Source organism: Azospirillum cavernae (genome assembly GCF_003590795.1).
Lineage (GTDB): Bacteria > Pseudomonadota > Alphaproteobacteria > Azospirillales > Azospirillaceae > Azospirillum > Azospirillum cavernae.
Genome location: NZ_QYUL01000002.1, coordinates 572,501 through 630,171 on the forward strand (window position 1 = coordinate 572,501; position 57,671 = coordinate 630,171).

At 68.9% G+C, this 57,671-nt stretch carries 30 protein-coding genes and 1 pseudogene (1 of these 31 cut by a window edge); 12 read left to right on the plus strand and 19 right to left on the minus strand.

The window, feature by feature from the left end; translation table 11 throughout:
- The first annotated feature begins 93 nt into the window (after positions 1–93).
- From D3877_RS14060 to D3877_RS14075, 3 genes and pseudogenes are all read left to right on the plus strand, one after another.
- Positions 94–1,051, plus strand: a protein-coding gene (locus D3877_RS14060; protein WP_119829451.1) for an IS630 family transposase whose coding sequence is annotated in 2 segments (ribosomal slippage) — positions 94–435 and positions 437–1,051 — 957 coding nt in all. Because the reading frame shifts where the segments join, the coding sequence is not laid out codon by codon here.
- 42 nt (positions 1,052–1,093) lie between these two features.
- Positions 1,094–2,583, plus strand: a protein-coding gene (locus D3877_RS14070; protein WP_238474884.1) for an IS3 family transposase whose coding sequence is annotated in 2 segments (ribosomal slippage) — positions 1,094–1,523 and positions 1,523–2,583 — 1,491 coding nt in all. Because the reading frame shifts where the segments join, the coding sequence is not laid out codon by codon here.
- Positions 2,584–2,616: 33 nt separating this feature from the next.
- Positions 2,617–2,868 (plus strand): annotated as a pseudogene (locus D3877_RS14075) (IS3 family transposase); the annotation flags it as partial.
- A 228-nt stretch (positions 2,869–3,096) separates the two neighbouring features.
- Here D3877_RS14075 and D3877_RS14080 read toward each other — a convergent pair.
- A complete protein-coding gene (locus D3877_RS14080; RefSeq protein WP_238474885.1) occupies positions 3,097–4,245 on the minus strand; it encodes a glycosyltransferase family 4 protein in 1,149 nt (382 codons plus the stop codon).
- Positions 4,246–4,391: 146 nt separating this feature from the next.
- Between D3877_RS14080 and D3877_RS14085 the strand changes: the two genes are divergently transcribed.
- On the plus strand, positions 4,392–8,225 hold the full coding sequence (locus tag D3877_RS14085; RefSeq protein ID WP_158599918.1) for a tetratricopeptide repeat protein: 3,834 nt from the start codon (positions 4,392–4,394) through the stop codon (positions 8,223–8,225).
- Here D3877_RS14085 and D3877_RS14090 read toward each other — a convergent pair.
- Complete coding sequence (locus D3877_RS14090; RefSeq protein WP_119831402.1) at positions 8,206–9,582, minus strand: tetratricopeptide repeat protein; 1,377 nt, start codon at positions 9,580–9,582, stop codon at positions 8,206–8,208. The genes D3877_RS14085 and D3877_RS14090 overlap by 20 nt on opposite strands.
- A gap of 255 nt (positions 9,583–9,837) precedes the next feature.
- Between D3877_RS14090 and D3877_RS14095 the strand changes: the two genes are divergently transcribed.
- Both D3877_RS14095 and D3877_RS14100 read left to right on the plus strand, forming a co-directional pair.
- Positions 9,838–12,582 carry a glycosyltransferase gene (locus tag D3877_RS14095; RefSeq protein WP_119831403.1) on the plus strand — a complete coding sequence of 915 codons (2,745 nt, stop codon included), beginning with the start codon at positions 9,838–9,840 and terminating at the stop codon, positions 12,580–12,582.
- Positions 12,583–12,584: 2 nt separating this feature from the next.
- Positions 12,585–14,354: a tetratricopeptide repeat protein gene (locus D3877_RS14100; RefSeq protein WP_119831404.1), complete on the plus strand. Its 1,770-nt coding sequence runs from the start codon at positions 12,585–12,587 to the stop codon at positions 14,352–14,354.
- Between the two features lie 42 nt (positions 14,355–14,396).
- Here D3877_RS14100 and D3877_RS14105 read toward each other — a convergent pair whose 3' ends face one another.
- On the minus strand, positions 14,397–17,165 hold the full coding sequence (locus D3877_RS14105) for an O-linked N-acetylglucosamine transferase family protein (RefSeq protein WP_238474886.1): 2,769 nt from the start codon (positions 17,163–17,165) through the stop codon (positions 14,397–14,399).
- Positions 17,166–17,398: 233 nt separating this feature from the next.
- Here D3877_RS14105 and D3877_RS14110 point away from each other — a divergent pair, with 233 nt between their 5' ends.
- Entirely contained in the window at positions 17,399–18,757 is a 1,359-nt protein-coding gene (locus tag D3877_RS14110; RefSeq protein ID WP_119831405.1) for a class I SAM-dependent methyltransferase, read from the plus strand.
- Here the strand turns inward: D3877_RS14110 and D3877_RS14115 are convergent.
- On the minus strand, positions 18,743–20,656 hold the full coding sequence (locus D3877_RS14115; RefSeq protein WP_119831406.1) for a glycosyltransferase family 61 protein: 1,914 nt from the start codon (positions 20,654–20,656) through the stop codon (positions 18,743–18,745). The two genes, D3877_RS14110 and D3877_RS14115, sit on opposite strands and share 15 nt — an antisense overlap.
- Before the next feature lie 74 nt (positions 20,657–20,730).
- On the opposite strand from D3877_RS14115, the gene D3877_RS14120 reads away from it, so the two are divergent.
- From D3877_RS14120 to D3877_RS14135, 4 genes are all read left to right on the plus strand, one after another.
- Positions 20,731–22,215, plus strand: a complete 1,485-nt coding sequence (locus D3877_RS14120) for a tetratricopeptide repeat protein (RefSeq protein ID WP_158599919.1) — start codon at positions 20,731–20,733, stop codon at positions 22,213–22,215.
- On the plus strand, positions 22,208–23,983 hold the full coding sequence (locus D3877_RS14125) for a tetratricopeptide repeat protein (RefSeq protein WP_147395191.1): 1,776 nt from the start codon (positions 22,208–22,210) through the stop codon (positions 23,981–23,983). The genes D3877_RS14120 and D3877_RS14125 overlap by 8 nt, the downstream gene beginning before the upstream one ends.
- Entirely contained in the window at positions 23,983–25,872 is a 1,890-nt protein-coding gene (locus D3877_RS14130) for an O-linked N-acetylglucosamine transferase, SPINDLY family protein (protein WP_119831409.1), read from the plus strand. The genes D3877_RS14125 and D3877_RS14130 overlap by 1 nt, the downstream gene beginning before the upstream one ends.
- Before the next feature lie 546 nt (positions 25,873–26,418).
- A complete protein-coding gene (locus D3877_RS14135) occupies positions 26,419–41,241 on the plus strand; it encodes an Ig-like domain-containing protein (RefSeq protein ID WP_119831410.1) in 14,823 nt (4,940 codons plus the stop codon).
- A gap of 257 nt (positions 41,242–41,498) precedes the next feature.
- Here the strand turns inward: D3877_RS14135 and D3877_RS14140 are convergent, their stop codons facing one another.
- The 15 genes from D3877_RS14140 to D3877_RS14210 form a co-directional block, all read right to left on the minus strand.
- Entirely contained in the window at positions 41,499–43,232 is a 1,734-nt protein-coding gene (locus tag D3877_RS14140; RefSeq protein WP_211100290.1) for a tetratricopeptide repeat protein, read from the minus strand.
- A 201-nt stretch (positions 43,233–43,433) separates the two neighbouring features.
- Positions 43,434–43,739: a hypothetical protein gene (locus D3877_RS31040; RefSeq protein WP_147395192.1), complete on the minus strand. Its 306-nt coding sequence runs from the start codon at positions 43,737–43,739 to the stop codon at positions 43,434–43,436.
- 363 nt (positions 43,740–44,102) lie between these two features.
- Positions 44,103–44,888 carry an SDR family NAD(P)-dependent oxidoreductase gene (locus D3877_RS14150; protein ID WP_119831413.1) on the minus strand — a complete coding sequence of 262 codons (786 nt, stop codon included), beginning with the start codon at positions 44,886–44,888 and terminating at the stop codon, positions 44,103–44,105.
- Positions 44,888–45,649 (minus strand): ABC transporter ATP-binding protein, encoded by a 762-nt coding sequence (locus tag D3877_RS14155; RefSeq protein ID WP_119831414.1) that lies wholly within the window; start codon positions 45,647–45,649, stop codon positions 44,888–44,890. The genes D3877_RS14150 and D3877_RS14155 overlap by 1 nt, the downstream gene beginning before the upstream one ends.
- Before the next feature lie 24 nt (positions 45,650–45,673).
- Positions 45,674–46,417, minus strand: coding sequence for an ABC transporter ATP-binding protein (locus D3877_RS14160; RefSeq protein WP_119831415.1), 744 nt, complete (start codon positions 46,415–46,417; stop codon positions 45,674–45,676).
- The gene (locus D3877_RS14165; protein ID WP_119831416.1) at positions 46,414–47,445 is read right to left on the minus strand and encodes a branched-chain amino acid ABC transporter permease; all 1,032 of its coding nucleotides are present in this window, start codon (positions 47,443–47,445) and stop codon (positions 46,414–46,416) included. The genes D3877_RS14160 and D3877_RS14165 overlap by 4 nt, the downstream gene beginning before the upstream one ends.
- Positions 47,442–48,317, minus strand: coding sequence for a branched-chain amino acid ABC transporter permease (locus D3877_RS14170; protein WP_119831417.1), 876 nt, complete (start codon positions 48,315–48,317; stop codon positions 47,442–47,444). The genes D3877_RS14165 and D3877_RS14170 overlap by 4 nt, the downstream gene beginning before the upstream one ends.
- 237 nt (positions 48,318–48,554) lie before the next feature.
- The gene (locus D3877_RS14175; protein ID WP_199720809.1) at positions 48,555–49,691 is read right to left on the minus strand and encodes an ABC transporter substrate-binding protein; all 1,137 of its coding nucleotides are present in this window, start codon (positions 49,689–49,691) and stop codon (positions 48,555–48,557) included.
- Between the two features lie 70 nt (positions 49,692–49,761).
- Complete coding sequence (locus D3877_RS14180) at positions 49,762–50,607, minus strand: shikimate dehydrogenase family protein (RefSeq protein ID WP_119831418.1); 846 nt, start codon at positions 50,605–50,607, stop codon at positions 49,762–49,764.
- A gap of 11 nt (positions 50,608–50,618) precedes the next feature.
- Positions 50,619–52,559 carry a bifunctional sugar phosphate isomerase/epimerase/4-hydroxyphenylpyruvate dioxygenase family protein gene (locus D3877_RS14185; RefSeq protein WP_119832449.1) on the minus strand — a complete coding sequence of 647 codons (1,941 nt, stop codon included), beginning with the start codon at positions 52,557–52,559 and terminating at the stop codon, positions 50,619–50,621.
- 179 nt (positions 52,560–52,738) lie between these two features.
- On the minus strand, positions 52,739–53,698 hold the full coding sequence (locus D3877_RS14190) for a threonine/serine dehydratase (RefSeq protein ID WP_199720810.1): 960 nt from the start codon (positions 53,696–53,698) through the stop codon (positions 52,739–52,741).
- A gap of 53 nt (positions 53,699–53,751) precedes the next feature.
- The gene (locus D3877_RS14195; RefSeq protein WP_238474981.1) at positions 53,752–54,564 is read right to left on the minus strand and encodes a helix-turn-helix transcriptional regulator; all 813 of its coding nucleotides are present in this window, start codon (positions 54,562–54,564) and stop codon (positions 53,752–53,754) included.
- 5 nt (positions 54,565–54,569) lie between these two features.
- The gene (locus D3877_RS14200; RefSeq protein WP_119831420.1) at positions 54,570–55,598 is read right to left on the minus strand and encodes a DUF4424 family protein; all 1,029 of its coding nucleotides are present in this window, start codon (positions 55,596–55,598) and stop codon (positions 54,570–54,572) included.
- A gap of 67 nt (positions 55,599–55,665) precedes the next feature.
- Positions 55,666–56,325 carry a response regulator gene (locus D3877_RS14205; protein ID WP_119831421.1) on the minus strand — a complete coding sequence of 220 codons (660 nt, stop codon included), beginning with the start codon at positions 56,323–56,325 and terminating at the stop codon, positions 55,666–55,668.
- A complete protein-coding gene (locus tag D3877_RS14210) occupies positions 56,325–56,528 on the minus strand; it encodes a hypothetical protein (protein WP_119831422.1) in 204 nt (67 codons plus the stop codon). The genes D3877_RS14205 and D3877_RS14210 overlap by 1 nt, the downstream gene beginning before the upstream one ends.
- 74 nt (positions 56,529–56,602) lie before the next feature.
- Between D3877_RS14210 and D3877_RS14215 the strand changes: the two genes are divergently transcribed.
- A protein-coding gene (locus D3877_RS14215; RefSeq protein WP_119831423.1) for a sensor histidine kinase crosses the window boundary here: on the plus strand, positions 56,603–57,671 show its 5' portion. 863 nt of this gene lie beyond the right edge of the window; 1,069 of the gene's 1,932 nt are visible here — the first part of the coding sequence; the start codon lies at positions 56,603–56,605; its stop codon lies beyond the right edge, outside the window.

The following is a 57,671-nucleotide window of genomic DNA, read 5'->3' on the forward strand; positions in this document are numbered from 1 at the left end:
GGCGGACAGTTGACTAGAGCATCGCGCGTGAAATCTGAATCGAAGGCTTGCGTTTGTTTTTTCGCCATGATTCACGGTAGTTGGAGGTGAAACATGGGTCAGAGCTATTCGTCGGATCTTCGTGTTCGGATTTACGGTGAGATCGAGCAAGGCGGGTCACGCCGGGCAGCGGCGCGTCGGTTTGACGTGAGCGCCAGCACGAGCATCCGCCTTGCCCAGCGGATGGCGACGACGGGATCGCTGGAACCAGCGCGGCAAGGACGTCCGCCGGGAGGCGGCAAACTGGCTCCCCACGCCGCGCTTCTGATCGGTTGGGTGGAGGCGCAGGGCGACATCACCATGCCGGAACTGGCGGCCAAGCTGAAAGCCGAGCGCGGGGTCACGGCTCACCCCGCCTCGCTGTCGCGCTTCCTGATCGCCAGCGGCTTCACCGTCAAAAAAAACAGTGCTGGCGACCGAAGCCGGTCGCGCTGATGTCGCTGATGACCGTCGGACGTGGCGAAGCCACCGCCAGCCCCGGATGCGCGAGGAGCCGGATCGGCTGGTGTTCCTCGACGAAACCGCCACCACCACCAAGATGACCCGGCTGCGCGGGCGAGCCAAGCGCGGCCAGCGGTTCAAGGCCAAAGCGCCATTCGGCCATTGGGGCGCCCAGACCTTCATCGCCGCCTTGCGTTGCGATGGCCTTACCGCCCCCTGGATCATCAAGGGCGCGATGAACAAGGTTCTCTTCGAAACCTATGTCGAGACCCAGCTTGCCCCCACCCTGCGACCGGGCGACGTCGTCATCCTCGACAACCTGTCCAGCCACAAAAGCGAAAAGGCCAAAGCCATCCTCAAAGAAAAAGGAGCCTGGTTCCTTTTTCTGCCCCCCTACAGCCCCGACCTCAACCCCATCGAGATGGCCTTCGCCAAGCTCAAGGCACATCTCCGACGCATCGGCGCACGCACCATTGAGGAACTCTGGAATGCCGTCGGCTCCATCTGTGACCTCTATACGCATGAGGAATGCTGGAACTACCTCAAGCACGCTGGATATGCGCCAGATTAAGCGCTCGATGCTCTAAGCTCGAGGGCGTAGGAAACTCATTTCGTGGTCATGCCCAACAAGACGCCCCTGCCAGCCGTTGAATCTGGCGCTGCCCCTGCCAGCGGTGAGCCGCTGCGGGTTGTTGCTGCGCCCGCTGCGGCCTCCCCGGAACTGTCGCCCCGTCCGAAACGACGAACCTTCACGGCGGCGGAGAAGCTGCGGATTCTGAGCGAGACGGATCGGGCGGCGGACACCGGCGGGATCGCGGCCATCCTGCGCCGGGAAGGTCTGTACTCGTCGGCGCTGACGGACTGGCGTCGCCAGCGGGACGCCGGGGCCTTCGAGGCGCTGAAGCCGCTCAAGCGCGGGCCGAAAGCCGCGCCGGCCAACCCTTTGTCCGCCGCGTTGGCCCAGGCCAATCGGGAGAAGGCTCAGCTTCAGCGTCGGCTCGAACAGGCCCAAACCATCATCGAGATCCAAAAAAAAGTGGCATCCCTGCTGGGGATAACCCTGGCGACGTCCGACGGCGACGAAACGCCATGAGGGAAACGGTCGTGGCGATGGCGCCGTCCGGCGGTCTCACCACCGCCGTCTGCGCCGCGCTTGGCGTGTCACGGTCCTGCGTCCATCGCCATCGGACCCGCCGCGACGCTCCGGCCACGGTCGCCCGGCGGCGTCCCCGTCCACCGCGCGCTCTTGATCCCCAAGAGCGTCAAGCGGTGCTCGACCTTCTGCGCGGACCGCGCTTCGTCGATCTGGCGCCGACGGAAGTCTACGCCACCCTGCTCGACGAAGGCGTCTATCATTGCTCCATCCGAACCATGTACCGCCTGCTGGCCGACCATGGCGAGGTCCGGGAACGGCGGGATCAACTCCGCCATCCGGTCTACCAAAAACCTGAGCTGCTGGCGCAGGCCCCCAACCAGGTCTGGTCCTGGGACATCACGAAATTGATGGGACCGATGAAATGGTCCTATTATTACCTCTACGTCATTCTCGATATCTTCAGCCGTCGCGTCGTTGGCTGGTGTGTCGCCGACGCCGAGAGCGCCACCCTGTTCAAGGTCTTGTTCGACGACGCCATCGCCAAGCAAGCCATCATGCCCGGCCAGTTGACCCTGCACGCCGATCGCGGCGGACCGATGAAGGCCAAGGCCACAGCCCTCTTGCTCGCCGACCTCGGCGTCACCAAATCGCACAGCCGACCCCACACCTCCAACGACAACCCGTTCTCCGAGGCTCACTTCAAGACGCTGAAATACCAGCCGGAATTCCCCAAGCGCTTCGGCTGCATCGAGGATGCCAGGGCCTTCTGCCGTGACTTCTTCATCTGGTACAACCAGGACCACCATCACGCCGGGATCGGCCTGATGACCCCGGATCAAGTCCATTACGGGCAAGCCGACGCCGTGCATGCCGCCCGGCAGGAAACCCTCGACCGCGTCTTTCGCAGCAATCCAGAACGGTTCGTCCGCAAAAGGCCCGAACCGCCCGCCAAGCCAATCGAAGCCTGGATCAATCCACCAAAAAAGCCGGAATTCATCCAAGTCTAAATCGCAAATCGGCCCGTCTCATAATCGTTGACACGTTCCGAGACGGCCGAAAACCTCGCTCTGATGCGGGTGATCGACGAGCAATTCCTGGACACTCCCTGGTACGGCAGCCGACAGATGATGCGCCATCTTCGTTGGCTGGGTTATGCGGTCAATCGCAAGCGGGTTCGCCGCCTGATGGGGCGGATGGGGCTGCAAGCCGTCTATCAGAAACCGAAGACGACGGTGCCGCATCCCGAGCACAAGATCTGGCCGTACCTGTTGCAGGACATGGTGATCAGGCGAGCATGCGGATTCCGATGAAAGCGGCAGGGGATTCCGACATGAAGCCGGTCCAGCGTTCCAATTTGAAAGCGGTCCACGGTTCCGACGCGATGCCAGCCATGCTCGACCTGGGACGCCCGAACTCCGTCCGTAGCGCCCGAGCGAGGGAAAGGACAGAGGGGGCATCATCGCCAAAATCACCTCCATGCAACAGGCCTGCGCGGTTCACCAAACGTCGCCCCAAACAATTCAGGCGGCTGCTCGTACGAAAGATTTGGCGAAGGCGCGCCAACTCCGCTCTCCGAACATGAAGGCACGCCCCTTCTTGGCGCAGGCCCGCGCGGCTGCCCTGTCGGTGTAGAGGTGCTCCAACTGTTCGACCACCTCGTCCACGGCGGATTCGCCCCATCCCCGACGGGCGCCGGTGGGATCGGCCACAGGGGTCTGGTCACGGAGCGGCAGGCAATTGTCCTCACGGATCAGGTCGAGATGGCCGGTGTTGGCCGACAGGATCACCGGCACGCCGCAAGCCATCGCCTCCATGGCGACAAGGTTGGTGGCGCCTTCGCAGCGGTTGGGGAAAACGGCTGCGTGGCAATCGGCCAAAATCGGCGCGATCTGGCGCCGCGCGATGAACCCCATGTCGACGAAGCCCTCCGGCGGCACGCCATGCGCCATCGCCCATTCCACAATCCGCAGCTTTCCGTTTTCGCCGATCATCGGGGGCACGGGCGTCAACGGGGATTCGGCAATCGTTGCGGAGGTCTGCGGCCAGTAATTGTGCCACGCAGTGACCAGCAGCGCGTCGGGATGGCGCTCGTGGAAACGGCGGAAGGCGGCCAGCACGATGTCCTGGCCCTTGCGGAACTCCAGCTTGCCGCCGGAGAAGATGACGAAGCGGTCGCCGAACCGGCTGGCGGGAGGCAGCGCGGGGAGTTCACCTGGATCGATGCCCTGGAAAGCGCAGTCGACGTCCAGGATTCCTTGCTCCAAAAGCAAATCCCGGTTGTAGGTCGAATGCACCACGATCCCGTCATAACGGCGCGCGCGCTCCAGTGTGGCGGCGTCGAACCGGCTGTCCTCGAAGGCGATCACGCCGACGTTGCGGCTGCCTCGGAAGCGCGCGGATGTCGGCCCCTCGTTGAAGCCGTTGGACAGCGCGTGCAGCAGTGTCCAGTCCTTGATGACCACCACGGTGTCCGGGACCTGACCGGCGATGGCGGTGATGCGCTCGTATCCGGCCATCAGGGGCGTCAGCCTCTCCCGGTTCTCCGGCCGCAGGGTGTTCAGCAGCGGCCGTTCCAGCAAAAGCGGCGGGTGGCCGTGGTCCAACAGGTAAAGCGCCGTGTGCACGCCGACCAGACCCCAGCCATGGATTTCCGAAAGTTGCCAAGTCAACGCAAGGTTCTGTTCCACGCAGGGCCTTTCAACGCGCACCGCAAATGCCGGTTGACCTTCCTCCCGGCGACTGGTGCTATGCGGCAGGAAGTGCCAGCATCCGGTCGACCCATTGTTTAGCGCTGGCCCACCTCGACCTTCAAGGCATGACCGTCAAGATCGCATTCATAGACCCGACGAAGGGCGATTACACCCCCGAGACGCCGCGCCATCAGCCGCTTGGCGGGTCGCAATCGGCGCTCTGCTATCTTGGAGAGGCGCTGGCCGCCGCCGGTCATTCGATCACCATGGTCAACGGCAAGCGCACGACCGTCACCGCGCGCGGGGTGCGCTGCCTGCCGATCGCTTCGGTGAGCCTTGAGGATCTGTGCGCTTTCGACGTCGTGATCGTCCTCAACGGGTGCGATGGGGAATTGCTGCGTCGCCTGCGCGCCACGCTGGGCGGCGAGCGCAAACTCATTCTCTGGACACAGCACGCCGCCGACGAGCCGGCGGTGGCGAACCTGGCCGAGGCCGAGCTGCGCGACGGCTTGGACGGCATCGCCTTCGTCAGTCGATGGCAGATGGACGGGTATCTGAAAAGCTTCCGTCTCGATCCGGCGCGTTGCCGGGTGATGCGGAACGGGATCGCGCCAGCCTTCGCCGGCCTGTTCGGGCCGGACGAGGACGTCCTGGCGGCGAAACCCTGGCCGCCGGTGCTGACCTACACCAGCGCGCCGTTCCGTGGCCTCGACGTGCTGCTGGACAGCTTCCCGTTGATTCGGACAGCGATTCCGGGAACCCGGCTGCGCGTCTGTTCGAGCCTCGAAGCCTATCAGGTCTCCGGCGGGCGGGATCCCTACACCGCGCTGTACCAGCGCTGTCGCGAGACCGAGGGGGTGGAGTATCTCGGCGGCCTGGGTCAGGAGGCGCTGGCCGAGGTGTTGCGGGAGGCGACCTGCCTTGCCTATCTCAACCGCTTCGCCGAGACCTCCTGCATCGCCGTGCTGGAGGCGCTGGCCGCCGGCTGCCTGGTGGTGTCGAGCCAGTTGGGCGCCCTGCCGGAAAGCGGGGCCGGGTTCGCGCGGCTCATGCCCGTGCCGGAAAATCCGCAGGCGCACGCGTTGCGCTACGCCGAGGCGGCGGTGTCCGCCCTGACCGAGCTGCGGGAGGATCCCGGCGCCGGTCGGCGGCTGCGCGCCCAGATCGACCACGCGAACGCCGAGACGGCTTGGGCGGTGCGGGCGCAAGGCTGGATCGGTTGGTTCAAGGAGTTGCGGGAGCCGGTTCCAGTGGGGGCCGCCACGGCGATCACCGCGAAGATCGTCTCCGCTCAGCAGCAGCTCATGGAGGCGCTGGGCGCCCATCTGAATTCCGGGGGCGACCGCCGGTTTGCCGACCCGGCTTGGCGGGCCGAGGCGCGCGGCATGATCGAGCTGGTGGAGCGCTCGCTCCGCCTCGATCACAACGACGAGGAGGCGCGCACCGGCGTCTGGTCGGCTCTGCGCGGCTATGAAGCCTGGCTTTCCTACCACACCGCGTTGCCCGAGCTGCCGCCGCCGTCCCCGTTGCCGCCCGGCGGGCGGCGGATCTTCGACTGCTTCCAGTTCTACAACGAACTGGATCTGCTGGAGGTCCGGCTGGCCGAACTCTACCCCGTGGTGGACCGCTTCGTCCTGGTCGAGGCGACCTACACCCATGCTGGCGCGGCCAAGCCGTTGTATTACGCCGACAACCGGGCGCGCTTCGCGGCCTATGCGGACAAGATCGTCCACATCGTGGTTGCCGAGGATCCGGGCGGCTTCGCCTGGAACCGCGAGGCGTACCAGAGGGACGCGATCCTGCGCGGCTTGGGTGAGTGCCGACCCAGCGACATGATCCTCATCTCCGACGCCGACGAGATCCTGCGCGCGCCGGTCGTCGAGCGGCTGCGCTGGGAGCCGGACGAGGGCGCAGGTACGGGCGCCACGCTCTTCGCTCCCCATCTCGACATCTTCCTCTATTTCCTCGACCTGAAGGCGCCCGACCCCTGGGTCTCGGTGGCGGCCGCTCCCTGGGAGCTGATCCGCCGCATCGGCGCCAACCGCGCCCGCTACCTGACCAAGCAGGGGATCGGACGGGTTGTTCCAGACGCTGGCTGGCACTTCACCTGGATGGGCGGCGCCGACCGTTTCCGCGCGAAGCTGGAAGCTTTTGCCCATCGTGAGATGATCGCTGGCTTCAACCGCGATCCGCAGATCAACCAGACCCGGCTCGACCGTTTTTACGCCACCGGCCGTTTTGACGACGGCGCTTTGCCCGGCATGTGGACGGACCTTCGGCGCGTGCCCATTGACGGGCGTTATCCGGCCCGCATCCAGGAAACGCTCGCCCACTTCCGCCATCTCGGCTGGATCACCCCGCAGGCCGCCCCGCAGGCGGAACCCGCGCCGGAGGCCCTGCTTGAGGAAGGTCGGGCGCGGGAGGAGCGCGGGGACGGCGCGGCGGCCGAGGCGATCTGGCGCCGGGCGGCGGCACTCGATCCCACCCACATCGAGGCCTACCACGCGCTTGCCGAGCGGCGGCTCGCGCGGAACGCGACGGCCGAGGCGCTCCAGCCCCTGCGCTGCTGCACCCGGCTGGACCCCGAGGGAAGCTTCCACCTTTTCAAGCTCGCCCACAGCCTGCTCCTGCTCCGCCGGTACGAGGAGGGCGCAGCGGTCCTGAGAGAGCTGATTCGCCGCGAGCCGGAGGAGCATCGCGCCTACGGCAACCTTGCGGTCGCGCTGAAGAATCTCGGTCTCCACGAGCGGGCGGTGGCGGTCGGCCGCCGGGCGCTGGCGCTGATGCCGGCCGATGCGGGCCTGCTGAACAATTTGGGCCTCGCTCTGTCGATGCGGATCGGAGGAGACGAGGCGGCGGCCAGCGCCCTGTCGCGCGCCCTGGCGCTGGAGCCGAACCACACCGAGACGCGGATGAACCGCGCCCTGGTCCTGCGCAGCCTGCACCGGCTGGACGAGGCGGAGGCCGCGTGCCGACAACTCATCGCGGAACGACCCGACGAGGCCGGGGCGCACACCCTCCTGGCAACCTGCCTGCTGATGCGGGGCGATCTCGCGCCGGGGTTCCGCGACTATGAATGGCGCACCCGGCTGGCCGATGGACAGGTGGAAGCGCGCGGCCTGCCGACGCCGCTGTGGGAGGGCGGGGATCTCAAGGGTCGGCGCATCCTCCTGCACGATGAGCAGGGGCTTGGCGACGGAATCCAGTTCGCGCGCTACGCGCCGCTGCTGGCGCGGCGCGGCGCCCGCGTGATCGTGGAGTGCAACGACGCGCTGGCGCGACTCCTCGCCACGCTGCCGGACGTGGAAGCGGTGGTCGGGCGCTCCGCGCCGACACCGGCGCATGATGTTCATGCGGCCCTGATGAGCCTGCCGCATCTCCTTGGCACGACCCTCGCGACGGTCCCGTCGGAGGCGCCTTACCTCGCGGCCGAACCCTCCCTTGTCGAGAGGTGGCGCGACCGGCTGAAGCCGATGCGGGCGGGGCTGCGCGTCGGGCTGGTCTGGGCCGGCAACGCGGAACTTCGCGACGATCCGAAGCGTTCGCCGGGGCTGGAGCCGCTGCTGCCGCTTCTCGACCTTCCTGGCGTCGCCTTCGTCTCCCTTCAGAAGGGCGGCGGCCGGGCGGATCTGGAGCGGTTGGGCGGTGGGCTTCCGGTGGGCTTCCTCGATGTCGGCGGCGCGTTGGCGGACCTCGCCGATACCGCCGCCGTCGTGACGCAGCTCGATCTGGTCATCGCCGTGGACAGCGCGGTCGCCCACCTCGCCGGGGCGCTGGGGCGGGCGGTCTGGACCATGGTGCGCGCGGAGTCCGAGTGGCGGTGGATGCTGGAGCGCACCGACAGCCCCTGGTATCCGACCATGCGGCTGTTCCGGCAGACGCGGGCGGGCGACTGGAGCGACGTCGTGGCGGCGCTGCGCGCCGCGCTTCAGCAAGCGGTCAGAGAGGCGTCGCGGTGAGGGCGTCCTGCGCCGCGCGCCGCCGGACCTCGTCGTGGAGAGCCTTGCGGACGCTGGCGAAGACGGGCGCCCAGTCCAGCTCCGGCCCCTGGCGGAACAGGCGCATCGACGGGTACCAGGGCGTGCGCTCGCCGGTGAAGCCGTAGACCCAGTAGGGGACGTGCTGCACGAGATTCCAGATGGGGGCGCCGAGCGAACCGGCCAGATGGGCGACGGCGCTGTCGGTCATGATGACCAGATCCAGCCGTTCGATCATCGCCGCAGCATCGGCGAAATCCTCCAGATGGGGGCCGAGCGGCGCCACCAGCCGGCCCGCCGGGCCGAGCGCGTCCAGTTCGGCCTCCTGCGGTCCTTTCTGCAGGCTGTAGAGGCGCACACCCGGAATTTCGGCAAGGCGCAGGAAGGGCGCCAGCCTCGTGGCGCGCCAAGCGTTGTCGGCGAAGGTTGACCGGCCCGCCCAGACGATGCCCACGCGCAGCGTTCCCGGCTCCCGTTCGCCCAGCAATCGCGCGGCTTTCTCTCGGGCCTCCGCCGGAACGGTGAGCGGCGCCGGCGGCGGCACGGAGGCGAGCGTCGTGCCGAACAGCATCGGCAGGGTCATTTGCGACACCTCGACGTCGCAAGTCGGCGCGGGCGCTCCCCACGGCCTCCAATCGTCCAGGTCGAGGCCGGACAACACCCGCCGCAACTCCGAATGGCATTCGTAGATCAGCCGACCGCCAGCCTTCTTGACCATCGGCAGATAACGGGCCACCAGCAAGGCGTCGCCGAAGCCCTGTTCGGTCGTCACGAAGAGGCGGCGCCCGTCCAGGGACTGCCCGTTCCACGGCGGCGCCGAGGGCGGACGCGCGCGATAGGACGGAATCCGCCGTCGCGCCTCGTAATCGTCGAAGCCGTGCACATAATCGCCGATCTGCAACCGCGTCAGCGCCCGTTCCCAGCGCAGGAGCGCTGTCGGCCCGCCATTTTCCTTGACGGCAAGCTCGATCGCCGCCAGGGCGTCGGCGTACCGCCCCGCCTTGCGGAAGGCGACCGCTCGGTTGAACAGGACCGTCCGGTTGCGGGGTTCGAGCCGGAAGGCCTCCTCCTGCGCCGCAGCCCCCTCGGCAAGGCGTCCGGCTTCGGTCAGCGCGTTGCCGAGGTTGGTCCAGACGCTGCCGTTGTCGGGCGCATGTTCCAGCCCGCGACGGTGGCAGGCGATGGCCTCCTCCAGTTTTCCGGCGCGGCGCAGCAACAGGCCCAGGATGCTCCACGCCTCCGCGTCGGACGGGTCGGCGTCAAGCGCCGCCTCCGCAGCCTTGCGGAGCCGGTCCTCCTCATCGCGCGCTTTACCGGCGTCATCCGCTTCGCTCTGCATACTCAACCGTTTCGCGGGACCAGTTTGCTCGACACCCGCGCAAGTCTCCGCGCGCGGCAATCGAGGAAAGCGATTGTGACGGTCATAGCTTGAAGACCGAGGGGAGCGGGCGCTAAATACATGGGCGATGGAACCATTTAGGCGACAAGCCCTGCACCATAGCACCCGCCACCACCGGCATGAAGGTCTTAGGCTTTTGCGAAGTGCGACGCGGACATGCGAGCGCGGGATCGCCGCGCAGGCGGTGAACGGCCGATGACGGACGATCTCGATTCGATGAAAACGCATCGGCGGGCGCTGGCCGCCGATCCGGCGGAGGCCGTGTCCTGGCAGCGGCTGGCGTTGACGGTGCGTCAAGCCGGCAAAGGGCGGCAGGCCCTGTCGCTTTTCATCCGCGCCGCCCGGCTGCACGGAGACGGCGCCGTGCTGGAACGGCAGATCGAGGGGGTGATTACTCCGCTCCTCAACCAAGCCGTGCTGCTGATGCAGAACGGGCGGGTCGACGAGGCGGTCGCGGTTATTGAACCTTTGGCCGCAATCATCGCGCCACGCGGCGATTTCGCTCATATTCTCGGCGTTCTGCGGCTGGTTCAGGGACGCGACGACGAGGCCGCGCGTTTCCACGCCGCTTCCCGGATGGAGGACAGCGGCCTCGGCGTCGCCCTGGCAGGGATCGCCCGCCACCGCGCCGATTGGAATGTCATCGGCACGGTGGTGATTCCCGTTTACCGGATGGAGGACACGATCGAGCGGGCGCTTGACAGCGTGCTTGCGGCGGTCCGCTATCACCGCGCGACGTCCGGCGAGGCCGACGCGCAGGTCCATGTCTGCGTCGTGGACGACGCCTCCCCCGACGACACCGTGGCCCGGGCGCTGCGTTGGGCGCGGGCGCATCCCGAACAGAGCGTCGCGCTCGTCGCCAACAACCGGAACCGGGGTGCGGGGCGGACGCGCAACGCGGGCGCCGCCGCATCGCTGGGCCGCTATCTCTGGTTCCTCGACGCCGACGACCATTATCTGGAACGGCACCTCTTCCTGACGATCCGGGCCTTGGACGCGGCCCCCGACGTCGGCTTCGTCCGCACCGGCATGGTCTTCGACGTGATCGACGCCGAGATCACCCAAGATTGGCGGCAAGCGTCGGAAAACTGCTATCCCGGCAATCTCTGCGTCCGGCGCGAGTGCCACGACCGGATCGGCGGCTTTCCGGAGGAAGCGCCGTTTCACCCGGCGGTGGCCGACGATGTGGCCTACAGCCGCGTCTTGCACAGCCGGTTCGCTGGCTTGAAGCTTTCCGAGAAGACCGTCCACTACACGATGCGGCCGGGCAACGCGCTGGAGCGGCAGCGGGCCGAGATGACCGGCGGCCCCCCTTCGGCGGAGCGCCAGCGACCGGACAGCCGCTTCGTGGCCATCGAACTGCTGACCCAGCGCCGCCTCTACACGCTGGCGGCCAACGCGGCGCCCAAGCCGATGCCCAAGCCGCCAGCGCCGCCGATGGACGCCGCCGTCTGGCTGGAGAGGGCGAGGGAGTTGATTCGTGGCCAGCAGCCGGAGTCCGCCGTCGCCGCGCTGGTTCGGGCGGCGGTCCTTGATCCCGCCAACGCGACGGTCTGGTTCGAGCTGGGCTTGGCGGCGAACGGACTCAAGCGTGATGGCCTGGCGCTTCGCGGGTTCAAGGCGGTGGCGAGCCTTCACCCGGATGCGGGAGGCGCGCGCTTCAACCTTGCCTCCTTGCGGTTCGAGCAGGGCGCCCTTGATCCGGCCACTCGCCATCTGCGCGACGCGCTGGCGCTCCGGCCGGAGCATGGTGGGTCCCTGTTCCTGTTGGGGCGGGCGGAGCGGCGGCGGGGACAGGCGGGTGTCGCGCGCGGGATTCTCGGCCGGGCCACGCGGATTGACCCAGACCGGGGGGAGACCCGCGCGGAACTGGCGGAAGCGGCCCTCGACCTCGGCCACGCAACGGCGGCGGCGGAGCACGCACAGCGTGCCCTGGCCCTCACGCCCGAGCTGTTCGACGGCCACACCGCCCTTGCCGGCGCCCTGGAGGCGCTCGGGCGACCGGATGCCGCGCTGCTGGGCTGGGAGCGGGCGATCCGTGGCAATCCTGGCCGGGCGGAGGGCTTTACTGGGCGCGCCGTCAATCTGCTCACCCGGTGGTGCGGGCCGCCGCCCGTGCCGACGCCAAGGGCGGAGACGGGGCGTCGGCTTGCCTCCACGGCGCTCGGTCGGCATGGGCGGTTCGGCAATCAACTTCTGCAATATGGGGTCCTGCGTCTGTACGCCGCGCGGCATGGTCTCACCTTGGAAGCGCCGTCCTGGCCGGGGCGGCATCTCTATGGGCTGGACGATCCGTTGCCCGGCCCGGCCTTGCCCCGCCTGCCGGAGCGGGAGGTCGAGGCCAGCGTCATGGCGTCGCTCGGCGGCGCGAGACTCGGCGGCGCGGAAGGCGCGGTGCTGGCCGACCGTGACGTCACCGCCTATTTCTGCGGCGACACCAGCGTCCTGGCGCCGCATCGCGAGGCCTTTCGCGGCTTTTTCACGCCGGGGCCACACATCCGGCCTTGGGCGGACGCGCTGACCACCCGCCTGCGCGCAGTCGGTCGTACGGTGGTGGCGTTGCACATCCGGCGCGGCGACTTCGGCTGGGGTCCCTTCTGGATGGCGCCGGAATCCTGGTATCTGCGCTGGCTGGAGGCGGTCTGGCCCGGCCTTGACCGGCCGGTTCTCTACGTCGCGACGGACGATCCGCGCTGCCTCTCCGCTTTCGCCGCCTACCAACCGCTCTCCGCCCGCGATCTGGCGGAGCCGATCCCCGGAGCGGAGTTCCTCACCGATTTTCATGTCCTGTGCGAGGCCGATCTGGTGGCGGTGTCCAACAGCAGCTTCTCCTTCGTGGCGACCATGCTGAACCAGCGCGCCCGAAGCGTCGTCCGTCCCGACAAGGCCCGGCAGGCGCTTGTTCCCTATGACCCCTGGTCCAGTCCGGTCCTGCTGTGACGATGGAAACCAGCCGCCCCGACGCGCTGCTGAAAGCCGGAATCGCCCATCATGCCGCTGGCCGCGCGGCGGAGGCGGAAAGCGCGTACCGCGCGGTGCTGGCCGCCCATCCAGGCCATCCCGACGCCCTGCATCTGCTGGGGGTGCTGGCGCTTCATCATGGCCGGCCGGATCTCGCGGCGCGGCTCATCGGGGAATCCATCCGCCACGACCCCGGCAACCCGGCTGGTTTTTCCAACCTCGCCCGTGCCTTGCACCGGCTTGGCCAGCTTGGTCAGGCACGAACGAGCGCACGCGTGGCGCTGGCGCTGGATCCCGGCTTTCTCGACGGCTTCAACACCCTTGCCGACATCCTGTCCGAGCGGGGGGAGCATGGCGCAACGGCGGACGCGCTCAGCCGCGTGCTGGCGCTCAGCCCGTGGTTGACGGAACCGAGGCTGAAGCGCGCCCACGCGCTGCTCCTCGCCGGTCGGAACGAGGACGCGGTCGAGACGCTGATGACGCTGCTCGGCATGACGCCCCTGTCGGTGGCGGGATACACCAACATGGGCGTGGCGCTGCGTCGGCTCGGGCGGCTGGAGGAGGCGATCGCCGCCTATCGCAGCGCGCTGGGCTTCTCGTCCGGTGAACCGGGAACCCTCAACAACCTCGGCATCACCTTTCAGGATGTCGGTCGCTATGAGGAGGCCGCCGCCTGTTTCCGCCTCTCCATCGCGGGGCAGCCGGACGGCTCCCACGCCCATCTCAACCTCGGCCTCGTCGCGCGTGACGAGATGCGGGTGGACGAATCCATCACTCTGGCGCGCCGTGCCGCCACGCTGGAGCCAGCTCTGGCCGAGGCGCACACGGCTCTCGGCCACGGTCTCCTGCTCAAGGGCGAGTTGCGCGAGGGCTTCGCGGAGTATGAATGGCGGTCCCGCATGGCGGATTTTCCCTCGCCCCGCCGCGACTTCGCCTCGCCGGTCTGGGACGGGTCTTCTCTCGCGGGCCGCACCCTGCTGGTGCATGACGAGCAGGGGGTGGGGGACACGATCATGTTCGCGCGCTACGCCGCGCTGCTCCAGACGCACGGCGCGCGGGTGTTCCTGGATTGCAACGCGCAGCTCGTCCGGCTGCTCTCGTCGATGCCGGGGATTTCCGGCGTCGTTCCCCGTTACGAATCGCCCCCGCCGCACGATTTCCATGTGGCGCTGGCGAGCCTGCCGCACCGGCTGCGCGCCACCCTCTACACCATCCCCGCGCCGCTCGCCTATCTGAAGGCGGAACCGGCGCTGGTGGAGAGCTGGCGCGCGCGGCTCGGTTCCCGGCGCGGTCTGCGCATCGGGCTGATCTGGGCCGGCAACCCGGAGTTCAAGGGCGACCGGCTGCGTTCCCCCGGCCTCGCGGCCTTCCGGCCCCTGCTCGATCTGCCGGGGGTTTCGGTCTACGGCCTTCAGAAGGGGGCAGGGCGGCGCGATCTGGAGCGGTGCGGGCCGCTGCCGACGAGCTTCGTCGATCTGGGCGCGGACATCGCCGACTTCGCCGACACGGCGGCGATCATGGACAGCCTGGACCTCGTCGTCAGCTCCTGCACCGGACCGGCCCATCTCGCCGGGGCGCTCGGTCGGCCGACCTGGACCGTGCTGCCCTTCGCGCCGGATTGGCGGTGGCTGGAGCACGGCGTCTGCACGCCCTGGTATCCGAGCATGCGTCTGTTTCGGCAGGAGCGGCGCGGCGATTGGAGCGCGGTCGTGGCGCGGCTGTGCGGGATGCTGGAAGGGCTTACCGGCTGAGGCTACGGGGTCCAGGGCCGGAAAGGACAGCTCTCGCCGGGATCACGTCGGCTCCACCGTGAAGGCTTCCGGCGGCAGGCCCGCCGCGTGGCGGTCCCACATGATCCGGTACGCGCGCTCCAGATACCGCGTGAAGCGCGGGCTGTCGAACAGGGGCGCCGTGGTGCGCCCGACCTCCAGCCGACGGCGGTAGGCGGCCAGCGTCGCCAGCTCCCCGGCCAGCCGCACCGCCCGTTCCTCATACTCCGCGAAGGAGTGGGTGATCGTCTCCGGCAGGCCGCCCGCGTGCAGCAGACTGGCCGCGACGCTGGAGGCGAAGGTCTCACCCCGTGTCGTGAGGACGGGCGCCCCCATCCACAGAGCGTCGGAGGTGGTGGTGTGGCCGGTGTAGGGGAAGCTGTCGAGCGCCAGATCGGCAAGCCGGTAGCGGGCGAGATGCTCGGCCTGCGGACGGTGGGGGGCGAAGACCAGCCGCGCCGGTTCGACGTCCTGGCGCGCCGCCTCCAGCCGCAGGTTGACGGTGGCGTCCGTTCCCGCCTCCAGGAGCCAAAGCGTGCTGCCCGGCACGCGCTTCAGGATGCGCATCCAGAGGGCAAAGATGGCCGGGGCGATTTTGAAGGCGGCGTGGAAGGCGCAGAAGACGACGCCTTCGGCGGGCAAACCGCAGGCCGCGCGCGTCGGCACGGGGGCGCCGGTCGGCCGACGGCGGTCGTTGACCTGATAGCTGTCCGGCATCCGCACCAGCCGCTCCCGGTAGAAGGGCTGGTGTTCGGGTGGCGTGACGATGCGGTCGCCGATCACATAGTCCACCAGATCCGCGCCCAAGCTTCCCGGATAGCCCAGATAGGCCACCTGGATGGGCGCCAGACGCCGCGCCAGCAGAGTCAACCGGGCGTTCTGGGTGTAGCCCTTGAGGTCCACGAGGATGTGGATGCCGTCCTCGGCGCACAGCGCCGCGACGTCGTCGGGATTGGCGTGCCGCAGGTCGCGGAAGCGGTCGAAGCCAGCCTCCAGCCGCCGCCGCATGGGGCTTCCATCGTCCTCGCCGTAGGAATAGCCGAAGACGGCAAAACGCGTCCGGTCGTGCAGTTCGAAAAGCTCCGCCGTCAGGTGGGCGGTGGCGTGTTCGTGGAAGTCGGCGGAGAGATAAGCGATGTTCAGCCGCCCCCCAGGGGGGACGGGCCGCCGCACGACCGGAGCCGGTGAGGCCGGTCCGATGATCGCTGGCCCGATGATCGCTGGTCCGATGATCGCGCGGTGGAAATGGCGGGCCGCGCGGTCCTGCTGCGCCGGGTTGGTCCCGATGAGCAGGCTCAGCAGCGGCAGCACGATTCCCTGGTCGTGGTCGATGACCTCCAACAGCCGGCGGCAGGTCTCCTCGTGGGTTCGCCAGTCGCAGATGGACAGGCTTGCGAACAGGCGGTCGCAGAGCGATTCCGTCCGTTCCGGGGCCAGCCGATGGGCGTGGTCGTAGCCCTGGACGGCCTGCGCCAGCCGATTCGCCGCGCGCAAGCTGTGGGCGCTCTCGCGCCACGCCTCCGCCGATTCCGGCTGGAGCGCCAGCGCCCGCCTGTGGGCGTCCAGCGCCTCTCCGCCGCGCCGCTCGTCCCGGAGCAGGGCGCCGAGCCGGGTGAAGAGCAGGGCGTCCGACTGAAGGCGGAGCGCGCGCCGGGTCAGGGTCGCGGCGAGGCGGGGATGGGCATCGCGTTCCAACAGGGCGAGATTGCTGAAAGCATCCGCGAGATCCGGCTGTAAGACGATGGCGAGGGCGAAATGCCGCCGCGACTCCTCCAGCCGCCTCAGCGAAAAATCCACCACCCCGAGCAGGAAGGCCGCCGCTGGCTGGTCGGGCGACGCGGTGAGGATCGCCCGGCACAGCGCGCCGCTCTCCTCCGGTTTTCCGTGCTGATACAGGGCGAAAGCCCTGCCCAGCGCCTCTTCCGGCCCGGAGTTCGGCGACCCGTGGCTGAGCGGGCGCGTGACCGTGCCACCATCGGGCGTGGAGAGGGTGTGTGGGTCCTGCTTGCGGGGCAGGGGATAGCCCGCCAGATGCAGGATGCCGAGCGGGGCGTGGGGAAGCTCCGGCTCCAGCAGCAGCCGGCCGTCTGCGGAGCTGAAGGGCGTGGCCCGGAAGCAGATCCAGTTGCAGCGCGCCGGCAACTGGCTGAACGGCAGCCCCCCGGTGCGCAGGGCGAGGTTCAACGCGACCTGCTCGCTGACGAAGAGCACGGTCCGGCGGAGGGACTCCGCCAGCAGGCGCGCCCAGAGCGCCCAGTGCGGCGCGTCGCGGCGCGCGGCGAAGACCCCGCAGTTCAGCAGCGGGTAGGCGAAGAGCCGACGCGCGGTGGCCTCGTCGAAGCAGGCCTTGTACCAGTCATGGAGGTGATGGGCGTAGGGCGCGCCGTCGTAGAAAGGGGTGTAGGCGCGGTCAAGCTCCGGCACGATGGCGAAGCCGGTCGCCGCCGCGCCCGCCAGCAGCAGTTCGATGGCCGACCAATCCTGCACCCAGCAGTCGGCGTCCAGCCACAGGATGACGGCGGCGTCGGGAACATGGCGCGGGAGATGCGGGCGCGACACCATCGCCTTGAAATATTCCGGCATCGGTCGGTCGAACGGATGGTCCCAGCCGGGCGCCACCAGCCGCGCCCCTTCGTCCGTCAGCCAGCGCCGTTCCTCCGTCCCAAGCCCGAGATCGAGCACGACGATGGGAACCCCGGCCCCTTGTGGAAAGGCGCGGATCGAGCGGACCAGCCCCTGGAGCAGCGGGAAATAGGCGCCGTCGCCAGCCGTCGCAATCGCGAAGGGATGCACCGATCATCTCCCGGCCGACGTTCCTCTCCCACGGCGGGGGAGGGGTTGGCGATGAATGACATGTTTGAAACGGGAATCGGCGGCGTGTTCCATTCGTCCCGTCTTCTCGTTGATAAGGGCATCGACCCTGCATCATTGGCCGGGTCTTGGCAATCCTGCGGGCGCCTTGCCTCGCCGGTGTGTTCCAGCCCATGTTCCGTGTCCTTTGGTTCACGCTCGTCCGAGGTTTTGGTATGCCCCTTCGCCCGCGACAGACCTGCAGGGTCTGCGGTTCGCCGATCCTGCTGCCGGTCATCGATCTCGGTCCGCAGGTCTTGCAGGGAGCCTTCGCCAAGCCGGGACGGCCGACGCCGACCGAGGCGCCCTTTCCCATGCGGCTCGTGCGCTGCGGCGCCGACCGGGATCCGGCGGCCTGCGGGCTGCTTCAGACCGCCGCCAGCGTGCCCCCCGAACTGCTGTACCGGACCTATTGGTACCGATCGGGCCTCAACACGACGATGCGCGATCACCTGCGCGGCATCGCCGAGCAGGCCGGGGCGCTGGCCGGATTGCCAGCGCCGACGGTGCTCGACATCGGCTGTAACGACGGCACCCTGCTCTTTTCCTACCCCGCCGCGTCGCTGCGGGTCGGGGTCGATCCGTCCGACATCGCCGCTGGGCTTGAGGGCGACGTCACCGTCGTCAACGCCTTCTTCCCGTCCGACGCCGCCTTGACGGAACTCGCCGACGCCCGGTTCGACATCGTGACCTCCATCGCCATGTTCTACGACATCGAGGACCCCTGCGGGGCGGCGGCGGCGATCTCCCGGCTGCTCGCTCCGGACGGGCTGTGGGTGCTGGAGCTGTCCTACCTGCCGCTCATGCTGCTGCGGAACGCCTTCGACACGGTGTGCCACGAGCATCTGGAATATTACAGCCTCGCCGTTCTGGAGACCGTCGCGCGGCGGGCCGGGCTGCGGATCTTCCGGGCGGAGGTCAACGGGATGAACGGCGGCAGCATCCGCTGCTTCGCCTGCCACGCCGCGAACGACCGCTTCGGCACGGCGGAGGACCGGGCCTTTCTGGAGGCGCTGCGGCGGCGGGAGGCGGCGATGGGGCTGGCGACGGACCGTCCCTACCATGCCTTTCAAGCGCGGGCGGAGACCCTGCGGAAGGAGTTGGTCGGCCATCTGCGCGCCGTCCGCGAGGGAGGCGGGCGGGTGCATGTCTATGGCGCCTCCACCAAGGGCAACGTGCTTTTGCAATGGTGCGGCATCGGCCGGGATCTCGTCGAGTGCGCCGCTGACCGCAACCCCGACAAGGTCGGCGCCGTCACGCCGGGCACCGGCATCCCGATCGTCTCGGAAGCGGAGTCCCGCGCGCTCAGGCCCGACCTCTACCTCGTGCTGCCCTGGCATTTCCGCCGCGAGTTCCTGGAGCGCGAACGCGCGATGGTGATGGGCGGAACCAAGCTGCTGTTTCCGCTGCCCGGCGTCGAGATCGTGGAGGCGGGGAACTTCGAGCAGGCTCTGGCCCGTCTGGATTGCATGGAGGCGCTGCTGCTGGGACATGACCGAAGGACGGAGCCGGGCGGCGGCTCACCCCGGCCCTGATCCAGAAGGGGCGGGCGGGCGAGCCAGAACCTCATCCAGCAGAACCTCATCCAGCAACCTGCCGAGCGCGTCAAGTTCGATCCGCACGGGGATGTCCAGCCGGGCGAGCAGATCGTCGGGCCGGTCGGCGGGATCGTCGATGAACCGGCCGGCCAGATGGTGGAACCGGCCGAGCAGCGGGATCTGCACGCCCATCTGCGGGTTCCAGCGGGAGTCCGGATGGAAGAAATCGGGATTGCAGAGATGCACCCAGCGCCCGCCCGGCGGCAGGAAAACCTGGTTGGCGGTGGCCGCCCCGACCGGGGCCACCACCATTTCCGCCTCCGCCATCAACTCAATCGTTTCCAGCACGCCGAGCCGTTCCGGCTGCAATGTTTCGAAGCCCCGGTCCGCCAGCAGGGCCGCGACCTCGGCGTCGTTGGCGATGCGGTGCTTGGGCGCCGAGCCACGCCGCGACAGGTAGAGGCGCCGCGTCGGCGGGCCGTCGCCACGCCGACGCGGCAACAGCCGTTCCCGCAGCCAGCGATAGGCGACGGGATAGGGAATGGCCGATGGCGCCGCCGCCCGGCTCAGACGGTAGAGGAGCTGGGCGCCGTCCGAACCCGCCAGATCCCGCGCGTCGATGACCTGTTCGGCCGGCAGGCCGGCGAGTTGGAGCATTTCCCGATGGTAGGGACGCACGTCGAAGAGAAGCACCGGCAGGGAGCGTGTCTCGGCCACGCGCTCTCGCACCATCAACCTCGGCAGCACCTCCACGAGGAAATGCCAGTAATTGGGCGTGGAGGGGAGGAAGAGCACCGGCTGGTCGATCACCACCGTCCGGTAGAGCGGGCGGGGCAGGCGGAAGGCGCCCGCCGTGGCGCCGGGGGTCACGCCGACCAGCGGCACGCGGGAGCCGTGCACGACCGTGTCGGCCACCTCCCGCAGGAGGAAGCGCCGGTCGGCCAGCAGGTGGCTTTCGTAGTTGTCCTTGACGTAGAAGCCCTGAACGACCTCGATCTCCGCGTCGAGCGCCACCCCCACCGGCTCCCGCGCGAGCGCCGACAGCCGGTCGATCTGGGGGCGCAGCCAACCGGGGCTTGTCGATCTCAGTGTCGGGTCGGGTTCCTGGGCCGGGGCTTGCCACGTCTCGTGGCGGAAGCCAGCGGCGGCGCACCAGGCCGGGAAAGGCAGCAGGGTCAGAGGGAAGCGGTCGATGTCCCGGGGCGGGATTTCGGGGAAGTCGAGCGGGTCCTTGATCGCCAGAATCTCCATGGCGAGGGCCGGACGCTCGACGATCAGCGCCACGCGCACGAGCCGTTCCAGCAGGTCGCGAAGGGCTTCGGTGACGGCGGGCGCCTCCCGCAGGAGGGAGAGCGCCTGTTCGCAGAAACGCGCGGCGCCCTCGGGATCCCCGCCACCGAACGCGCGAACGGCGGCGCGCTCGCAGAAGCCCGCGTAGACCTCCCGCAGGGGCAGGAAGCCGGGCGCCCGCGTCACACCCTGCCGCAGCCAAGCGACCGCTTCCGGCTCGTCGCCGATCTCGCCGTGCAGCAGGGCCAGCGCGAGGTGGGTGGCTCCGTCCTCCGGCCGCAGGGCCAGAGCGCGCCGGTGGTGGCGGCACGCCGCCGCCGGGCGGCCGGCGGCCTGCTCCAGGATGGCGAGGTTGCGATGCGCGTCGAAGAAGGCGGGAGCCAGCGCCGCCGTGACGGCGAAGAGCGCGCCCGCCGCGTCCAGGCGGCCCTGCCCGAACGCGATGGTCCCCAGCAGGCAGCGGGTCTCCGCCTGCTCCGGCCGGGCACGCAGGATCGAACGGCAGAGGTCGCTCGCCTCCTCGGCGCGACCGGCCTGATGGAGTGCGAGCGCCCGGCCCAGGGCTTCGGCGAGCGTGATGGCGCCTTGCGGCGGAACGGCTTCCATCCGACAATGGTTAGCATTGGCCGCCGGCCCGCCGACAGGGCTTTTCCGGATGGCACTTTTTTTCGGTGGCGTCCGTGAGAGGGGCAGTCGTGGGCGAGGAAGCCTTTCTCCAGCGCTTCAACCAAGGGCTGCTTCACATCGAGGGATCAAGACTGCCGGAGGCGGTGACGAGCTTCCGGGCCGCCGCCGCCCTACGGCCGGAGCATCCGGTGATCTGGTTCCTGCTGGGGGCTACCCTGCGGACAGCGGGCCGCGCGGAAGCGGCCATGGCGGCGCTGCGTGTGGCGCTCCGCCTGCGGCCCGAGCATCCCGACACGCTCTTTCAACTCGCCTCCACCCACCTGGAGCTGCTGCGGCCGGACCGGGCCTTGCCAGCCTTGCGGCGCCTGATCGCCCTGCGGCCAAACCACGAGGGCGCGGCCTTCGCGTTGGGCAGCGCGCTGATGGCGCTCGACGACCCGGAGGAGGCGGAGCGCGCCTTCCGGCTGGCGGCGCTGTTGCAGCCCGATGGCGCGGCGGTGAACAACAACGTCGGCGCGGCGATCATGGCGCAGCGGCGGCCCGGGGCGGCGCTGGGGCATTTCCGACGCGCCATCCGGATCGACCCGGCTTGGCCCGAGCATCGCAAGAATCTCGGCATCGCCCAGCTCATGCGCGGCGAGCTGGAGGAGGGCTTTCGCGAGTATGAATGGCGCACCGGCCAAGCGGTCTGGCAATGGAACCAGAGCTTTCCGGGCAAGCCGGTCTGGGACGGCGGCCCGCTCGTCGGCCGGACCATCCTTGTCCATTATGAACAGGGGCTGGGCGACAGCGTGCAATTCGTCCGTTATCTCCCGCTGCTCAAGGCCATGGGGGCGCGAACCGTCTTCGAGTGCCAGCCGGTGCTGAAGCCGTTGCTCGCCACCGCCCCCGGCATCGACGCGCTGGTGGCGCGGGGGGAAGCCTTGCCCGATTTCGATTGCTGCCTGTCCCTGATGAGCCTGCCATTGCGTTGCCGCACCCGGGCCGACACGATCCCCCAGGAGATTCCCTATCTGCGGACCGATCCAGAGCGGGCGGCCTTCTGGCGCGAATGGATCCTCGGGCAAGCGCGGCCGGGCGAACTCCGCGTCGGCATCCAGTGGCGTGCCGATGGCGGCACCCGGTCCATCCCGCTGGAGTGTTTCGAACCCTTGTCGCGGATTCCCGGCGCTCGGCTCTTCAGCTTGCAGCAGGCTGTCGGGCTGGACGAGCTGGAGCGGCTGGGCGAGCGGTTCGGGATCGTCGACCCGCCGGGCCGACGCGCCGGGGCGGAGGGTTTCCTCGACACCGCCGCGCTCGCGGAGAGCATGGATCTCGTGGTTGCCTGCGATTCCGTGGTCGGGCATGTTGCCGGGGCGCTGGGCAAGCCGGTGTTCCTGGCGCTGCCCTGGCTGGGCGACTGGCGCTGGATGAACCATCCCGACCGCACGCCCTGGTATCCGGCGCACCGGCTGTTCCGCATGGCGCGCCGCAACGACTGGCGCGGGGTCATGGCGCGGGTGGCAGAAGCCGTTGCGGAAGAGGTTCGTCGTGCCTGATCTTGACCCTGCCATCGCGCTCTATCAGGCCGGCCGCCCGGCGGAGGCCGCCGCCGCGTGCCTTGCCCTTCTGGAGGCGAGATCGCGCGACGCCGACATCCTAAACCTGCTGGGAGCGGCGCTCGTCTCGACCGGCAACGGCGATACGGCCGTGGGGCCGCTGGAGGAGGCGGTGCGGATCACCCCCACCCACGTTGCGGCGCGGAGCAATCTGGCCCTCCTGCGGCAGCAGCGGCGCGACTGGGCGGCGGCGGAAGCGCATTTCGGCGTGCTTGCCGTGCTGGATCCGGCCTTCCGGTTCGCCCAGGACCGGCTCGGCGCCGTGCGGCAGGAGCGGGGCGACCTGGATGGGGCGGTCCACGCCCGGACGCGGGCGGTCCAGATCGACCCGTGCTCCGGGCTGGCGTGGTTCAACCTCGCCTCGGTGCGCATGCTGGCCGGCCTGTTCGCGGAAGCCGGCGCCGGGTTTCGCCACGCCATCGCCGAGGATCCCGCCGGCGCCCTCGCCCATGTCCAACTCGGCGAGATGCTGCTGCGACTGGGGGAGGTCGAGGGGGCGTCGGCGGTCTTCCGGCGGGCGCTGAGGCTTGATCCGGCCGCTCCGAACGCGGGGTACGGGCTGGCCCGCTGCGCACGCTACCGCGCCATGGCGGCCGTCACAGGCACGCCGACCGGCGGAGTGGCGATCCGTGGACCCTTCGAGAGCGCCACGGGTTACGGCTATTTCTGTCAGCGCCTCATCCGGACGTTGCGCGAAAGCCAGCGGGCGCCGCTGGAGGCCATCGGGATCAACGGCACGGAATCCTGGCCGGGCGGCACGCTCGACCGGCCCGTTGCGGCGCGGGCGGTGGTGAGCTGCCTCATCCCGCTGGCGGTGGAGCGGGTGCCGGGCCGGGCCACCGTGACCTTCTCCATGTTCGAGGGGACGCGCATTCCGCCAGCTTGGCGGCGGATGAGCGCGTTCAGCGACCTGATCGTCGTGCCGACCGAATCGTCGCGCCTCGCCTGGGCGGAGCAGGGCTTTCCCGAGGACCGTCTGCGCGTCTGTCCGCTCGGCGTCGATCCGGTGGAGCCGGGAAGCGTGCCGGTCCTGGTCGCTCCCGGCGGGCGGCTGGTGTCGAGCTACCGCCACCGCGTCCTCAACGTCTCGGACTTCAACCCGCGCAAGAACATCGACGGGCTGATGCGTGTCTGGTTGCGCGCCACCGCGTCCACGGACGATGCCGTGCTCATCCTGAAGCTGGGTCGAAGTCTCGATCCGGCGGCGCGGGCGGAACTCGGCGTGCTGGTGCGGGGGGCGGAGCGGGCCGTGGGCCGGCGGCTGGCGGAGGCCGCGCCGGTGGTGCTGATCGGCCGGCTGCTCGACGACGAGGAGATGACGGGCCTCCACCGCGCCGCCACCCATTACTGGAGCCTGTCGCACGGGGAGGGGTGGGACCTGCCCATGACCAAGGCCGGGGCCATGGGGCTGGGGCTGATCGCGCCCGCCCACTCCGCCTATCTCGCCTATCTCGACGAGGGGATCGCGCGGCTGATTCCCTCGGTCGTCGGTCCCGCCCGCGTGCCGGGGCAGGAGGGCTTCCACCCGCCCTTCCATGGGCTGGACTGGTGGGTGCCGGACGAGGAGGCCGCCGCCGCCATCCTGAGGGGCATCATCCGGGGCGGGGATCGCCTGCCGTCCGCCCGCGACCGTCTGGCCGGGCGCTTCACCTGGGAGCGCTCGGCCGACCGGCTGCTGGCCATCCTCGACGAGGCGGGGCTGCGCTGATGGGAACGGAGGAGATTTTCGCCGCCGCGCTGGCGGAGCATGAGGGCGGCCGACTCGCGGCGGCGGAGGCCGGCTACCGCGCCGCGCTCGCGCGGGAGCCATGCCATCCGCAGGCCAACAACAATCTGGCTGTCCTGCTGCGTCGGGCGCGGCGCTGGGGGGAGGCCGCCGTTTGCCTCCGCAAGGCCGTGGCGGGCTGGCCGGAGGATTCGGGCGTGCGAAGCAATCTCGCCTGCACGCTCGGCGACCAGGGGCGCGTCGCCGAGGCGATGGCCGCCATGCGCGTTGCGCTCGCACTCAGCCCGGAGGCCCCCGGTTCCTGGTTCAACGCCGGAAATCTTCTCAAATCGGCGCAGAACAACTCGGCACGGAATCCTGAGGGCGCCAAGACGGCCTACCGAAGGGCGATCCGCCTGAACCCGGACATGGGCGAGGCGCTGAGCAATCTCGGCGACTCCCAACGTGAAGACGGGGCGCTGACGCAAGCGGTGGACAGCTACTTGGCGGCGATCCGGGCGCGGCCGGATCTGCCGCAGCCCTTCGTCAATCTGGGAGAGGCGCTGAAGGACCAGGGGCGCATCACGGAGGCGATCGGAATTCTCCAGAAGGGGCTGGAGCATCACCCGGATATGGCGCTGATGCGCTCCAACCTTCTGTTGGCTCTCCATTACTCGCCCTGGGTTCCGCCCGAGGTCATCGCCCGTGCCCACGCGCACTGGAACAAGCGTCACGCGCAGCCGCTTTTCGACGGCGCGAAGCGCTTCGCCAATGACCGCGATCCGGACCGGCGGCTGCGGATCGGCTATGTGTCCCCGGATTTCTGCCACCATGCCTGCGCCCATTTCATCGAGCCTCTGCTGCGCGAGCATGATCGTGGCGCGGTGGAGGTTCTCTGCTACGCCACCGGGCGGCGGCGGGACGAGATGACCTTGCGGATGGAGACCCTGGCCGACGGCTGGCGCTCGCTGGCCGATCTCGACGACGCGGCGGCGGCGGCGCTGGTGGAGCGGGACCGCGTCGATCTCCTGGTCGATCTGGCCGGCCACACGGCGGGCGGCCGTCCCCTGCTGTTCGCGCGGCGGTCGGCGCCGGTGCAGGTCACGTGGCTCGGCTATCCCGACACGACCGGCATGCCGGTGGTGGACTGCCGGTTGACCGACGCCATCGCGGACCCGCCGGGCGGCGCCGATGGCTGGCACGCCGAACGGCTGGTTCGGCTGCCGCGCGGCTTCCTCGCCTTCCAGCCGCCGACCGGCGCCGACCGGGTCGGAGAACCGCCGGTGGTCGCCAACGGCTTCGTCACCTTCGGCTCCTTCAACAGCCTGGCCAAGGTGACATCGGAGGTGGTGCGGGTCTGGTCCGCCCTGCTGGCGCGGGCGCCGTCGGCCCGGCTGTTGCTGAAAAGCCGGGGGTTCGAGGACGTCGCGGTGCGCCGCGCCGTCCTTCAGGACTTCGCCCGCCGGGGCGTGGCCCCCGAGCGGATCGAGCTTCTGATGCCGACGAGGTCCGCCGCCGATCATCTGCGGGTCTACGACCGGCTGGACGTGGCGCTCGACCCCTTTCCCTACAACGGCACGACCACGACGTGCGAGGCCCTGTGGATGGGGGTTCCGGTCGTCACGCTCGCCGGCCGCCATCACGTGGCGCGGGTGGGCGCCAGTCTGCTGACCCGCTGCGGGCTGGAGGAGTTGATCGGGCGGGACGAGGCCGGTTATGTCGAGGTGGCGGCGGCGTTGGCCGGCGACCTCAAGCGGCTCTCCGGGCTGCGCCAGGGCATGCGGGCGCGGCTGGAGGGTTCGGCGCTTCTCGATCACCGTGGTTTCGCGCGGTCGGTGGAGGAGGCTTACCGAGCCATGTGGCGCGGTTGGACGTCAGGCGGCCGTCCTTAAGCGCATCGCCCCCTGTGCCGCTGGACCTCGTTGCGCCGATCTTCGGCCAGCCGGCTTTGCTCAATGCGCTGACGATTTGGAGCAGCACGGTGGCGTTGCGCGGCTTGAGCCGGAGCGCGTCCTCCTGCGTTGCCGCGCCTTCGTCCAACCGGGTGTTGTCGATCGGCCCGTTGTCCAATTTGGTTCAAACGCCCCAGCTCTCGGGCGCTCATGCTGGCGCCCCACGGGAGAGGTTGAAAATGGCAGATCGGGTTCAATCAGAAAATCGAGGTCACATAATTTCTTATCACAACCCGATTTTTGAATTTCGATCCAAATTATTTATTTACCATTATTAACTTCTTGCCGGCAGGGAATTTTGTCACAAATTGGCTGATTTTACTCTTGGACTTCTTTAATCATATCCTCTTAAGGTGGCTGTGGTCCGCCTTTTGTAAGCGTTACGCATTTTAGGCTGTGCCAATGGCTTGGCTGCGCTCGCGATGCGTGTCTTAGGCCCGTGATTCGTCAAGCTTCCCGCTGGGAAGCCTCTAAGTGGGGATTGTTATGGCTGCCGGTGCGACTCTGACCCTGACTGCTGGTACGGACTATCTCTTCTCCAAAACGGAGACTTGGTCCGGCATCAAGGGGTTCGGCACGCGTGGCGCGGTGCTGGAGACGCTGGGATACACCATCGCGGTCACCAACCTCGACCACATCACCGGCGGCAGAAACAGTCCCGGTGGCCTCTACAAGGACGTCATCACGCTGGCGGGCGCGGGCGGCAACACCATCACCGTCGCGGGACTGGAGACGCTGATCGGCAGTGCCGGCAACGACCGGGTCGTCGGCACCTCGACCGGCACGACCATGGCGGTGGAGTCGATCGAAACCTTCATCGGCGCCAGCACCGGCACCAACCTGATCGTCCTGACGAACAATGCCGGCAACACGATGTCGGTGGCCTATCTGAAATCTCTCGTCGGCAGCGCCGGCGTTGACGTCATCAACTTTGGCGCCGGCGGCCAGGTGGGAACCACCACCGTTGTAACGGCGGTCGAAACGCTGATCGGCACCTCGGGAGAGGATGCCATAGCGACCGTCTCGGGCGGCAGCAACACCGTCCGGGTGAATAGCATCGAGGTGTTTCTCGGCAACGGCTCCAAGGCCGGCGACACCGTCATGCTCGGCAGCATGGGCGGCACCATCGGCGCGACCTTCATCGAGACGCTGATCGGCAGCAGCGCCGCCGATGTCTTCACGATGGCCTACAAAACCGGCTCGATCGACATGAGGTCGGGCGGCGGCACCGTAACGGTGTCGTCGATCGAAACCATCGTCGGCGGAACCAGCTCCCGCAACGCCGCCATTCTGATGGATGTCGGCAACACCGTTACGGTCACCAGCCTCAACACCCTGATCGGCGGCGGCGGCAAGGACGTCGTCAACATGGCGTTCCGGGATGGAACGGCGATTGTCGGCGTGGGTCCCGTCGCCTGGAACACCGTCGGCAACACCATGCAGGTGGAAGCGCTCGAGACGGTGATCGGCACCGCCGGCGACGACGTGCTCATGGTGCTCGGGAACACCGGCATCACGATGAGCGTCACGGCGATCGAGTCGATCGTCGGAAAGGCAGGGACTGAAACGGTGCTGCTGGGCGCCGGCGGCAACACGGTCAAGGTCGCAGCGCTGGAAACGCTGGTCGGCAGCGCCGGCATCGACGTCGTGACCGTAACCACCGCCAGCGCCGTGTCCGGCATGTCCCTGTCGGTGACGTCGGTCGAGACGCTGATCGGCGGCACCGGCTACGACGTGGTGCGGTTCACCGAAGCCGCAGGCACCGTCTATGTGTCCGGGATCGACACCGTCTTCGTGGGCGGTCAGGCTATGGACATCGGCGGTGTCGACCGGGTGCTGGTCTTCCCGGTCGCGGTGTCCGCGCCCTCGGCCCCCATTCTCAGCTCCGGTTCGGACAGCGGCACGCTGGGCGACGACAAGACGAACGCGCCCCTGCCGACCCTGACCGGCACGGCTGCGGCGGGCAGCGTCGTCAATCTTTATGGCAACGGCATCGCGCTCGGCAGCGGGACCGCCGACGTGACCGGCCAGTGGACGGTCACGGCGACCACGGCGCTCGCCGGCGGCAGTTGGACGATGACGGCGAAGACCGTCGCCTCCGGCATGGAGAGCGCGGCGTCGGGCGCGCTGCTGCTGACCATCGACACGACGGCGCCGACGGCGCCGACCATCTCCTACACGCCAGGGTCGGACAGCGGCCGCTCGTCCTCCGACGGCGTCACCAACGTCACGACGCCGACCGTGACGGGCACGGCGGAGGCCGGAAGCGCGGTCACCCTGTATCTCGACGGGGCGAGCGTCGGAACGACGACCGCCAGCGGCGTCGGCGCCTGGTCGATCACCACGCCGACGGTCTCCCCGGGCGGCCACACCCTGACCGCCCGCGCCGTGGACACGGCTGGCAACACGAGCGCCGCCTCGACCGCCCTCCTGCTCACGGTGGACACCACGGTGGCCGCCCCCACCGGCGTGGCGCTGGCGACGGCGAGCGATACCGGGACGCAGGGCGACAACCTGACCAACGTCAACACCCCGGTCATCGTCGGCACGGCGGAGGCCAACGCCGTCGTCAGCCTGTACAAGGATTCCACCACCCTTCTCGGCGGCGCGACCGCCGACGGGAGCGGCGTCTGGCAAATGACGCTGGGCGCGCTGGGCGAAGGCGCGCACACCCTGACCGCGAGCGCGGTCGATCTGGCGGGGAACAGCAGCGCCGCCTCGACCAGCCTCACCGTCACCATCGACACCACGCCGCCGGTCGCCCCCTCCGCCCCGTCGCTGACGGCGGCGTCGGACAGCGGCAACTCCTCGTCCGACCACCTGACGAACGTCAAGACGCCGACCTTCACCGGCACGGCCGAGGCGAACAGCGTCATCGACCTTCTGGTCTCCGGCAGCGTGGTGGGAACGGGCGCCGCCGACGGCGCCGGCGCCTGGACCGTGACCGCCGGCAGCGCCTTGGCGGACGGCAACTGGTCCTTCTCCACCCGCTCGCGCGATGCGGCCGGCAACACGCGCGACGGCGTGGGGACTCTGAACGTCACCATCGACAGCACGGCGGACGCGCCGGGCGCCCTGAAGCTGACCGCCGCCACCGACAGCGGCCGCAGCGCGACGGATGGCCTCACCAACCTTCTCTCGCCCACCGTCGCCGGCACGGCGGCGGCCGGCAACGCCGTGACGCTTTACGATGGCGCTCTGGCGCTCGGCACGGTGACGGCCAACGGTCAGGGCAATTGGGAAATCGCGACCAGCGGCCTGACCGCTGGCGCGCACACGCTGACGGCCCGCGCCATCGATGCGGCGGGCAACACCAGCCTCTCCTCCTCCGCCTTCACGGTCACGGTGGACACCAGCGCCTCGGCTCCGACCGGGTTGACTCTGGCGATCGCGTCGGACAGCGGCGTCACCGGGGATTCGAGGACGAACCTCACCACGCCCTCGGTCACGGGTGGCGGCGAGGCCTTCAACATCGTCCTTCTGTACGAAGGCTCGACCCTGCTCGGCCAAACCACGGCGGGGGCCGACGGCAACTGGACGGTCGCGTCCTCCGCGCTGACCGGCGACACCCACACCCTGACCGCCCGCGCCGTCGATCTGGCCGGAAACACCTCCGTCGCGAGCGGCGACCTCGTCCTCAACATCGACCTGACGGCGCCGAACGCGCCGGGCGCGCTCACGCTGAATTCGGACAGCGGCACGCCGGGCGACAACCGGACCCAGGTGGCGGCCCCGGCGATCACGGGCACGGCCGAGGCCGGCAGCGCCGTGCAACTGTTCGAGGGCGTCACCCTGCTCGGGACGGGCACGGCGGATCTGTCCACCGGCGCCTGGACGGTCACCTCCTCCAGCCTGGCGGAGGGAAGTCACACGCTGACCGCGCGGGCGGTGGACACCGCCGGGAACACGGGCGCCGCCTCCACCGCCTTCGCCGTCACGATCGACCAAACGTCGGCTGTCCCGACTGGTCTGGCGCTGAGCGGCGCCACGAACAGCGGCAGCCTGGCCGACACCCTGACCAACGCTGTCGCCCCGACGATCACCGGCACAGCCGAGGCCGGCGCCATGGTCACGCTGTACGGCGGCGGCTCGACCGCCAGCGCGACGGCCGACGGTTCGGGCCTCTGGTCCGCCACCATCACCGGCCTTAGCGAGGGCGCCCACACCCTGACCGCCGATGCCGTGGACGTCGCTGGCAACACCAGCCAAATCTCCACTGGTCTGGCCGTCACCATCGACCGGACTGGGCCGGGCTTGTCGGCGCCGACGGCGGACACGGCCGGGGCTTCGGGCCAGTTCACCCCGATCCTGTCCGGCACCGCCGAGGTCGGCAGCGTCGTGACGCTGTACGACGGCTCCTCCAACGGGGCGGCGGTGCTCGGGGTCGCGACCGTCGGCGGCGGCGGCTTGTGGTCGATCACCACGCCGGAACTTGGCGGCGGCGCCTACACGATGACCGCGCGCGCGCTGGACGCGGCCGGCAATGAAACCAGCACGAACACATCGCTGTCCGTGACCGGGCGCATCGGCGTCCCCGGCGGCCTGCAACTCGTCTCCGATTCCGGCGTGGCAGGCGACGGGATCACCAACGTGGTCTCGCCGACCCTGACGGGAACCGCGCTGGCGGGCGCGACGGTCTCCCTCTACAGCGGCGTGACGCTGATGGGCGTCGGCACGGCCGATGGCGGCGGTCTCTGGACCGTCGTTTCGACCGGCACGCTGGCGACCGGCAGCGCCCACACGCTCAACGCCAAGATCGACGCCTATGGGACGGTCCTCACCTCCTCGGGGCTGACCGTCACCATTGACACGACAGCGCCCGATCAGCCGGGGGCGCTGGCGCTGCAAGCCGGATCGGACAGCGGCTCGGTCGGCAACGACCGCATCACCAACCTCGACGCTGTCACCGTCACCGGCACCGCCGAGGCGCGAAGCGTCGTCACGCTGTATCGCGACAATGGGAACACGGCGCTCGGCACGGCGACCGCCTCCGACGGCGGGATATGGTCGCTCAGCACGGGGTCCCTGGCGGCTGGCGACCACACGCTCACCGCCCAAGCGGTCGACGTCGCCGGCAACACCAGCGCCGCGTCCAGCGGCCTTGCCCTCACCATCGACCGCACGGCCGATGCGCCGACCGGCCTCGCCCTGGCAAGCGGATCCAACACCGGCCTGACCAACGACCTGATCACCAGTGTCCTCGCCCCGATCATCACGGGGACGGCGGAGGCTGGCGGCGCCGTCTCGCTCTACAACGGCTCCAATCTTGTCGGCGCCGCCACTGTGGCGGGCAACGGCAGTTGGTCGGTGACCACCTCCGCGCTCGGCAACGGCACGCACAGCCTGACCGCGCGCCTCGTGGACATCGTCGGCAACACCAGCGCCGCGTCCTCGGTCCTTGCGGTCACCATCGACGCCGCCGCGCCCGACGCGCCGGGTGGGCTTGCGATCAACCCGGCCGGCGACAGCGGCGTCCTCGACAACGTCACCAACATCGCGGCGCAGACCGTCACCGGAACGGCGGAAACCGGCGCCACCGTCGTTCTCTATGACGGCGCCACCGCGCTCGGCACGCAGGTGGCGACGAGCGGGTCTTGGACGATCGGGACGGGCGCGCTCGGCGTGGGCGGACACACGCTGACGGCGCGGGCCGTCGACGTGGCCGACAACACCGGGGCGGCCTCGGCGGCGTTGATCGTCACCATCGACACCAGCAGCCCGGCTCCGAGCGGCCTGGCCCTGACCGCAGCGTCGGACACCGGCTACAGCAGCACGGACCGCATCACCAATTCCACGACTCTGTCCGTGACCGGCTCCGCCGAGGCGAACAGCTCCGTCACCCTCTACGACGCCATTTCCGGCAGCCCGACGCCGCTGGCGACCGTCGTCGCCGATGGCGGCGGCGCCTGGTCCTACAGCGGAAGCGGGTTCGCCGAGGGGTTGCACACCCTCACCGCCACGGCGGTGGATCCCAGCGGCAACACCTCCAGCGGTTCCGGCACGCTGGTGGTGACGGTGGACCTGACCGTCGCCGCGCCCGGCGCGCCGGTCCTCGCCCCTGCGTCGGACACCGGGGTGTCGGGCGACGGACTGACCCGCCTGCTCGCGCCCACCTTCACCGGCACGGTGGAAAGCAGCGCCGTGGTGTCCCTCTACGACGGCGCCAATTTCGTCGGAATGGGCACGGCCAACGGCTCGGGCGTCTACTCCATCGAGACGCCGCTGAGCAACGGCGCGCACACGATGACGGCGCGCGTCGTCGATGCCGCCGGCAACGCCACGGCCGCCGCCTCGGCCCCGCTCACCATCACGATCGACTCCATCGCGCCCGACGCGCCGTCCACGCCGGTGCTGGCTCCGGCTTCCGACAGCGGCACGCTGGGCGATTTTATCACGTCCGCCGCCACGCCGACCGTGACCGGCACGGCCGAGGCGCTCAGCACCGTCCAGCTCTACATGGGCGGCGTCAGCGTCGGAACGGTCGTCGCCGACGGGGCGGGCGCCTGGACGATCATCACCAACAGTCTGTCCGACGGCGTGAGCACGCTGACCGTCCGGTCCGTGGACGGTGCGGGCAACACCAGCGGCGCCTCGGGTCAACTGCTGCTGACCATCGACACCACGCCTCCGACCCCGGGCGGCTTGGCCTTGACGGCGGCGACGGACAGCGGTCGCGTCGGCAACGACGCCGTCACGGCGGTGACGGCGCCGGTCATCACCGGCACAGCTCAGGCCGACAGCGCCGTCACGCTTTATTACTCGGACGGCGTCACCGTGCTGGGCGGCGCGACGGCGGACAGCCTCGGCCAATGGTCGGTCGCCAGCCCGACGCTGGCCGAGGGCCTGTACACGCTGTCGGCCCAGGCCGTGGATCCGGCCGGCAACACGGCGTTGGTGGCGGCGGCCCTCATCATCAACGTCGACCTCACCGTGCTGCCGTCGTCGGCGCCCAGCCTGACCGCTGGCTCCAACAGCGGCCTGACCAGCGATCTGATCACCAACGACACCACGCCCACGGTGAGCGGAAGCGCCGAGGCGCTCAGCGTCATCACGCTCTACGACGACGCCACCCTCGTCGGCACGGGAACCACCGACGGTTCGGGGAACTGGTCAGTGACCACGGGGACGCTCATCAACGGCAACCACACGCTGGTCGCCCGCGTCACCGATTTGGCCGGCAACAACACCGCTGCGGCGTCCGGCTCGTTGATCGTCTCCATCGACACCGAAAACACCACGATGTCGAATCTGGCCTTCGCGGTCGGGGACGACACCGGGGTGTCCGCCAGCGACGGGCTGACCAAGCTCGCCACGCCGACCATCGTCGGCACGGCGGAGAGCTTCAGCGTCGTCACCCTCTATGAAGGAAACTCCAGCGTCGGCATGGCGACGGCCGACGCGAACGGCGCCTTCTCGCTCACCACGAACGCCTTGTCGGCGGGCAGCCACTCGCTGACCGCGCGCAGCGTCGATCAGGCTGGCAACACGTCCACGGCGTCGAGCAACCTGGTCCTGTCGGTCGATCTGTCCACCCCGCAGCCCAGCCTGCTCATGGCCGTCTCGTCCGACAGCGGCGCCTCGAACAGCGATCACCTCACCAACAACTCCATCCTGCCGCTGAGCGGCACGGCCGAGGCGGACAGCACCATCGTCCTGTACGACGGCGGCGCCGCGTTCGGGACGGTCCAGGCCGACAGCCTGGGCAACTGGACGCAGCTGTCCCCCTCGCTGGCGGCGGGCAGCCACAGCCTGACCGCCGAGGCGACCGACGCCGCCGGGAACAGTTCGACCTCCACCGTTCTTGTCGTCACGATCGACACCACGGCGTCCGTGCCCTCGCTGGACTTGGCGGGCGCGAGCGACACCGGGATCACCGGCGATCGCACGACGAACGACGCCACGCCCGACATCGTCGGCACGACGGAGGTCGGCGGGTTCGTCTCGCTTTATGAAGGCAGCACGCTGCGCGGGACGACGACCGCCGACGGCACGGGCCTGTGGACCATCACCAGCGGCCAGATGGCCAACGGCGCGCACACGCTGACCGCGCGCGGCATGGACGCGGCCGGAAACACCAGCGATCTGTCCTCGGCGGTGGTTATCACCATCGACACCGTCGTGCCGAACGCGCCGACCAGCGTCACGCTGGCGTCCGGCTCCGACAGCGGGACGTCGAACACCGACCGCCTCACCAAGATCACGACTCCGACCCTGTCCGGCTCGGCCGAGGCCAACAGCACGGTCACGCTCTACAGCGGGGCCACGGTCGTCGGCACGGCGACCGCCAGCGGCGGCGGGGGCTGGACCGTCACCACCGCTTCGCTGGCCGACGGCGTGAACACGCTCACGGTGAAGGCGGCCGACGACGCCGGCAACACCAGCGCCGCCAGTTCGCCGCTGACCGTCACCATCGACACCACCCAGGCCGCCCCAGGCACGCCGGTCCTGGGCGCCGCCTACGACAGCGGAACTTCCAGCACCGACGGCGTCACCAAGACCGTCAACCCGACGATCACCGGCACCGGCGAGGCGGGCAGCGTCGTCACCCTTTACGACGGCGGCGTGAGCTACGGCTCCACCACCGTGAATGGCCTCGGCGTCTGGTCAATCGGGACCGGGACCCTTGCCCCGGGCATGCGGACCCTCACCGCCAGCGCGGTCGACAGCGCCGGCAACAGTTCGGTGGCCTCCGCCGGGCTGGTCATCACCATCGACACCACGGCGGCGGCGCCCGGCACTCCGTCGCTCGCCGTCGACAGCGGCGCCTCCAACACGGACCGGCTGATCAACACCGGCTCGCCGACCCTCATCGGCACGGCCGAGGCGAACGGCCTCGTTCGCCTCTATGACGGCGCCAGCCTCGTCGGATCCGGCACGGCCGACGGTTCGGGCGCCTGGACGATCGCCGCCAGCGGGCTGGGCGCGGGCGCGCACACGCTGTCGGCCCGAATGCTCGATGTCGCCGGCAACACCAGCGATCCGTCCACGGCGCTGACGATCACCGTGGACACCACGGCGCCCGGCGCGCCGGGGACCCCGGCGCTCAGCGTCGGTTCGAACAGCGGATCCACGGCCGACCGCATCACCTCGGTCTTCGCGCCGACCATCACCGGCTCGGCCGAGGCGAACAGCATCGTCACGCTGTATGACGGCGCGGCGAATCTCGGCACCGTGACGGCCAACGGCAGCGGCGCCTGGTCGCTCGCCACGCCGTCTCTCGCCGATGGTGTGCACACGCTGTCCGCAGCCGCGCTCGATCTGGCGGGCAACACCAGCGCCGCCTCGGCGGCGCTGACCGTCACAATCGACACCACGGCGGCGGCCCCAACGGCTCTCGCCCTGGCCGCCGCCTCCGACACCGGCCTCGTGGGCGACAACCTGACCTCCGCCACCACCCCGACCATCACCGGCCGGGCGGAGGCGGGGAGCGCCGTCGCACTGTTCGAGGGATCGACGGCGCTCGGCGCCACCACCGCCGACAGCTCCGGCGTCTGGTCGATCACCAGTTCGGTTCTGACAGGCGGCAGCGCAACGGCGCATTCACTGTTCGCCACGATGGTCGATGCGGCGGGCAACACCAGCTCCGCGTCCGGTTCGCTGAACTTCACCATCGACACCGTGCCGGATGCGGTTTCGATTGAGCTTGCCTCGTCTTCGGACACCGGGTCCTCCAACAGCGACCGGATCACCTCCAACACCACGCCGACGCTCAGCGGCATCGTGGGAACGGACAATACGGGCACGGTAGGCCCGGGCCGGATCGTCACGATCACGAGCGCGTTCAATGGGGGAACCTCCCAAGCCGTCGGAACGGTGACGGCGGACGCCACCACCGGCGCCTGGAGCTTTACGCCGTCGAGTTCTCTCGCCGCCGGTGTCTACAACTTCGGCGTTTCCTCCTTCGACAACGCAGGCAACCCCGGCGTCAACGGCGTCACAGTCACCATCGATCTCACCGCCGACACCCCCGGCGGGCTGGATCTCGCCACCGCATCGGACAGCGGTCGGAGCACGACCGACGACAAGACGAACGTCGCGACCCCGGTCATCACGGGCACCGCCGAAGCGGGCAGCGCCGTCACGCTCTATGACAACGCCGTCTCCGTCGGGACGGTCACGGCGAGCGGACTCGGCACCTGGTCCTTCACCACGCCGACGCTGGCCGACGGCGCCCACACCCTCACGGCCAGCGCCGTGGACGTCACCAACAACACCAGCGGTCTGTCCGCCGCGCTGGTCGTCACCATCAACACACAGGCCGCCGCGCCGAGCGGTCTCGACCTGACGACCGACTCCGGCGGCAGCGCAACCGACGACCGGACCAACATTGCATCGCCAACGATCCGAGGCACGGCCGAAGCCTCCAACCTCGTCATGCTGTATGACGGCGGGGCGATGGTCGGCATGTCGACGGCGGGTGTCGATGGCAACTGGACGGTCCAGGCCATCGGTCTCGGAGACGGCACGCACACCCTGACGGCGACGACCGTCGATCAGTTCGGCACCACCAGCGTCGCATCGAGCGCCCTGCTCGTCACCATTGACACCGCCGCGCCCCAGCCTTCGTCGCTCACCTTGACGGCTGGCTCCAACAGCGGCTCGACCGCCGATCTGGAGACCAACAGCGCGACGCCGGTTCTGAGCGGGACGGCGGAGGCGAACAGCGTGGTGACGCTGTACGACGGCGCGACCCTGCTGACCACGACGACGTCCGACGGCGCCGGCGCCTGGACGATGACGTCGGCGTCGCTGAGCGAGGGCGCGCACAGCCTGACCGTTCTTTCCCAGGATGTGGCGGGCAACACCGGCGCGGCCTCGGATCCGCTCGTCATCACCATCGATCGCACCTCGGCCACGCCCACGGGGATGAGCCTGGGCACCGGCTCCGACAGCGGCTCGTCGGGCGACCGCATCACGAACGTCGCTACACCCACGGTTCTGGGCGTGGCGGAGGCGAACAGCGTCGTCACGCTGCGCGACGACGTCAGCGCCCAGGACGTCGGCGCCGCCACCGCCGACGGATCGGGCGTTTGGTCCATCGCCGTCGCCGCGACGCTCGCCGCCGGCGCGCATTCGCTGACGGCGACCGCCGTCGATGTCGCGGGCAACACCAGCGCCGCTGGCGCGCTCGTCGTCACGATCGACACGACGGCGGTCGTTCCGACCACGCCGGTGCTGACAGCAGGCTCCGACCTCGGACGCTCGAACAGCGACCGGCTGACCGCCGACAGCACGCCGACGGTGAGCGGAAGCGCCGAGGCCAACAGCGTCATCACCTTGTACGAGGGCGGCGTCTTCGTCGGGCTTGGAACCGCCGACGGCAGCGGCCAATGGTCGGTGACGGCCGGCGCCCTGACGGAGGGCGAGCACACGCTCACCGTGAGGGCGACCGACGTGGCCGGGAACACCAGCGACGCCTCGGGCGGGCTGGTCGTGACCATCGACCTGACCACGGCGGTCCGTACGGTCATGCGGGCGAGCGGAAGCGCGGATGCCAACAGCGTCGTTTACCTTTACGAGGGCGTGAACCTCGCCGGCGAGGGGATTAATTCCTTCGGGTCGGCGACGGCGGACGGCAGCGGCCTGTGGACCCTGACGGCAAGCGACCTGGGCGTGGCCGACCGCACATTGACGGCGGTGGCGCCCGGCGCGAACAGCAACACCGCAGGCCCGTCCGCTCCGCTTGTCACCATCGATGTTGTGACCCCCGTCCGCTCGATGCTGCTGACCCAGGCGTCCGACACCGGCAGCGGGCGCGACGATCTGCTCACCAACACCACCACGCCGACGCTCGTCGGCATGGTCGAGGCGGACAGCGTGGTCACGCTGTACGACGGCAACAGCGCGGTGGGCACGGCGACGGCGGACGGCTCCGGCGCCTGGACGATCACGGCGGCGACGCTGAGTTCCGGTGTGCGCCAGCTCTCGCTCACCACGGTCGACAAGGCGGGGAACACGGCCACCTCCGCGTCGGGGCTGGCGGTGACGATCGACACGACCGCACCCTCGGCGCCCGCGACTCCGGCGCTCAGTCCCGACAGCAACAGCGGCTATCTCAACACCCCCGTGACGAACGTCCGGCAACCTGTGCTGACCGGCAACGCCGAAGCGAACGCGCACATCCTGCTGTTCGCCAATGGCGCGCTGGTTGGCGAGACCGATGCGGACGGGTCCGGGAACTGGTCGGGAGGCGCCTCGACGCTGAGCCTCGGCGCCCAGTCCATGACCGTCAAGGCCGTGGACGCGGCGGGCAACACCTCGTCGGCAAGCGGCGGCCTGACGCTGACCATCACGCCGGAAAGCGCCGCTCCGACGAGTGTTGGGTTGGCCTCGGCGTCCGACAGCGGCGTTCCGGCCGACGGGCTGACCAACGTCCGGACCCCGACCATCACCGGATCGGCGGTGGCGAACAGCGTGGTGACGCTGTACGACTACATCACCGTCATCGGGACCGGCACGGCGGACGGCAGCGGCCTTTGGTCGATCACGACCGGAAGCCTGAGCGGGTCAAGCTACACCCTCACCGCCACGGCTCTGGATACCGACGGGGTCGAATCGGCGCTGTCGGGACCCTTCATCTTCAGCATCGACACCACGGCGCCCACGGCGCCGACCGGCCTCGTCCTCGCCGCTGGCAACGGCGCTCTGACGAACAACGCCACGCCGCCGATCACTGGCACCGCAGAGGCTGGCAGCACGGTTCAGCTGTACGATGGCAACACCCTCGTCGGCTCGGCCACGGTCGGCGGCGGGGGCTTGTGGACGGTCAGCCCGTCCTCGACCCTGTCCGACGCGGCGCACAGCCTTACGGTCCGTGCGGTCGATGCCGCCGGCAACAGCTCGGCGGCGTCCAGCGCGCTGATCGTGACCATCGACACGTTCGCGGCGGCGCCCGGCGCCCTCGACCTGACGACGGACAGCGGCAGCAGCAGCACCGACAACCTGACCAAAATCGCCACACCGACCATCGTCGGCACGGCGGACGCCGGGAACAGGGTCGTGCTGTACGATGGCGCCGCCGCCGTGGGAACGGCCGTCGCCGGAGGCGGCGGGCTTTGGACGATTGCGGCCTCCTCCTTGTCCGACGCGGCGCGCACCCTCACCGCCAAGGCCTTCGACGACGCCGGAAACACCTCGGCGGCCTCCGGCGGGCTGATCGTCACCATAGACACCGCCGTGTCGGCTCCGACCGGCCTCAACGTTGTCAATGACGCCGACGCGCTGACCACCAACACCACGCCGACGATTGCCGGCACCGCAGAGGCGGGCAGCACCGTCGTCCTGTACGAGGGGGCCTCCGCTCGCGGCACGGTCACGGCCGACTCGACGACGGGCGCCTGGAGCCTCTCCATGGCCTCGTTGAGCGAGGGGGGGCACACGCTGAGCGCGACGGCCGTCGATCTGGCTGGCAACAGCTCTTCCGCATCCAGCGCGTTCATCGTGACCGTCGATACGGTGGCGCCGACGCTCCTGACGACGTCCTCTGTCGACAGCGCGGCGCTGACCCTGACCTTTGCCGAGGCGGTGAGCCTCGCGGCGGCCCCCAATCAGACCGCTGGCATGAGTGTCCTGGTCGATGGCGCGGCCCGCGCCATCACCGCCGCCTCCGGCACGGGCGGCAACACCGTGACCCTGACGCTCGCGTCCGCCCTGTCTTCCGGGCAGACCGTGACCTTCAGCTACGATCCAACGCTGTCCGGCAGCGCCCTGTCCGACGCGGCGGGCAACGAAATGGCCAGCCTCGTCGGGCAGGCGATCATCAACGCCACCCCCGCGCCGCCGTCCCCGCCACCGCCGCCGCCGCCACCACCACCGCCGACGCCGACGACGGTGGTGGACGGCGCGCTGCTGACGACGACGACGGGCGCGGACAGCACGGGCCGTCCCACGGAGTCCGTGGTGATCGCTCCGGTCACGGAGAACCGGACCGACACGGACACCAAGACCAGTTCGGCGGACGTGGCGCTGGCCGGAACCACCGCCAATCCGGTGCTGGAAGCCAGCCTGCCCACGGGCGTGGGCATGACCTCCACCGGCGTCACCTCCGGCCTGACGCTGGGCGATCTGGCCGCCGCCTTCTCCAACCAGCTCGGCACGCTGGGCACCGAAGCGCCGTCGAACTCGACCGTGCCGAACGCCGGACTGACCCAACTGTTGCCGTCCACCACCACGGTGACGTTGCGCAGCGTCACGCCATCGGTGGCTTCGGGTGTGGCGCCGACCACGCCGATCACCATCACCGGCTCGGCTCCGACCGGGCAGGCATCGGCCGTGCTGCTGGATGCGCGCCAGCTTCCGGCCGGCACGGTGGTGAACCTGCAGAACGTGGACTACGCCGTCATCACCGGCGCGGTCACGGTGGGCGGCGGCTCCGGCTCCAACGTCGCGATCGGCGACAGCGCCAACCAGACCATCATCCTGGGCGTCGATGACGACACGCTGCGCGGCGGCGGCGGTGACGACACAATCGGCAGCCGGGAAGGCCGCGACCTGCTGTACGGCGACGCTGGCAACGACTTCGTGTTCGGCGGACTCGGCTACGACCGGCTCCAAGGCGGCACGGGCAACGACACGCTGCATGGCGATGAGGGCGTGGACGCTGTCCGCATCGAGGCGAACTTCGCCGATGTGGGCCTCGCCCGCGATGCCTACGGGGCGCTGACCATGACCAGCGCGACGCTTGGCGTCGACACCCTGCAGGGGGTGGAGTTGCTGCGTTTCAACGACCGGGTGGAACTGGTCAACGCGCCGAACGCCCCGATCACGAAGTCCGGCAAGGGGCTGTTCTTCGAGAGCGACTACCTCGCCGACAACCCCGACGTGGCGCAGGCCGTCGCCCGAGGCGAGTTCGCCAGCGGCCTGCAACACTACGAGGTCTACGGCGCCACCGAGCAGCGGCTGGGGGTCGTGTCCCTGGACGAGCAGTTCTATCTCGCCCAGAACCAAGACGTGGCCGCCGCAATGGAGCGGGGCGAGTTCGCCAGCGGCTTGCAACATTATATGGCCTACGGCGCAAAGGAAGGCCGCGACCCGAACGCGCTGTTCGACGAGGCCTGGTACCTCGAGCACAACACCGACGTCGCGGCGGCGGTGCAGGCCGGCGGCTTCGAGAGCGGCTACGAACATTACGAGGCCTTCGGCTGGAAGGAGGGGCGCACGCCATCCGCCTGGATGGACACCACCGCCTATCTGACGGAGAACCCGGACGTCGCGATGGCCGGCATCGATCCGCTGTCGCACTTCCTGGACTTCGGCGCCCGCGAAGGCCGCATCATCAAGGCGGTCGATAGCGATCTCTGGCTGAGCTGACGTCGGCCGGAACAGGAAAGGGGAGGGGCCGTTCCGGCGACGGAGCGGCCCCTTTGCCTTGCGGTCTCGACCAAGGGCGCCGTCGCCTCCGGTCGGGTTCGTGCTCGCAAACCAGCCGCGCCGCGCGCCCGGGCCTCTCAGGGGCGTGGCTGGCCGCTGTCCGCGTCGTCATGAGGACCCTGTCATCTCAAGACATGGGGGCCTCGAGACACCCGACGCGGTTCAGTTCGAGTTGGGCGTCTCGCAAGCGGCGACGATCATGCAACCAGCTTGTGCAGGGCGTCCGCAACGCGCAGCCCCACGGTGGTCCAGTCCCCCGACATGGTCTGGCGGAAGAGCCGCATGGTCGGGTACCAGGGCGTGTCGTCGCGGTCCTGGAGCCAACGCCAGCAGCCGTCGTAACGCGACAAAACCCAGACCGGCTTGCCGAGCGCTCCGACGAGATGGGCGACCGAGGTGTCCACGGTGATCACGAGATCCAGCCGCAGCACCAGCGCCGCCGTGTCCGCGAAATCGGTGACGGCCCCCATCGGGTCGTGGATGTCCATCCCCGTCGGCGGATCGGCGAGCTGCGCTGCCGCCCCGCCCATCTGCAAGTTCACGAAGCGCAGGTTCGGCACCCCGGCCAGTGGCGCCAAGTCGCGCAGGGTCATGCTGCGCCGCCGGTCGGTCAAATTCGCGCGCAGCAGGCCTGGGCGGGGGTCTCCCGACCACACCAGCCCGACCCGCAGTCCGGCGCCCGGCAGGGGCTGGCCCAGCCATTTGCCGATCGCCTCGGCGGGCGGGAAAAGGTAGGGGATGCCGCTGGGGATCGTGCCCAGCTCGGTGCCGAGCAGCCGTGGCAGGCTCATCAGTGGGCAGTGGAAGTCCGGCGCCGGGAAGGCGTCGGTCAGCGCATGGACCGCAGCCACACCGGGCATGCCGGCGACCAGCCGCTTCAGCGCCGGCTGGACCGCCAGCACCACGCGCCCGCCCAGCGCCGCGACCAGCGGAGCGTAGCGGACGAAATGCAGGGTGTCGCCATGTCCCTGTTCAGCGTGCAGCAGGATGGTGGCGCCGTTCAGCGGCTCACCCTGCCAAGCCCGCAGTTGCGCGTTCACCATCGGGAGTTGACCCGTCTCCCAGCGGGCTTCGTAAAAGCCCCACCCTTCCTTGAACCGGCCGGCTTTGAGCAGGGCCAGCGACAGGTTGAAGCGCGCGTCGGGATGCTTTGGTTCGGCGTCCAACGTGCGGCGGAACAGGCGCTCCGCCTCGTCGAGATGGCCGAGGTCAAGGTTGACGATGCCGAGATTGTTCAGCGCTGAAACATGCGATGGGTTGATCTGCAAGGCTCGTCGGCACAGCGTCGCCGCCTCGGCGAAGTCGTCGCCGTTCTGGGCCTGCGACCGCTGGACATAGCCGAGGTTGGCGTAGGGATCGGGATGGTCCGGCTTGAGGGCGACGGAGCGGCGGCAGAATCTGACGGCGCCTTGGCCGTCGTTCAGCTCCCACACCGCGCTGGCGAGGTTGTTCCAGGCTCCCGGATGGTCGGGGGACAGGCGCAGAGCGCGGCGGAAGGCTGTAGCGGCCTGCGCATAGTGCTTTTCCCGAGAGGCGGTCGCGCCGAGATTGACGTAGGCCTGCACCGTCGCCGGTTCCAGCGCCACCGCCGCCCGATAGGCGAGGTTGGCGTCGGCCAGCCGTCCCGAGAGCAGGCGGGAATCGGCAACCGCCAGGATTTCGCTCGCTGACGCCAAGCGCAGCCGGCAGAAGCGTTCCAGCAAGGCTGACGCGTTGTCGCCCGGCTGGGGCTGCCTAAGAAGATTGGCAAGCGATTCCGGATAGGCCGGACTGAGCGTGAGCGCCAAGCGGTATTGCTCCCGCGCCTCGTTTGGTCGGCCGAGCGCGCGCAGCGCCTCACCAAGGCTGTTGCGGTAGTAGGCCTGCGCCCTGTCGATCACGAGCGCCCGGCGCAGCCAGCCGCTGGCCACCTCCGCCGTCCCGGCCTGCAACGCTGTTACACCAAGCAGGTGGAGGACGTCGCCATGCGACGGCTCGGCCGAAAGAATGGCCCGGTACAAATCGCCCGCTGCAGCATCCCCCGCTTTATGCCGAGCCACCGCCGAGGCAAGCATTGACCTCACGTCGGGCAGCGCGGCCCCTGCGCGTTCCCCGACCTCGAGCTTGCAGGCCAACTGGCCCATATCCTCACCTCATCTCCGTGGCGCCAGGAAGTCTCTTGAAACACATAGCGCTTTTCGGCGCCAAAGCCAGCATCGTCCACGCCAGGGCAATCGCTTGAACGGTTGCGCATCGAAGAAAGGGTGTTGGTGCAGCGAGGTCGGCGCGGAGGCGCCGAAGCCTGACACGACCTTCGATCCGGCGGCGCGGACGGAGTTCGGGCGTGCTTGATCGATCATGCGGTTGAGGACGGCGACGCCGATGGCGGCTTCGGCCTGCTGCCCGGGAAGCGTGCGGGCCTGAAGCTGGCCGCCGAGGATGCGCTTATAGCGCGCCATCGCGGTTTCTGCCTTGCTCCGCTTCCCATACTCGGTCTGTCGTTGCGCAGATTCAAGTTGAAGTGCGACGTCGGATGATTTTGTGTGACTACAATCCTTTTTGTGTTTTCGTGAGGTCGTCCCGGCAGTCCACAGGCTTGATCCGACGGCTCCCCATATAGCCAAGGCGGATCAAGCCTGTGGACCCACCGGGGCGAGCGGTCGGGAGAGAGGATGTTCAGGATTTCCGACCTGGGCCGAGATGGCTTCAAGCGCCGCCGCGCCCGCCGATCCTGTGCGTATTTCTGGGCGCTCGTGCTGCACAGGATAGAACCCACCCCGCCTACACGCTAAAAACACATAATTTTCATTATGGAAATTAACTTAAATTCCGATGATCGAGATTCCGCCGTTCGGGCTGACCACCTGTCCGGTCATCATCGCGGCTTCCGGTCCAGCCAGCCACGCCACGGCGAAGGCCACCTCGTCCGCCCGCGCGATGCGGCCCAGCGGGAATTGGGCGGCGCGGCGGGCGACTTCGTCGGCGCCCAGGCTATCGAGGGTCAGCGGGGTTTCGACCAGACCGGGGGCCACCGTGTTGACGGTGATGGTCCAGGGGGCGAACTCCACCGCCCAAGCGCGCGTCAACCCATGCAGCGCCGCTTTCGCGCCGGTGTAGTGGCTGGCCCCGGCGCTGCCGGACATGGCGAAGTTGGAGGAAATGTTGATGATGCGGCCAAAGCGCCGCTCCTTCATCCCCGGAACCACCGCTTGGGTGAAGAAGAAGGCGCCCTTCACATGGGTGCCGAACATGCGGTCGAAGGCCGCCTCGTCGATGTCGGCGACGGGCAGCGCTTTGCCGCTGACCCCGGCGTTGTTGACCAGAATGTCGACGCGGCCAAAGGCGCGCTCCGCGTCAGCCACCGCGCGACGGGCGTTGCCGACCGATTGGTTGTCGGCGATCAACGGCAACACCACGCCGCCCTCGGCGACGATGCGCTCCTGCGCCTGCTCCAGGGCCAAACCGCTGACGTCGGTGATGGCCACCCGCGCCCCGCGCGCGGCCATCAGGCGGGCATGCTCCAGCCCCATGCCGGACGCGCCGCCCGTGACCAGCGCGACCAGCCCGTCGAGATCCTTGCGCCGTCCCCCCGCCGGGATCGTCGTCATCACGCCGCCTCGCTCTTTTCGGCCAGTGAACCGCCCAGGAACAACTGACCGACGCGCGGATCGGCCAGAATCGCCGGGGCGTCGTCGAACATGCGGGTCTGGCCCAACTCCAACACCAGCCCGTAATCAGACATGGCCAGCGCCGAGCGGGCGTTCTGCTCGATCATCAGCACCGACACGCCCTTGTCGCGCTGTTCCAGCAGGATTTGAAAGGTTTCGGCCACCATCATCGGCGACAGGCCGATGGACGGCTCGTCAATCAGGATCAGTTTCGGGTCGAGCAGCAGGCCACGCACGATCTCCAACTGCTTTTGCTGGCCGCCCGACAGGGTGGAGGCCTGCTGGTCGGCCTTTTTGCGCAGGATGGGAAAGCGGTCGAGCGCCGCCTCGATCCGCGCGGGCAGATCGGTGAGGCCGCGCCCGGCGGCGACCGTTCCCAGCTCGATGTTGTGGCGCACCGACAGTTCGGGAAAGATGTTGCGGCCCTGCGGGACATAACAGATCCCGGCCTCCAGCAAATCGCGCGGCGGTCGGTTGGTGACGTCGCGCCCGTCAAAGGTCACGCTGCCCTCGCGCGCGTTCAGCAGGCCGAAAATGGTCTTGAAGACGGTGGATTTCCCCGCCCCGTTCGGCCCAATCACCGTGGTGATGGAGCCGCGCGGCACGGAAAAGCTGGTCCCGTTGAGGATCGTCATCTTGCCGTACCCGGCGACGACGTTGGACAAGGTCAGGATGGGGTGGGCGGAAGCGGGAGCGGTCATGGCTTGGGGTTCCCTGTTCTGCGATCAATGGCCGAGATAGGCTTCGATGACGTCGGGGTTGGCGCGGACGGCGGCGGGCGCGCCCTGCGCCAACACCTTGCCTTCGGCCATCACGACGACGCGCGAACACAGGCTCATGACGAAATCCATGTTGTGTTCAATGACCACGAAGGTCGCGCCCAGCTCGCGGTTGATCGCCCGCAACCGCTCCTTCAAATTCTCCAGCATGGTCAGATTGACTCCGCCCGCCGGTTCGTCGAGCAGCACCAGACGCGGCCCCGCCATGAAGGCCATCGCCGCGTCCAACAGCTTTTGCTGGCCATAGGACAGGCCGCCCGCCTTCTGTTCGGCCAGATGGTCCAGCTTGAAAAAGGCGATCATCCGGTCGGCCTCCGCCGTCAACCCGGCGTCGCGCGGGCCGAACAGGCGCTTCAGCATCGTGCCCTTGTGCTCCTGCCCGGCCAGGATCAGGTTTTCCCGCACCGACAGGTTGGGAAACACCTGCAAAAGCTGGAAGGTGCGCGACACGCCCAGCCGGTTGAGCTGCGACGGGTACAGGCCGGTGATCGGCTTGCCGTCCAACCGCACCTCCCCCTCCGACGGGGTGAGCTGACCGAGGATGCAGTTGAACAGGGTGGATTTGCCGCAGCCGTTCGGACCGATCAGGCCGAGGATTTCGCCCTCGTCCACGTGGAAGGACACGCCGTCCACCGCCTTCACCCCGCCGAAATGCTTCTTGATGCCGGTGACGTCCAGGACGCGGGTCATGACGCGGCTCCCTGTTCCTTGGGGTTGGTTTCGGCGCCGTTGGCCAGCGTCGGGCGGGCGGCGGCGCGGATGGCGGCGGCCTTGCGTTGGGATTGGTGGTCGCGCCAGCGGTCGATCAGGCCCAGCAGGCCGGTCGGGCTGACCATCACCAGAACCAGAACCACGGCGGCGTAAATGATGAGATACCAACCGCCGGTCGCCCGCAGCAGTTCCGGCAGCATGTAGGAGAAGAACGCCCCGACGAACGGCCCGAAGAAGGACCCCGCCCCACCCGCCACCACCGTCAGCAGCAGCACGAAGGAGGCCGACAGGGCAAAGGGGGACGGGTCGATGAACTCCACCAGCGGCGCGTAAAGCGCCCCCGCCGCCCCGCCAAAGGCCGACCCGATGGCGAAGGCCAACAGGGTGTAGGCGCGGATGTCGACGCCCAGGCTGGCGGCGCGCGTTCCATTTTCGCGGATCGCCTGGAAGGCGCGGCCCCAGGGCGAATGCAGCAGCCACCACATCACCAGCGTCAGCGCCAGCGTGACCACCAGAACCACCCGGTAAAAGGCCAGCCCGCCGCCCAGATCGGTTCCGAACAGCGTCGGGCGCGGGATGTTGGCCAGCCCAAAGACGCCGCCGGTCAACCATTGCTCGTTCCGGGCGATCAGGAAGACGACGACCGAAAAGGCCAGCGTGACGAAGGCCAGATAATGATGCTTCACCCGCAGCGCCGGAAAGCCCAGCACGACCCCAACCAGAAAGGACAGGCCGGTGGAGACCAGAAAGGCGGCGGGCAACGGCCACCCGGCCTTGACCGTCAAAATCGCCGTGGCGTAGGCGCCGATGCCGAGAAAGGCCCCTTGCGCCAGCGACGTCAGCCCGGCGTAACCCAGCGTCAAATTGAGGCCCATCGCGGCGATCGACATCACCAGCCACAGCGAGACGACGTAAAGGCCGTAGCTTTTCAAACCGGCGGGCGCGAACCACAGGATCGGGAAGGCGATCAGGATGATGAGCAGATCGGTGTTCAGCTTGAGGCTCATACCGTGCGCTCCTCTTTGCGGCCCAGCAGACCTTCGGGCTTGACCAGGATGACGACGACCAGAACCACCAGCGGCACGGCGGCGCGGTAGGCGCTGGAGACGTAGGCGGCGGCCAGATTGTCGATCAACCCGATCAGGAAACCGCCCGCCAGCGCCCCCCGGATTTGGTTGAAACCGCCGACGATGGCGGCGATGAAGGCGGCCAACCCGATGGTCTCGCCGTTGGAGAATTTCGCCAGATAGACCGGCGAGATGAGGTAGGAGGCGATCAGCGCCAGCGCGGCGTTGATGAGGAAGGTCAACAGGATCATCCGCTCCACCGGCACGCCCAGAATGCGGGCGACGGTGGGATTTTGCGCGGTCGCCTGCATGGTGCGCCCGGTGCGGGTGCGGGTGATGAAGGCTTGCAGGCCCAGGATGGCGGCGACGGCGACGACGAAGATGGCGATGTCGCGCGCCGACACGGCGGCCCCCAGAAACGACACGGACCCGTCCGGAACCAGCGAGGGGAAATGCTGCGCCTCCGCCGAAAAGCCGTTCTTGGCGGCTTCCTTGATGAGCACCGACAGCGCCATGGTGGCGATGGCCAGGGGCAAGACGCCGTGGCGTTGCATCGGTTCGACCAGAAAGCGTTTGAAGCCGAAGCCGAACAGCAGGATGAAGGCCGCGCTGCCGACGATGAAGGCCAGCCACATCGGCAAACCGACATGGGCGGCGGTCAACACCAGAATGGCGGGCAGCATGACAAACTCGCCCTGGGCGAAATTGATGGTCTGGGAGGTCTGCCAGACCAGGGTGAAGCCGATGGCGGCCAGCGCGTAAATCGCGCCCGTCGCCAACCCGGCGACGATGAGCTGAAGGAACTGGTCCATGTCAGCCTCCGTGAATTTTTGAAAGAATGGTCGCGGCGCGCAGGCGCCGGGCGTGGGGAATCGGGGCGGCGGTGACGAAACCGCTCGCCCCTCCCCATCATTCCACTGGCGCGCGGCACAGGAAGGCGCTCGCACGTCTCGCGACGGCAGTTGCGCCTTCGATCACCTTTGGCGCCCGTTCGGCCTTTGGCCGTCGGCTCCATGCCCTCCCCCCAAACGGGAGAGGTCTATTCAGGCTTACGGGTTAATCATCGGCAGGGTGGTTTTGACCACCGGCTTGCCGTTGGTGATTTCAACCAGGAAGCTTTCGCGGTCCACGTCGCCGGTCGCCGTCCATTTGGTGTCGATCAAAATGCCCGGCTCCTGCGCCACGTCGATGCGCGCGCCGTGCAGGGCCTTGGCGAAGGCCTCGCGGTCGAACTTGCCGATCCGTTCGGTGATCGCCTTGACCGTGTAAACGGCGGTGTAGCCCTTGATGCCGTTGTGGTCGGAGGTGAAGCCGTACTTGTCCATGTATTTCTTGCCGAATTCGGCGAAGCTGGGCTTGGGCGCGTCCACCAACAGGCCGACATGGCCCTTGACGCCGTTCGCCGCGTCGCCCGCCAATTCGATCACCTTGGCCCCCAGCAGGGTGGTTTCGCCGATGATCGGCTTGGCGATGCCCTGCTGACGCGCGGCGCGCAGGAAGCGGGCGCTTTCCTCTTCGTTCAGATAGACGAAAACGGCGTCGGCGTTGGCGTTCTTCACCTTGATGGCGTCAGCGGCGAAATCGGCCTGCCCGGATTCCGTCGCGATGTCGGCGGCGATCTGGATGCCGCGCTTTTGCAGCTCCGGGATCATCGCGTCGCGGCCGCCCTTGCCGAAATCATTGTTGATCCACACCACGGCGACCGACTTGGCCTTGACCTCGTCGCGCAGGTAATTGGCCAGCTTCGGCATCGAATCGGCTTGGTTCAGCGAGGTGCGGAAGATGTAGTTGTTGCCCTGGCGGGTGAAGGCCGCCGCCTCCCCGCCGACGATCTGCGGCACGGCGGCGCGCTGGGTGATCTGCATCGACGCGCTGATCGGGCCGGAGAAGATCGGCCCCAGGACGACATAGGCGTCCTCGTCCACCGCACGCTGCACGGCGGCGCGGGTGGCGCCGGGGTTGGTCTGGCTGTCGTAATGAATAAGCTCGATCTTTTGCCCGAGGATGCCGCCCTTGGCGTTGATCTCGGCGGCGGCCAGATCGGAGCCGTTCTTCCAGTTGGTTCCGGCGGGCGCGCCCGGCCCCGACAGCTCGATCACGTCAATCAGCTTGACGGTGTCGGCCAGCGCCGATCCGGCGAAGGCGGCGGACAGGGCGACGGCGGCGGCCATGGTTTTGAAAAGCATCTCTGGGTCCTCCCTTTTGGTTTTTGGTCGCGTGCTTGTTTGAAAACATCACTCATAAATCGGGTGGGCGTCAGTCGGGGATGGCCCCCAGAACCAGCGCCGGATCGGCCTCCACCCCGAAAAAGCGCAGCAGCGGGGCGATCTGATGGTCGAGCATCAAACGACCCGGCTGCGTCGGATGGCCCAGAGCCTGCGCGGCGCGCAGCAGCGGCGTGACCGGCGGCTTCATGATGGCGTCGGCCACCAGCGCGCCGGTGGGCAAAAGCGCCGGATCGAAGGGCAACGGATCCTCAGCCTTCAGCCCGCAGGGGGAGGCGTTGACCGCCAGATCGCAGCCCTCGGGCGGGCGGCCCGGCTCCGCTCTCGTCAGCGCGACGGTCGGGTGGAGCGCGGACAGCCGATTCAGGCAGGCGTCGGCGCGGGCGGGATCCAGGTCGGTCAGCGCGAGGGCGGAGATTCCAGCCTCGCACAGCGCCGCCGCGATGGCCGACCCGGCTCCGCCGCCGCCGACCAACCAAACCCGCCGCCCGGCTGGCTCGAAACCACGGGCGCGCAAGCCTTCGACAAAGCCGACGCCATCCACGATGTCGGCGGTCAACGTCCCGTCGGCCTCGACCCGCAGCAGATTGGCGGCCCCGGCGGCCTTGGCCCGGTCGCTGGCGCGGTCGGCCAGGGCCAACGCGTCCGGCTTGTGCGGGATCGTCACCGACAGCCCGGCGAGATTCCGAACCCGCCGCAGCCCGTCCAGCGCCGCGCCCAATGCGCCCGGCGCGATGTCCAGCGTCAGCCACGCCGCGTTCATCCCCAGCGCGGCGAAAACCGGCGGCATGATGCGGGGCATGCGGATCTGCGCCACCGGATGGCCGATGGTGAAGAACAGCCGCGTCGATCCATCAAACTCCAATCCGTCGCGCATCGTCGTCCCCCTCACCCGACCAGCGTGTCGTGCGCGCCGAGCTGGCTGGAGGCCGCCATGCGGATGGAGGCGTTGGCCGCGCCATACTGGTCATAGCCGCCGCGCCGCTCCACCAGCTCGAAGAAGAAACGCCCCTCGAAAGGTTGGGTGTAGAGTTGAAAGAACTCGCCGTCGCCCTGGCGGTCGTACAGGATGTTCAGCCGCGTCATCGTCGCCAAAAGATCCTCGTCCAGATCGAAGCGGGCGGCGAGGTCGTCGTAATAATTGGCGGGGATCGGCAGGATCGCCACGCCGGTCGCCCGCAGCCGCTCCGCCGCCGCGAACAGGTCGCTCGTCTCCAGCGCGATGTGATGGACTCCGGCCCCCAGATAGGTAGACACCGATCTGGCGGCGCTGGTGTTGCGCCCGCTGGCGATGTTCAGCGGAAAACGCACCCGGCGGCGTTGGTCGGAAATCGCCCGGCTGCGCACCAGCCCGAAGGGGTCGGCCAACACGACCACCGGCTCCGGTTCCAGATCCAGCACGGCGCGGTGGAACAGAATGGCGGCGTCCAGTGCCCCTTCAGGCAGCACCTGCGCGATGTGGTCGATGCGATGCGCGGCGTCCGGTTGCGCCGCGCCGCCGTCGTCCAACAGGAAATCGGTCTCGAAATCAATCGAGCCGTCGGCCCGCCGCCGGGTGAAATAGACCAGCTCGCCGCCGATGGAGCGGATGCCGGGCAAGGACAACTCGTTCGGGCCGACCCGCCCCTCGAAACGCGGGCAGCCGAAGGCCTCAGCCCGGCCCACCGCGCGCAACGGGTCGTCCACCTCATAGGCGATGGCGCAGACCGACGCGCCATGCAGCAGGTAATAGGAATGGGCCGTCGAATGCGGTTCGGCGTTCAGCACGAACCGGATGTCGCCCATCCCATAGAGATCCACATCCTTGCTGCGATGACGGCCCAGACGGCGGAATCCCAGCCGTTTCAGCTCGTCGGCCAGCTTGGCTTGCGCGGCGTGGTTGACGGCGAATTCGACGAAGGCGACGCCGTCCAACCGGGCCGGGGTCGGCGGGTCGAACAGCTCCACCCGGCGCGGCGCGGTCGCAATGCTCTTGGTTTCAGCCACGCCGTCGCTCAGGATCCGCCGCGCCGCCTCGACCCGGCGGACCTGCTCCTCGACATGCAGGAGGGAGCGCATGCCGTCCTTGGCGGTCTGCCGCGTCGGCGCGCTGCGCAGGGCGTCGTTGAAGATCTCCAGCGACAGCGGGCCGGTGTAGCCCGCCCGCAGGACCGCTTCGGTGAAGCCGCCGACGTTCAATTCGCCCTGCCCCGGCAAACAACGGTGATGGCGGCTGAGCATCAGCGTCGCCATGTCCAGGCGCGGCGCGTCGGCCAGTTGCACGAAGAAAATCCGCTCGCCCGGCAGATCGGCGATGCCGCTCCAATCATGCGGCAGCGCCAGGGTGTGGAAGCTGTCGAGGATCAGGCCAAGATGCGGGTGGTCGGCGCGTTCGACCAGACGCCAAGCGTGATCGAAGGTGGAGACATGGGTTCCCCAGGCCAGCGCCTCGTACCCCAGCCGGATGCCGCGCGCGCCCGCCCGCTCGGCCATCGCCCGCAACTGTTCGGCGGCCAAGCCGTCATCGTCGATGGCGTCGGGTTCGACGTTGGAGCAGACCAGCATCAGCGGCGCGCCCAACTCCTCCATCAAATCCAGCTTGCGCTCCAGCCGATGGAGCGTCCGTTGGAAGGCGGCGGGTCCCAGCCCCTCGGCGTTGCGGAAGGGCTGGAACAGCTCGATGGTCAGGCCAAGATCGGCGGCCATGTCGCGGATGTCGCGCGGGCGTCCGGGAAAGCCGGTCAGGTCCGGTTCAAAAATCTCCACGCCGTCAAAGCGCGCCGCCGCGATAGCCTCCAGCTTTTCCGGCAGCGTGCCGCTGAGCGACACGGTGGCGATGGACCGACGCATGCCCTGACCCTCCCCTTGGCGGGCCATTGCGACCCGTTCTTGAGGGCGCAGTATCCAGACCGACCGTCCACCTGGATAGCTGCCGGGCGTCACATTGCGACATGACGAAAGTCACAATCCTAAACTATCAGTCAATTCCCCTATGTTTGTTGATGACGCGACGCCGGACCAGACGGTCATCAGGACGACAGGGTCGCCGGGTCGGTGTTGCCGCCGCACAGGATCACGCCAACGCGCTCCGTCGCCCCCGTCTGATATCGCCCGCTCGTCAACGCCGCGAGAGCGACGGCGCCGCCCGGTTCAGCGACAAGGCGCAGCTCCTGCCAAAGCCGCCGTTGCGCCTCGCGGATCTCATCGTCCTCCACCAGCAGGCTGGCGTGCAGGTGAGCCTGCGCCAGAGCAAATCCATGATCGCCGATGCGCCGCGCGCCCAGGGAATCCGCCGCCAGCCCATGAACGTCAACCTCGACCGGATGACCCGCCGCCAACGCCCGCGCCAAGGTCGGGGCGCCGACGCTTTCAACCGCGACGATGCGGACGCCCTGCCCCGCCAGCGCCGCGATCACCCCGCCCAGCAGACCGCCGCCGCCAACGGCGACGAGCACGGTGTCCAGCCCGCCAAAGCCCTCGACATTCACGGCCTGATCGGCGAACTCCGCCGCCGCCGTTCCTTGCCCGGCGATGATCTGAGGATCGTCATAGGCGTGCAGCAGCCGCGCTCCGGTCTGCGCCTGATGCTCCAGCGCCGCCGCGAAGGCGTCGGCATAGACCCGACCCACTCGGTGAACGGCGGCGTTGCAGCGCGTCAGACGATCCACCTTCACTTGCGGGGCGGTTTCGGGGACGAAGATGGCGGCCGGATGACCCAAACGCATCGCGGCGTAGGCGACCGCCGCGCCATGATTCCCGCCCGACGCCGCCACCACGCCCGCGTCGGGAACCGGCGCGGCCAGCAGGGCGCTGAAGGCGCCGCGCGCCTTGAAGGACCCCGTGCGTTGCATAAGGTCGAGCTTGAGCAGAACCGGCGCGGCGACGCCGCTGACCTCCTCGCCGACGGCGATGACCGGGGTGCGCCGGATCCAGGGGCGAATGCGGGCGTGGGCGGCGTCGACGTCCGCCCGATCAGGCAACAGAATCATGATGAACCCGTGGCTGGTGGGAAACGGGCAAGGGCTACACCAGTCTCCGCGTCCTACGCTTGGACGGATGTGCAGGACGCCGCGAATTGCCCCGGCGTGACGCCGTACCCTCTCTTGAAACGACGCGCCAAGTGGCTTTGGTCCGCGAATCCGCAGGCGGCGGCCACCTCGGCGGCGGGCATGCCAGCGGCAAGCCAACGGCGGGCCTGACGCAAACGCAGATCCATCAGCCAGTCATGAAGCCCCAGACCATAGTTTTGCCGAAAGCTGCGCGACAGGACAAAGCGGCTGGAGCCGACCGCTGCGGCCAAGCTGGCCAATGTCCAAGGCTCGGCGACGTCGGCCCGCATCATCTCCATGACGCGGGTCAACATGCCGGGCGTGGCCCGCTCACGAGTCTCCCAACCAGGCTCGGCTTCGGACACGGACGCGATCATCCGGGCCAAAGCCGCGTCGAACAGCAACGCGTCGCGCTGTTCCTGAGCCGCAAAGACGGCGCGGAGCAAGCGGACGGTTGGCGGATGGCGCCACACCGGAGTCCGCCGATGGAATCCGTCGCGCCCCGTCACGCCGCTCCACAGCTCTGGCGGAATCAGGGCTTGCCGATAGGAATAACCCGTCGCATCCGCAGCCCCCCCGTCATGGGCGGCGTCTGGCGCGAGGATCACCAGATCGCCAGCCTCGGCACGTTGAGCCACCCCATCGCAAGTGAAACGGTAACAGCCAGAATCAATAACGCCGACATGCACGTCGGGATGGGCGTGAACGGGAAAATGATGACGGCGATAGGACGCTTGGCACAACTCCACACCGGCCCAAACACCCGTGGCCCGCCACGCCGTCATGCGGTCTTGAACCGGCTCCATGCCGTTCACGGGCGTTTCGTTCGAACGAACACCAGCAGCCGGATGTCGCGGTCGGGGATGAAGTTGGCGATCGTCGATTCAAACATCGTCGGCCCGGTTTTCGTCAGGCCGTTCCAGCAGAGCGACAGGACGTTTTCGGGCGCGCCCTTGTCGATGGTCAAATGAAAGCGGCCAATCGGTCCCCGCCAGTTGCGGGCCGTGGTCACGATGTATTCGATCTCCGCCGCGCTGAAGGACATGGGGTCTTTCGGGTTGCGGGCGGCTGCCGCCGCCACCGCCCGCCGGGTCGCCGCATCCAGGCAATAGCGGTCGCCGCCGTCCGAGGCGCCCGTCTCCTCAACCAGACGCCCGACGGGCTTGCGGCCATCGACCTCCGCCGCCCGGCCAAGCAGCGCGCTGCCGACAAAGGGTTTGTAGACGTGGCGGACGCGGACCTCGCGGCCCGGCGGGAAGGTCTGCCGCCAGAAATAGCGGGCGCCGAGCCGCCATTGCGGGGTGTTCTCGTCCTCCCCCTGTTGGATCAGACCGGCGGCGCGCAGGCGGGACAGCGCGGCGGGATCCAGCGTTTTGGCCAGATCGTCATAGGCCCCCGGCGCCCAGGGCGTCAGGACCAGCGCCCCCGCCGCCGCGACCGTCGCGGTCACGTCCTGGCCCTTGTGGAAGGCCCGGCGCTCCAGGGAGGGCTGAACCGGCTGGTCGTCGATCCACAGGCGGAATCCCAGAAAATCATCGGCCTGCTGCGGAAAGCCCCAGGCCGGTTCGGTCAGGCCGCGCGACAAATCCAACTCAGGCAGCGGAAACGCCACCATCGTCTCGACCGGCTGGGCGCTGACGTTGCGAAAGACGTAGGCGACGCGGATTTCGTCCAACCCGATCCGCAGATCCTCCGACACCATCTCAATGGCGTCGGTGCTGGTCAGCTCGATGCCGCCGGTGCCCTGAAAGCCGGTGCTGTCGTTCGCCGCCGCCCGTTCCAGCCCCAGGAAAAGCGCCGCCGACAGCGCGAGAGCCACGCGGATTCCAGCCCCGATCATCGCCCCTCTCCCGTCGCCTGCCCTGCCCGTTCCCCGATTCTACCGCATCGGCGCGGCGGGCCGCCAGTCAGGCTTTCGGCGTTCGCACGGCCTTCACCGCCAGTTCGGTCCGCGACTGCGCCCCCAGCTTTTCCATGATGCGGCTGACGTAATTCTTCACCGTGCCTTCGGCCAGAAACAGGCTGGCGGCGATCTGCCGGTTGCTCTGCCCCTGGGCGATCAGGTCCAGGATGGCGCGCTCGCGGTCGGTCAGATCGGTCAGATCGGGCAATTGCGCGCCGGACGGCAGCTCCACCGCGCGGGAGCGGCGCAGCTCGTCGAACAGCTTGCGGGCGATGTGCGGCGAGATGCGGGTTTCCCCGCGCATCACCCCCCGGATGGTGTCGAGGATCTCGACCTCCGAGGCGTCTTTCAGCAGATAGGCGGCGGCCCCGGCGGAAATCGCGCCGAACACCAGATCGTCGGTGTCGAAGGTGGTCAGAACCACCACCTGCGTGCCGGGAAATTCCGACAAAATCAGCTTGGTCGCGGCGATGCCGCCCAGACGCGGCATCTGAATGTCCATCAGCACCACGTCGGGGCGGAAACGGCGGCACAGCTCCACCGCCTCGGCCCCGTCGGGGGCGAGGCCGACGATCTCGATGTCGGCCTCCAGCGACAGGAGGTTGGCGAAGGCGCGGCGGATCAGTTGTTGATCCTCGGCGATCACGATGCGGATCGGCGTCATCAGGGATCCCGGTTCCAAAGGTCGTTCAGCAGAGACGCGTCGCCGTCGTCGGTCAAGACCCGTTGCAGCCGTCCGAAAATTGGCGAGGGCAAGCGCGCCGCCAGCAGAGGCAGCAGGGCGTCGAGCGTCGCCGCCGTCTGGGCGACCGGAACGCCGGATCTGGCCGCGACTTCCTCGACAACCGTTTGCGCCGTATGCTTCATGATGCCGCCTTCCGATGAACCAACAATGACGCAAGCCCATCCTCGGCGACACTGACGAAAGACACGGATCGCGCATGACGAACGTCACTTTCGAGCGGGACGGACGCAACCCGCCGCTACGGCCGCCGCAACGGCGGGCGCGTCGGCTGTTGCGCGCCCTGGATCCGCGCTGGCGCTTGGCGGCGGCCATCGGCTGGTCCATCGCGCTGGTCTCGCTGGCGGTGGCGCTGTTCGTCGGTTTCTGGACGATGCGCGACGCGCGCGAGGCGCTGGAGCGGGAAATCGGCCTGCTCTACGCCACCCACGCCCAGCGCTTGATCGACACCATCGACACCAATCTGGCCGGGCGGCGGGAATGGGTGGCGGCGTCGGCGACGTTGATCGGCGTGCGCGACGGGGATTTGGCGGGACCGGAGGCCGACCGGGCGCTGACCGACCTGAAAGGGGCGCTGGGCGAAATCGAATGGGCGGGCATCATCGACCTGAACGGGGCCATCGTCTCTGGAACCGACGGGGTGTTGCTCGGCCAGTCGGTGGCGGCGCGGCCCTGGTTCACCGGGGCGTTTCTCGGCCCCTACATCGGCGACGTCCACCGCGAATTGCTGCTCGACCGCCTGTTGCCGCCGCTGCGCAACGGCGAGCCGCGCCGCTTCGTCGATCTGTCGGCCCCGGTGCGCGACCGCGCGGGCGACATCCGGGGCGTGCTGGCCGTCACGCTCGGCTGGTCCTGGATCGAGGCGTTGCAGCGCGGCACGCTGGCGACGCTGAAGGACCGCCCGGGGGCCGAAGTGCTGCTGCTGGGCATCGACGGCACGGTCCTGTACGGCTCGCGACAGACCCCGCGCGGCAGCCGCGTCGATCTGTCGGCCCATCCCTTCGGCACGACCCACAGCGTGGACCAGGGTTTGTTGAGCGGCATCGCGCGCAGCAGCGGTTTCGCCGATTTCCCCGGCCTGGGCTGGAGCGTCATGGTGCGCGAGCCGGTGGCGACCGCTTTCCGCACCGCCGACCGGGCGTCGGCGTCGATCTTCACCGCCATCGCGCTGGGCGGGTTGGTCGCGACCCTGGCCAGCGTGCTGATCGCCAGCCGGATCATGCGCCGCTTGCAGGCGATGGCCGAGGCCGCCGACGATTTGCGCGCCG

Coding starts and splice junctions, on each gene's coding strand:
- D3877_RS14090 (WP_119831402.1), bottom strand. CDS start 9,582: ATGCAGAGCGAAGCGGATGACGCCGGTAAAGCGCGCGATGAGGAGGAC.
- D3877_RS14165 (WP_119831416.1), bottom strand. CDS start 47,445: ATGAGCCTCAAGCTGAACACCGATCTGCTCATCATCCTGATCGCCTTC.
- D3877_RS14150 (WP_119831413.1), bottom strand. CDS start 44,888: ATGACGACGATCCCGGCGGGGGGACGGCGCAAGGATCTCGACGGGCTG.
- D3877_RS14100 (WP_119831404.1), top strand. CDS start 12,585: ATGGAAACCAGCCGCCCCGACGCGCTGCTGAAAGCCGGAATCGCCCAT.
- D3877_RS14115 (WP_119831406.1), bottom strand. CDS start 20,656: ATGGAAGCCGTTCCGCCGCAAGGCGCCATCACGCTCGCCGAAGCCCTG.
- D3877_RS14160 (WP_119831415.1), bottom strand. CDS start 46,417: ATGACCCGCGTCCTGGACGTCACCGGCATCAAGAAGCATTTCGGCGGG.
- D3877_RS14085 (WP_158599918.1), top strand. CDS start 4,392: ATGACCGTCAAGATCGCATTCATAGACCCGACGAAGGGCGATTACACC.
- D3877_RS14095 (WP_119831403.1), top strand. CDS start 9,838: ATGACGGACGATCTCGATTCGATGAAAACGCATCGGCGGGCGCTGGCC.
- D3877_RS14130 (WP_119831409.1), top strand. CDS start 23,983: ATGGGAACGGAGGAGATTTTCGCCGCCGCGCTGGCGGAGCATGAGGGC.
- D3877_RS31040 (WP_147395192.1), bottom strand. CDS start 43,739: ATGGCGCGCTATAAGCGCATCCTCGGCGGCCAGCTTCAGGCCCGCACG.
- D3877_RS14135 (WP_119831410.1), top strand. CDS start 26,419: ATGGCTGCCGGTGCGACTCTGACCCTGACTGCTGGTACGGACTATCTC.
- D3877_RS14170 (WP_119831417.1), bottom strand. CDS start 48,317: ATGGACCAGTTCCTTCAGCTCATCGTCGCCGGGTTGGCGACGGGCGCG.
- D3877_RS14185 (WP_119832449.1), bottom strand. CDS start 52,559: ATGCGTCGGTCCATCGCCACCGTGTCGCTCAGCGGCACGCTGCCGGAA.
- D3877_RS14205 (WP_119831421.1), bottom strand. CDS start 56,325: ATGACGCCGATCCGCATCGTGATCGCCGAGGATCAACAACTGATCCGC.
- D3877_RS14200 (WP_119831420.1), bottom strand. CDS start 55,598: ATGATCGGGGCTGGAATCCGCGTGGCTCTCGCGCTGTCGGCGGCGCTT.
- D3877_RS14180 (WP_119831418.1), bottom strand. CDS start 50,607: ATGCGCGACGGATTGGAGTTTGATGGATCGACGCGGCTGTTCTTCACC.
- D3877_RS14175 (WP_199720809.1), bottom strand. CDS start 49,691: ATGCTTTTCAAAACCATGGCCGCCGCCGTCGCCCTGTCCGCCGCCTTC.
- D3877_RS14210 (WP_119831422.1), bottom strand. CDS start 56,528: ATGAAGCATACGGCGCAAACGGTTGTCGAGGAAGTCGCGGCCAGATCC.
- D3877_RS14110 (WP_119831405.1), top strand. CDS start 17,399: ATGCCCCTTCGCCCGCGACAGACCTGCAGGGTCTGCGGTTCGCCGATC.
- D3877_RS14190 (WP_199720810.1), bottom strand. CDS start 53,698: ATGATTCTGTTGCCTGATCGGGCGGACGTCGACGCCGCCCACGCCCGC.
- D3877_RS14155 (WP_119831414.1), bottom strand. CDS start 45,649: ATGACCGCTCCCGCTTCCGCCCACCCCATCCTGACCTTGTCCAACGTC.
- D3877_RS14195 (WP_238474981.1), bottom strand. CDS start 54,564: ATGGAGCCGGTTCAAGACCGCATGACGGCGTGGCGGGCCACGGGTGTT.